Source organism: Candidatus Blastococcus massiliensis AP3 (assembly GCF_000582785.1).
Taxonomy (GTDB): Bacteria; Actinomycetota; Actinomycetes; order Mycobacteriales; family Geodermatophilaceae; genus Blastococcus; species Blastococcus massiliensis.
On the sequence record NZ_HG931173.1, the window covers coordinates 85,460 to 130,043 of the forward strand.

Sequence of the window (44,584 nt, forward strand, 5' to 3'; positions counted from 1 at the left end):
GACGTAGCCGCGCCGGGGCACCTGCACCAGGACCGGCGCGTCCGCGGCCAGCGCCTTCCGCGCTGCCTCGTGCGCCAGTGACGGCAGCCGGGCCGAGCGCGCCGCGGCGTCCCGGGCCAGCTCGAAGTCCTCCCCGAGCGCCTGCACCCGGGGCGCGGCGGCGCGCAGCACGGCGCGGTCGGCGACCAGCTCGTGCGCCCAGCCCGACTCGACCAGCAGCGCACCCTCGGCGGTACGGGTGGTCCCGGCGACCACTGCGGCGCAGTCGTCCAGCCAGGCCCGCTGGATCAGCACGTCGCGCGCGTGCGGGTACGGCGCCCGTTCGTCGGCGTGCAGGTCGTCCCCGTCGTCCCACACGACCACCAGGCCCAGGTCGCGGACGGGCGCGAACATGGCCGCGCGCGTGCCCAGCACCACCTGGGCCGCGCCACGCGAGGCGGCCAGGAACGCCCGGTAGCGCTTCTCCGGCGAGTCGTCGGCCCGCAGCACCGTGAAGGAGTGCGCCGGCAGCAGGCCGGCAGCCGCGGCGGCGAGCCGGTCGAGGTCCCGGCCGTCCGGCACGACGACGAGCGAGCCCCGCCGTCCCGACAGCGCCGCGCGGCACAACTCGATGAGCCGGGCCGGCCAGTCCTCCCCGGGCAGCGCCGTCCAGACCGCGCGGGCCGGACGGCCGTCGGCCAGGGCGTCGAGCAGGGCGGGGCCGGCGCCGTACCGGGCGAACCCGGCCGGGTCCGGCGGCTCCGGCAGCGCGTCGGGTGTCGGGCTCTCCCGCTTCTCGGCGTTGGCCCGGCGCGGGGGCAGCGCCAGGCGCAGCACGTCGCCGGCCGTGCCTGCGTAGCGGTCGGCCACGGTGCGCACCAGCCGGGCCACCTGCGGGGTGAGCACCGGCTCCCCGGAGGGCACGTGCGACAGCGGCTGCAGCGTCCCGGCGAACTCGGAGTCGTCGCCCAGCTCCCAGACCACGCCGTCGACCAGCCGGCCGTGGAAGCGCACCCGCACGCGGCAGCCGGCCGTCACCGTGTCCGCGAACTTCTCCGGTACGGCGTAGTCGAAGGGCCGGTCGAGGTGCGCCAGGGGCACATCGACGACGACCCGGGCCACCAGCTGGCGGCCCGGGTCGTCGGAAGGGACAGGTGCGTCCAGGTGCTCAGCCGCCCACGGCCGCGCGCAGCGCGTCGACGCGGTCGAGGCGCTCCCACGGGAGGTCGACGTCGGTGCGGCCGAAGTGGCCGTAGGCCGCCGTCGGGGCGTAGATCGGGCGCAGCAGGTCCAGGTCGCGCACGATCGCGGCGGGGCGCAGGTCGAACACCGAGGTGATCGCCTTCTCCAGGACGTCGTCGGCCACGGTGCCGGTGCCGAAGGTCTCGACGAAGAGGCCGACGGGGTGCGCGGCGCCGATCGCGTAGGCCACCTGCACCTCGCAGCGCTTGGCCAGGCCGGCCGCGACGACGTTCTTGGCCACCCAGCGCATGGCGTAGGCCGCGGAGCGGTCGACCTTCGACGGGTCCTTGCCGGAGAAGGCGCCGCCACCGTGGCGGGCCATGCCGCCGTAGGTGTCGACGATGATCTTGCGGCCGGTCAGCCCGGCGTCACCCATGGGGCCACCGATGACGAACTTGCCGGTCGGGTTCACCAGGAGGCGGTAGCCGTCGGTGGGCAGGCCGAGGGCGGCCAGCTCGGGCTCGACGACGAGCTCCTTGATGTCGGGCGCGAGCAGCTGCTCGATGGAGATGTCCTCGGCGTGCTGCGAGGAGACCACCACGGTGTCGACGGCGACCGGCCGGTCGTCCTCGTAGACGACCGTGACCTGGGTCTTGCCGTCGGGGCGCAGGTAGGGCACCGAGCCGTCCTTGCGCACCGCCGACAGCCGCCGGGCGAGGCGGTGGGCCAGCGCGATGGGCAGCGGCATCAGCTCGGGCGTCTCGTCGGTGGCGTACCCGAACATCAGGCCCTGGTCGCCGGCGCCCTGGCGCTCCAGCTCGTCCTCGGCCGACCCGGTGCGGGCCTCGTAGGCGGTGTCCACGCCCTGGGCGATGTCGGGCGACTGCGCGCCGATCGACACGCTGACGCCGCACGAGGCGCCGTCGAAGCCCTTGCGCGAGGAGTCGTAGCCGATGCGGAGGACGGTGTCGCGCACGATCGCGGCGATGTCGACGTAGCCGGCGGTGGTGACCTCACCGGCGATGTGCACCTGGCCGGTCGTGATCATGGTCTCGACCGCGACGCGGCTCTTGGGGTCCTGGGCCAGCATCGCGTCCAGGATCGAGTCGCTGATCTGATCGGCGATCTTGTCCGGGTGCCCTTCGGTGACCGACTCGGACGTGAAGAGACGGCGTGACATGTCGGTACTCCTGGGTCGCTGGACACGAGTGGTCGAGCCGCTCGGGGACCACGACTCGCCACGGAGGCTACCTGGCGCACCGACCCGCCCCGGAACGGCGGGTCGTTCCCCCGGGTGACGCGGGTCAGGCCTGCGTCGCGGGCTCGAGCCGCGGGGCGACGACGTCCCAGATGCCGGCGGCGACGGTGTCCTTGGTGCCCAGACCGATCTCCGTCGAGGCGCCGTCGGCGGCCAGGACGGCGACCGCGTTGTCGGCGCGGCCGAAGACCTGCCCGCCGGAGACGTCGTTGACCACGAGCAGGTCGCAGCCCTTGCGGGCCAGCTTGGCGCGGGCGTGGGTCAGGACGTCGGCGTCGTCGTCACCGGTCTCGGCGGCGAAGCCGACGACCAGTTGGCCGGGTCGACGCTTCGTCACCAGCTCGGCGAGGATGTCGGGGTTGCGGACCAGCGGGACGGAGTCCGGCTCCCCCGCCGAGTCCTTCTTCATCTTGGCGCCGGCGACGCTGGCCGGGCGGAAGTCCGCGACGGCGGCGCTCATCACCACGACGTCGGCGTCCGCGGCCTCCGCGTGCATCGCCGACCGCAGCTCCTCGGCGGTCCCGACCGGGACCACCCGGACACCGAACGGCGCCGGCAGCTCGACGTTGGCCGCCACCAGGACGACCTCGGCACCGCGGGCGGCGGCCACCCGGGCCAGCGCCCAGCCCTGCTTGCCGGAGGAGCGGTTGCCCAGGTAGCGGACCGGGTCGAGCGGCTCACGGGTGCCACCGGCGCTGATGACGACCCGCCGGCCGGCGAGGTCGTGCGCGAGGACGGCGGCACCGGACGTGAGGACCACATCGGCCAGCGCCGCGATGTCGGCGGGCTCGGGCAGCCGGCCGGGGCCGGAGTCGGGGCCGGTGAGCCGGCCGACCGCGGGCGGCAGGACGACGGCACCGCGGCGGCGGAGGGTGGCGACGTTGTCCTGCGTGGCCGGGTGCAGCCACATCTCGGTGTGCATCGCCGGCACGAACACCACCGGGCAGTGCGCGGTGAGCAGCGTGGCGGTGAGCAGGTCGTCCGCGCGGCCGGCGGCGGCGCGGGCCAGCAGGTCCGCGGTGGCCGGGGCGACGACGACGAGGTCGGCGGTCTGCCCGATGCGGACGTGCGCGACTTCGGGGACGTCGGACCACACGTCGGTGGTGACGGGGTTGCCGGACAGCGCCTCGAAGGTGGCGGCGCCGACGAAGTGCAGCGCGCCCGGCGTCGGGACCACCCGCACGTCGTGACCGGCCTCGGTGAACGCGCGCAGCAGCAGGGCGGCCTTGTACGCGGCCACGCCACCGCTGACTCCCAGCACGATCCGGCTCATGGGCTCATCCTGCCGCAGACACGACGACGCCCCCGGTACCAGCCGGGGGCGTCCTCATCACAAAGGCGGATGACGTTCTCACGCCACCAGCCGCGGCCCCGGTCCGGAGGCTCGCCCCTGAGCTTGCGAGGGGGTGAGAGGGACCGGGGTCCTTTTTCAGTTCTCGCCGGCCGTGTGGGTCAGCAGGCCCTCGTTGATCTCGCGCAGCGCGATCGACAGGGGCTTCTCCTGCGGGGCGGTGTCGACCAAGGGGCCGACGTACTCCAGCAGGCCCTCGGAGAGCTGGCTGTAGTAGGCGTTGATCTGGCGCGCACGCTTGGCGGCGAAGATGACCAGGCCGTACTTGCTGCTGGTGCGCTCGAGCAGCTCGTCGATCGGCGGGTTGGTGATGCCCTCGGGGGCAGGTGCGACTCCGGACACGGGCGGGCGTGCTCCTCAGATCGGTTCAGCGGGGGCGGCGGGACCGCGTCCGCTATTCGTGAGCGCCGCTGCTCCGGACGTGTCCGGGCGACGGCGCAGTCAGCAAGCCTACCAACTCGTCCGCGGCACGGGCCACGTCGTCGTTGACGACGACCACGTCGAACTCGTCCGCGGCCTCCAGCTCGGCCCGCGCGATGGTCAGCCGGGCCTCCTGCACGGCCGCCGGCTCGGAGCCCCGACCGGCGAGACGGTTGACCAGTTCGCCCCAGGACGGTGGGGCCAGGAACACCAGCTGGGCCTCGGGCGCGCGCTCGCGCACCTGGCGGGCGCCCTGCAACTCGATCTCCAGGAGCGCGGGGGCGCCGGACCCGAGCCGCTCGCGCAGCGGGGCGACCGGGGTGCCGTAGCGGTTGCCCGCGTACTCCGCCCACTCGAGCAGACCGTCGGAGGCGATCAGCCGGTCGAACTCGGCGGCGTCGACGAAGTGGTAGTGGACGCCCGGCACCTCACCGGGGCGAGGGCGCCGGGTCGTCACCGAGACCGAGACCCACACGTCGGGGTGCCGACGCCGGACCTCGGCCACCACGGTGCCCTTGCCGACCCCGGAGGGCCCCGAGAGCACGGTGAGCCGTGCCGGTGTACCAGTTCCCACGCGTCGTCCTCGTCCGGTCGTGCGTGCGCGCCGGTCCGGGCTCAGCCGACCTGCTCGCCGCCGAACTCCGTCTCCAGCGCGCGGCGCTGGTTGGCACCCAGTCCCCGCACGCGGCGCGTCGGGGAGATCTCCAGGCGCTCCATGATCTTCGCAGCACGCGCCTTGCCGACACCCGGGAGGGACTCCAGGACCGCCGACACCCGCATCTTGCCGATCACCTCGTCGGTGTCGCCCTGCTTGAGGACGTCGCCGACGGTGGCGCCCTTGCTCTTCAGCCGTTCGCGCAGTTCGGCCCGCGCCTTGCGGGCGGCGGCGGCCTTCTCGAGTGCGGCGGCGCGCTGCTCCGGGGACAGGTCGGGAAGGGGCATGGTGCAACCCAATCGTGTCGTCGCCGGCAACGTTGCCGGCGTGCTGTTCGCGGATTCGGTCGGAGAGGGACGGCGTACGGGGCTGAGCCTCACCAGGAACGCTATCCCCGGCAAATCCGCAGGTCACCGGTGTCGCGCGCCGAACCCCCGACCGGTCGGCGGCGGGTCTTCACGAGACGTTCACGACGCCGATCACCCACGGTCATCCTCGCAGGTCAGGAGGGTTTCCGGACGTTCGTGTTCCGGGTGGGTTGTGCACCGCTGAACTGCGCGGTTCCGTCGACACGCCCGGTGCACGACACGCCGGAGCCCGTTCAGCCGGCGAGGGCCTCCGCCCACCGGTCGGCTGCCGCACGGAGCGCCGTGACGTCGGGCCCGGCCGCGAGCACGTCGCGGGAGACGGTCGGGACGACGGCGGTGCCGCTGCCGAAGAGCCGGCGCAGGTCGGCGGGCGAGCCCCCCTGCGCGCCCAGGCCGGGGGCCAGCACCGGACCACCCAGGCCGGTCAGGTCGACGTCGAGCTCCCGGAGGGTCGCCCCGACGACGACGCCGAAGGAACCGGTGGTGGCTCCGAACCGGCTCGCCATGTCCTGGACCGCGCCGAGGTCGGGCAGCGGGTCGCCGACCACCCAGCCGGGGGTGTTCCAGCCGCGGACGGTGTCGACGACGACCTGGGCGACGCTCCGCTCCCCCACCAGGGCGTGCTGGAGCGTGCCGGCGTCCGGGTTGGAGGTCCGGGCCAGCACGAACAGCCCGCCGCCGTGCTGCCGGGCGGTGTCGACGGCCGGCTGCAGCGAGCCGGGGCCGAGGTAGGGGCTGACCGTCATCGCGTCGACCGCCAGCGGGTGGTCGGGGCGCAGGTAGTCGGCGTAGGCGTCCATCGTCGAGCCGATGTCGCCCCGCTTGGCGTCGAGCAGCACGAGGGCGCCGGCAGCCCGGGCGCGCGCGACGGCGTCCTCCAGGACGGCGAGCCCGCGGGAGCCGTGCCGCTCGTAGAACGCCAGCTGCGGCTTGAGGACGGCGACCGAGCCGGCCAGCGCGTCGACGACGGCGTCGGTGAACCGGGCCAGACCCTCGGGGCTGTCGGGCAGTCCCCACCGCGCCAACAGCGGCGCGTGCGGGTCGATGCCCACGCACAGCGGGCCGCGCTCGGCGACCGAGTCGGCCAGCCGGGATCCGAACGACGTCGTCATCGGTGTGCGTACCCCACTGCCTCGCGCAGGCTCGGGAACCCGCGCTGCTCGAGTGCGGCGGCCAGCTCCGCGTGGATGCGGCCGAGCGCCGACGGATCGTTGAAGACGGCGGTGCCCACCGAGACGGCCGACGCCCCGGCGAGCACGAACTGCAGCGCGTCCAGACCGGACCGGATGCCGCCCATGCCCAGGATCGGCACCTCCGGCAGCGCCGCGTGCACCTGCCACACGCAGCGCAGCGCCACCGGCCGGATCGCCGGGCCGGAGAGGCCGCCGGTGATCCCGCCCAGCAGCGGCTTCATCGTGTCGGGGTCGATGACCAGACCGAGCAGGGTGTTGATCATCGACAGGCCGTCGGCGCCGGCGTCCACCACGGCCCGGGCGACGGAGACGATGTCGGTGACGTCGGGGCTGAGCTTGGCGTAGACCGGCTGGGCCGGGTCGGCGGCGGCGCGCACCGCGGACACGACGTCGGAGGCGGCGACCGGGTCGCAGGCGAACACCTCGCCCCGGCTCTCCACGTTCGGGCAGCTGATGTTCACCTCCAGCCCGGCCACGCCCGGCACCCCGCGTAGCCGGGTGGCCAGCTCGGCGAAGTCCTCGACGCGGACGCCGGCGATCGAGACGAACGCGCGCGCCCCCCGTTCGGCGAGCCAGGGCAGCTCGCCGGCGAGGAGACCCTCGATGCCCGGTCCCTGCAGGCCGATCGAGTTGAGCATGCCGCTGGGCGTCTCGGCCATCCGCGGGGTGGGCCGGCCGGAGCGCGGCCGCAGCTGCACCGACTTGGTCACCACCGCGCCGATGGCGGTCAGGTCCACGAACGGCTCCAGTTCCCGGCCGAAGGCCGAGCAACCGGAGGCGGTCAGCACCGGGCTGGGGATCGACACCCCGCCCAGCGCGGTCGACATGTCGACGGCGGTCTGCACGGTGGTCACGGTCGGGTCACTCCCATCGCGTCGGCGCCGACGACGTCCCAGGGCAGGGTCCCGACGTCGTCGAAACGCACCCGGTCCCCGCCGAAGACGGGCCCCTCGGTGCAGGACCGGGACAGCCGGGTCTGCCCGTCCTCCCCCACGACCGGCAGCACGCAGGTCATGCAGACCCCGATGCCGCAGGCCATCGACTCCTCGACGGCGACGTAGGACGGGATGCCCCGCGCGGTGGCGGCGTCGGCGACCGCCTGCAGCATGCGCATCGGACCGCAGGCGTAGACGACCCCGCAGTCGGGCAGCAGCTCGTCGACGGCGAGGGTGACCAGGCCCCGGCGGCCGGAGCTGCCGTCGTCCGTGGTGACGGCGAGGGTGTCGACGAGGCCGGTGAGCTCCTGCACGGAGCACAGCCGGTCGGCGGCCGCGGCACCGGCGACGGCGGCGACCTCGTGTCCCGCGGCCTTCAGCTGCGCGGCCAGCCCCACGAGCGCCGCGGCGCCGTAGCCACCGCCCACCAGCAGCGCGCGGGCGCTCGCCGGGGGCGCCGGGAACGGCCGGCCGAGCGGGCCGACGACGTCGACGGTGTCCCCGACCCGGCGCTGGGTGAGCCAGGTGGATCCCGGTCCGGCGGCCGAGACGACGACGGTCACCACGCCGTCCTCGGCGGTGCTGATCGCGATCGAGCGACGCAGCAGCAGGCCGGAGGTCTCCCCGCCGACGGCGAAGGCGACGAACTGACCGGGCTGGGCGCGCTCGGCGATCTCGGGCGCGGCCAGCCGCAGCTCCACGTAGGCGTCCACCGGGCGGGCGCCGACCACCTCGACGGTGCGCTGCACCGGCGCCGCGTCCGCCTGCGGCGCCGGCGTCGTCAGGTGCTCCGCCGTCACGAGGGCGTCCCCGCGGCGGCGCGCAGCCCCTCGGCCAGCGCCGCGTGCACCTCCTGCAGGCTGCGCACCCCGATGCCGCCCTGGCGCAGCGCCTCGATGCCCTGCACCGCGGCGGCCATTCCCTGCACCGTGGTGATGCACGGGATCCCGGCCGACACGGCCGCGGTGCGGATCTCGTAGCCGTCCAGACGAGGGCCGCTGTTGCCCGGCGCCCCGAACGGCGTGTTGACCACCATGTCGACGTCGCCGGCGAGGATGGCCTCGACGACGTTGCCCGGGCCCTCGCTGTACTTGCCGACGACCTCCGCGGCCACGCCGTTGCGCCGCAGCACCTGGGCGGTGCCCACCGTGGCGAGGATGCGGAAGCCGAGGTCGGCCAGCCGCTTGACCGGGAAGATCGCGCCCCGCTTGTCGCGGTTGGCCAGGGACGCGAAGACCGTGCCCTCCGTCGGCAGCGACCCGTAGGCGGCCGCCTGCGACTTGGCGAACGCGGTGCCGAACTCGGTGTCCAGGCCCATGACCTCGCCGGTCGACTTCATCTCCGGGGAGAGCAGCGTGTCCACGCCGAAGCCCTCGACGGTGCGGAAGCGGTTGAACGGCAGGACCGCCTCCTTGACCGAGATCGGCGCACCCTCGGGGAGGTCGGTGCCGTCGCCGGCCGCCGGGAGGACGCCGGCCGCGCGCAGCGAGGCGATCGTCTCCCCCACCGCGATCCGGGCGGCGGCCTTCGCCAGCTGCACCGCCGTCGCCTTGGAGACGAAGGGCACCGTGCGGCTGGCCCGCGGGTTGGCCTCGATCACGTAGAGGATGTCGTCCTTGATCGCGTACTGGACGTTCATCAGCCCGCGGACGCCGATCCGCTCGGCCAGCTTCTCCGTGGCCGCCCGGATCTTGAGCAGGTCCGCCGTGCCCAGGGTGATCGGCGGCAGGGCGCACGCCGAGTCGCCGGAGTGGATGCCGGCCTCCTCGATGTGCTCCATGACCCCGCCCAGGTAGAGGTCGGTGCCGTCGTAGAGGGCGTCCACGTCGATCTCGACGGCGTCCTCGAGGAACCGGTCGACCAGCACCGGGTGGTCGACGCTCACGTCGGTGGCCTTGGCGATGTAGGCCTCGAGCGTGGCGTCGTCGTAGACGATCTCCATGCCCCGGCCGCCGAGCACGTACGAGGGCCGGACAAGCACCGGGTAGCCGATGTCGGCGGCGATGGCGCGGGCCGACTCGTACGTGGTGGCCATCCCGTGCTTGGGGGCGAGCAGGCCGGTGTCGGAGAGCACCCGGCTGAACGCGCCGCGGTCCTCGGCGTCGTCGATCGCCTCGGGCGAGGTGCCCAGCACCGGCACCCCGGCGTCCTTGAGCCGCTGCGCCAGGCCCAGCGGCGTCTGGCCGCCCAGGGTGCAGATGACCCCGGCGACCGGACCGGCGGCGCGCTCGGCCTCGACCACCTCGAGGACGTCCTCGAAGGTGAGCGGCTCGAAGTAGAGCCGGTCGGCGGTGTCGTAGTCGGTGGAGACGGTCTCGGGGTTGCAGTTGACCATCACCGCCTCGTAGCCGGCGTCCTGCAGCGCCATCACGGCGTGCACGCAGGAGTAGTCGAACTCGATGCCCTGCCCGATCCGGTTCGGGCCGGAGCCCAGGATCAGCACCGCGGGCTTCTCGCGCGGCTCGACCTCGGTCTCCTCGTCGTAGGAGGAGTAGTGGTACGGCGTGCGGGCGGCGAACTCGCCGGCGCAGGTGTCGACGGTCTTGTAGACCGGCCGGATGCCCTGGCGCCAGCGCAGCGCGCGGACGCCGTCCTCGCCGGCCAGCTCCGGCCGCAGCACGGCGATCTGCCGGTCGGACAGGCCGTGCCGCTTGGCGCGGCGGAGCAGCTCCGGCGTCAAGGACGGCGCGTCGTGCACAGCGACGCCGACCTCGCGGATCAGCGCGATCTGGTCGACGAACCATGGATCGAATCCACTGGCAGCCGCTACCTCTTCGATCGTCGCACCGGCGCCGAGGGCGGCCTCGGCCAGGTACAGCCGGCCGTCGACCGGCGTACGCAGGGCCTCCAGCAGCAGTTCGGCGGTCGTCCGCTCGGCTGCCTGGTCGCCCGCACTGGCGACCCAGGTGGGCTCCGTCCAGAAGCCGGCCTTCTTCGTCTCGGTCGAGCGCATCGCCTTGCCCAGGGCCTCGGCGAAGTTGCGGCCCATCGACATGACCTCGCCGACGCTCTTCATCGTCGTCGTCAGGCGGGGGTCGGCGCCGGGGAACTTCTCGAAGGCGAACCGCGGGATCTTGACGACGACGTAGTCCAGCGTCGGCTCGAACGCGGCCGGGGTGACGCCGGTGATGTCGTTGGTGATCTCGTCGAGGGTGTAGCCGATGGCCAGCTTCGCGGCGATCTTGGCGATCGGGAAGCCGGTGGCCTTCGACGCCAGCGCGCTGGAGCGGGAGACCCGCGGGTTCATCTCGATGACGACCAGCCGGCCGTCCTCCGGGTTGACCGCGAACTGGATGTTGCAGCCGCCGGTGTCCACCCCGACCTCGCGCAGCACCGCGATGCCGACGTCGCGCATCTTCTGGTACTCGACGTCGGTGAGCGTCATCGCCGGCGCCACGGTCACCGAGTCACCGGTGTGCACGCCCATCGCGTCGATGTTCTCGATCGAGCAGATGACCACCACGTTGTCGCTGCGGTCGCGCATCAGCTCGAGCTCGTACTCCTTCCAGCCCAACACCGACTCCTCGATGAGCACGGTGTGCACCGGGGAGTCGGCCAGCCCGTGCGAGGCCATGCGGCGGAGCATCGCCTCGTCGGTCGCGAAGCCCGAGCCGAGCCCGCCCATGGTGAAGCTGGGCCGGATGACGACCGGGTAACCGACCTCCTCGGCGGTCTCGATCGCCTCCTCGACGGTGCCGCAGACCCGCGAGCGGGGGGCGTCGGCGCCGATGGAGCGGACGATGTCCTTGAACTTCTGCCGGTCCTCGCCGCGGTTGATCGCGTCGACGTCGGCGCCGATGAGCTGGACGCCGTACTTCTCCAGGGTGCCGTTCTCGTAGAGGCCGATCGCGATGTTCAGCGCGGTCTGCCCGCCGAGGGTGGCCAGCAGCGCGTCGGGACGCTCCTTGGCGATGACCTTCTCGACGAACTCCGGGGTCAGCGGCTCGATGTAGGTGGCGTCGGCGACCTCGGGGTCGGTCATGATCGTCGCCGGGTTGCTGTTGACCAGGCTGACCCGCAGCCCCTCGGCGCGCAGCACGCGGCACGCCTGGGTACCGGAGTAGTCGAACTCGGCGGCCTGGCCGATGAGGATCGGCCCGGAGCCGATCACCAGGACGTGCTCGATGTCTGTCCGCTTCGGCATCAGTTCTTCTCCCCGGTGCTGTGCTCGACGACCAGGGACGGCCCGCCCGCGGACGCCGTCCCCGCCCGGGCCTCCTCCATCAGATCGACGAAACGCTGGAACAGTGGCGCGGCGTCGTGCGGCCCGGCCGCGGACTCCGGGTGGAACTGGACGCTGAACGCGGGCACCTCGAGGCAGCGCAGGCCCTCCACGACGTCGTCGTTGAGGCCGACGTGGCTGACCTCCACCTGCCCGTAGGGCGTGTCGGTGGGCCGGTCGAGCGGGGCGTCGACGGCGAAGCCGTGGTTGTGGCTGGTCACCCGGACCGTGCCGCTCACCCGGTCCAGCACCGGCTGGTTGAGGCCGCGGTGGCCGAAGCGCAGCTTGTAGGTGCCCAGACCCAGCGCGCGGCCGAGGATCTGGTTGCCGAAGCAGATGCCGAACAGCGGCCGGCGGGCGTCCAGGACGCCCTGCACCGCCGCGACGGCGTAGTCGGCGGCCGCCGGGTCGCCGGGACCGTTGGAGAGGAAGACCCCGTCGGGGCCGGCCGCCAGCAGCTCCTCGGCGGTCGCCGTCGAGGGCAGCACGTGGGTCTCCACGCCGAGGGCGGCCAGGTGCCGCGGGGTAGCGGTTTTGATGCCCAGGTCCAGGGCGGCGATGGTGAACCGCTTCTCCCCCACCGCCGGGACGACGTAGGCCTCGGTGGTGCTCACCGACGGCGCGAGGTCGGCGCCCTTCATGCTCTCGCTGGCGGTCACCCGCTCCAGCAGCCGGCCGGGGTTCAGCTCGGTGCTGATGCCGGCGCGCATGGCGCCGCGGTCGCGCAGGTGGCGGGTGAGCGCCCGGGTGTCGATGCCGCTGATCCCGATGATCCCGTGCGCGACCAGCTCGTCGTCCAGGCTGCCGGTGGAGCGCCAGTTCGACGTGCGGCGGGCGGGGTCGCGGACGACGAACCCGGCCGGCCACATGCGCCGGCTCTCGTCGTCCTCGCCGTTGACGCCGGTGTTGCCGATGTGCGGGGCCGTCATCGCGACGATCTGGCCGGCGTAGCTCGGGTCGGTCAGCGTCTCCTGATAGCCGGTCATCCCGGTGGCGAACACCGCCTCGCCGACCGTCGTCCCCTCCGCCCCGTAGGACTCACCGTGGAACGTGCGCCCGTCCTCGAGCACGAGGACCGCTTCTGTCACTTGCTGTGCCTTCCTGTCCGATTCCGCGCTCGCTCCGCGCCTCGCTCGTTCCTCGCTGCGATGCTCACTCGCTGTCATCGAACGGCCTTTCCGTCGAGCACGGTCGGCGTCCCCCGGAGGAACGTCGCGACCACCCGGCCGGGGAGCTCCCGGCCGGCATAGGGGCTGTTGCGGCTGCGGCTGGCCAGCGCCGCGGGGTCGACCGTCGAGCGGGTGGCCGGGTCCACGAGCACCAGGTTGGCCGGCTCACCCGGGGCCAGCGGGCGGCCATGGGCGGCGGGACCGAGTGCGGAGAGGCGGCCGATCTGCGCCGGGCGGACCGACATGCGGTCGGCGACGCCGGCCCAGTCGAGCCGGCCCGGCTCGACCATCGTCTCGATGACCACCGAGAGCGCCTGCTCCAACCCGAGCATCCCGGGCCGGGCCTGCGCCCACTCGCTCTCCTTGTCCTCGACCGCGTGCGGGGCGTGGTCGGTGCCGACGGCGTCGATCGTCCCGTCGGCGAGACCGGCGCGCAGCGCCTCCACGTCGGCGTCGGTACGCAGCGGCGGGTTGACCTTGAACACCGGGTCGTAGGACTCGGCGCAGGCATCGGTGAGGAGCAGGTGGTGCGGGGTGACCTCGGCGGTCACCTGGACGCCCCGGGACTTCGCCCAGCGCAGGATCTCCACCGACCCCGCCGTCGAGACGTGGCAGACGTGCAGCCGCGCGCCGACGTGCTCGGCCAGCAGCACGTCGCGGGCGATGATCGCCTCCTCGGCAGCGGCCGGCCAGCCGGTCAGGCCGAGCCGGGCGGAGCGGTCGCCCTCGTGCATCTGTGCGCCGGCGGTGAGCCGTGGCTCCTCGGCGTGCTGGGCGACGACGCCGTCGAAGGCCTTCACGTACTCCAGCGCGCGGCGCATCAGCGCGGGGTCCGCGACGCAGTGCCCGTCGTCGGAGAACACCCGGACGCGGGCCGCGGAGTCGGCCATCGCGCCGAGCTCGGCCAGCCGCTCGCCCTTGAGCCCGATGGTCACCGCGCCCACGGGGACGACGTCGACCAGGCCGGCCTCCTGGCCCAGGCGCCAGACCTGCTCGACGACGCCGGCGGTGTCGGCCACCGGGTCGGTGTTGGCCATGGCGTGCACCGCGGTGAAGCCGCCCAGGGCAGCGGCGCGGCTGCCCGTCTCGACGGTCTCGGCGTCCTCGCGGCCCGGCTCGCGCAGGTGCGTGTGCAGGTCCACCAGGCCGGGGAGCGCGACCAGGCCCGCCGCCTCGACCACCTCGGCGTCCGTCGCGGACAGGGACTCGCCGATCGCGGCGATCCGGCCGTCGGTGAGCAGGATGTCGGCAGGGTCGCCGCCCAGCGGGCGGGCGCCCTTGATCAGGTACGAGGTCATTCGGGAGCCCCTCCGAGCAGCAGGTAGAGCACGGCCATGCGGGTGGAGACCCCGTTGGCGACCTGCTCGACGATCGTGGAACGGGCGGAGTCGGCCACCTCGGCGGCGATCTCCATCCCGCGGTTCATCGGGCCCGGGTGCATGACGACGGCCTCGTCGTCCAGCAGGGCCATCCGGCGGGCGTCCAGCCCGTAGCGGCGGCTGTACTCGCGGGCGCTCGGGAAGAACGAGGCGTTCATCCGCTCGGCCTGCACCCGCAGCATCATCACGACGTCGGACTTGGGCAGCACGGTGTCGAGGTCGTAGCTGACCTCGGCCGGCCAGCTGCCGACACCCACCGGCAGCAGGGTCGGCGGCGCGACGAGCGTGACCTCCGCACCCAGGGTGTGCAGGAGCCCGACGTTCGAGCGGGCCACCCGGCTGTGCAGGACGTCGCCGACGATCGCGACCCGGACGCCCTCGAGCCGGCCGAGCCGCTGCCGGATCGTGTACGCGTCCAGCAGCGCCTGCGTCGGGTGCTCGTGGGTGCCGTCTCCGGCGTTCACCACGCTGCCGCGCACCCAGTTCGCCAGCCGGTGCGGGGCACCCGACGCCGAGTGGCGGACGACGACGGCGTCCGCGCCCATCGCCTCGAGGGTCAGCGCGGTGTCCTTGAGGCTCTCCCCCTTGGAGACGCTGCTGCCCTTCGCCGAGAAGTTGATGACGTCGGCCGAGAGCCGCTTGGCGGCCAGCTCGAAGGAGATGCGGGTGCGGGTGGAGTCCTCGTAGAAGAGGTTCACCACCGTCCGACCGCGCAGCGTGGGCAGCTTCTTGACCTCGCGGCCGGCCAGCGCCTGGTCGATCTGGGCGGCGGTGTCCAGGACGAGGGTCGCATCCTCCCGGTCGAGGTCGGCGGCCTCCAGCAGATGGCGCTTCATGAACCCTGCTCCCCCGTCCGCTGCCCCTCGGTGAGCAGCACCTCGTCCACGCCGTCGGTCTCGGTCAGCCGGACCAGGACCTTCTGAGCCCGCGAGGTGGGCAGGTTCTTGCCGACCAGGTCCGCGCGGATCGGCAGCTCGCGGTGACCCCGGTCGACCAGGACGGCGAGCTGCACCGCACGGGGGCGACCGAGGTCCCGCAGCGCGTCGAGCGCGGCGCGCACCGACCGGCCGGAGTAGAGGACGTCGTCGACGAGGACGACCAGCCGGTCGTCGATCCCGCCGGCGGGGAGCTCGGTGGGCTCCAGCGCCCGGACGCCGTGCCGCCGGAGGTCGTCCCGGTAGAGGGTGATGTCGACGGTGCCGACGTCGACCGCGGCCCCCGAGAAGGCCTCGATGCGCGCGGCGAGGCGGCGGGCCAGCGGGGCGCCCCGGGTCGGGATGCCGACGAGCACCAGCCCGGAGAGCCCGCCGTCCGCTGAACCCGGGGCGTCGGCGGCTGCCCGTTCGATGAGCTGGTGGGCCATCCGGTCGACCATGCGGGCGACGTCGGAGGCGGAGAGAACGGTTCCTGCCGTCGGGTCGCCGCTGGAGGGCGCCGGACTGCGGGCAGGCTCGTGCGAGCTGGCCATCAGGCCTCCTTCCCCGCCTCACTGGACGGGTCGTTAAAGGAGTGGGTGGACCGGCCATGACGGTACTGCACGCCCGCGGAACGACGTCGACCGGTGCGGAACCCGCTGGTCGGGGCTCAGTCGGCCCGCTGAGGGCCCGTCGCCCGTTCGCCGGGAACGCGGGAGTCGGCCTGTCGCGGGTGCCGCTCGACCAGTACGCTCCGTGACGACGTGGCCCTTACCGAGACGACGGACAGTGAGCAGACAGCGATGAGCACCGACTACTCGCGCGCCCTGGGCGCCAGGCTCCGCGCCATCCGCAACCAGCAGGGCCTCTCCCTCCAGGGGGTGGAGGACAAGTCCCACGGCCGCTGGAAGGCCGTCGTCGTCGGCTCCTACGAGCGCGGCGACCGCGCCGTCACCGTGCAGCGGCTCTCCGAGCTCGCCGTCTTCTACGGCGTGCCCGTCTCCGAACTGCTCCCCGACCCGCGGCCCAGCTCCGCGGTGACCTCCAGCACCAAGATCGTGCTGAACCTCGAGTCGCTGGGCTCGCTGCCCGCCGACGAGGCCGGCCCCCTGGCCCGGTACGCCTCGACGATCCAGGCGCAGCGGCACGACTACAACGGCAAGGTCCTCTCCATCCGCGCCGAGGACCTCAAGTCGCTGGCGATCATCTACGACATGAGCCCCGACGAGCTGACCACGCGGCTCATCGAGTGGGGGGTCCTCTCCCCCGGCATGGAGAGCGTCGTCGGCTTCGGCGGCCCCGATGACGACGACGAGGAGCTCGACCCGAACTGGGAGCGCCGCCGCTCCCCGAGGTGACCCGGAGCAGCACTCAGCGCGATCTCGTGGTGAACGGGCGACGACGGCTGCGGGAGCCGGCCGGCCCTACTCCAGGGCCTCGACGATGCGGATCTCCCGATCCGCGGCGTCCCCGAGCGCGCGCAGCGCCTGCTGGTACCCGTCGCTGTGGTACGCCTGGAACGCCGCCTCGACGCTGGGGAACTCGATGAGCGTCGTCCGCAGCAGTGACGCTCCCTCGAGCGCGTGTGCGGGGGTGCCCCGCGCCAGGAAGCGGCCGCCGGCCGCCTGCATCGCCGGACCCGCGAGCCGGATGTACTCCGTGAGGCGCTCGTCGTCCCGGATCTCGGTGAACGTGTTGATCCAGTAGGCCCTGGCCACGACCGCCTCCGAAAGCTCAGGGCACGTCCGCGCGCGCCACGGTGCACAGGATGGCCGATGGGCCCCGGCGACGACACGCGCGCCGGTGCTCTCCCCCGCCGTCGCCGCTGTGCCAGGGTGCTGCCACCGGGGCGCTGGGCCCGCGGAGCAGGGAGATCCCATGCCGGCCGTGCAGCTGACCGCGGTGTCCAAGAGCTACCGCCGCCGGGGCCGCCCGCCCCAGAAGGCGCTCGACAGCCTCGACCTGCTGGTCGAGTACGGCGGCGTGCACGGCTTCCTCGGCCCCAACGGCTCGGGCAAGACCACCTCCATCCGGATCCTGCTCGGGCTGGTGGCCGCCGACTCCGGCAGCGGGGAGATCCGGCTGCTCGACCAGCCGGTCCCCGACGGCCTGCCCGACGTCATCGGTGCGGTCGGCGCCCTCGTCGAGACCCCGCTGTTCTTCCCCGGCTTCTCCGGGCGGCTCAACCTGCAGCTGCTCGCCGAGGCCGCCGGGGTCTCGCGCGCCCGGGTCGAGGAGTGCCTGGAGCTGGTGGACCTCACCGACCGGGCCGCCGACCGGTTCAAGGGCTACTCGCTCGGCATGAAGCAGCGGCTCGGCATCGCCGCGGCGCTGCTCAAGGAGCCGCGGCTGCTGATCCTGGACGAGCCGAGCAACGGCCTCGACCCCGCCGGGATCCGTGACGTGCGCGAGCTCATCCGCAGGCTCGGCCGCGACGGGCGCACCACCGTGCTGCTCTCCTCGCACCTGCTCCCCGAGATCCAGCAGGTGTGCGACTCGGTGTCGATCCTGGCGCGAGGACGCTGCGTCGCCTCCGGGCCGGTCGGCGAGGTGCTGGCCAGCCGCGGCTCCGGGGACGTGATCGTGCACATCGGCGACCCCGCCACCGCTGCCGGCGTGCTGCAGCGGGCCGGGTTCTCCGTCTCCCCCGCCGAGGGCGCGCTGATGGTCCACGCCGTCGACACCCCCAGCGACATCACCCGCGTGCTGGCCGGAGCCGGCCTCTACCTCGAGGAGCTGAGACGGGTGACCCCCGACCTGGAGAGCGCCTTCCTCGCCATCACCGGAGACCCGTCGATCACCGGCCCCGCCGCCGGTGGGACGCAGGCATGAGCACCGCCGTGGAACGACCCCCCGCGCCACCCGCCGGCCCGCCCACGCACCGGTCGAGCTTCGGCAGCCTGCTCCGCTCGGAGGCGCACCGGTTCCGGTCCCGCCGCTTCATCCAGGTCGTCCTGCTGCTCGCGATCGCCGCCTGCATCGTCGGGACCACGATCGCTCTCACCCAGTTCGGCACGCCCGGCGACGCCGACATCGCGCGCGCCGAGCAGCAGATCGCCGCGGACGTCGCGATGAACGAGCAGTTCCGCCAGGAGTGCCTGGCCGACGCCGATCTCCCCGACGGGGTGTCCGCCGACGAGTTCTGCGGCCCGGAACAGACCGCCGACGACTACGAGCTGTCGTGGTACCTGAGCAAGGCCCCCTTCGACTTCGAGTCGGAGGGCACGAACGGCGCGATGGGCTTCGCCGCGATCAGCGCGGTCATCGCCGCGCTGGTCGGAGCCACCTGGATCGGCGCCGAGTGGTCGACGCGTTCGATCGTCGCGCTGCTGTTCTGGGTGCCCCGGCGGATGCAGGTGATGGCCGCGAAGGTCGTCGTCCTCACCGGCGCGGCGGCGCTCATCGGCGTCCTGGCCCAGGCGTCCTGGCTGGGCGTCTCGGCCCTCCTGCGCGCCGCCGTCGGCAGCGATGCCGCGCTGCCGGAGGGCTTCTGGAGCGCCCTCCTGCAGACCCAGGCCCGCGGCGTCCTGCTCACGGTGATCGCCGCGCTGCTCGCCTTCGGGCTGGCCAACCTGGTGCGCAACACCGGTGCGGCGCTGGGCATCGCGTTCGTCTACCTGATCATCGTGGAGAACTTCGTCCGCGTGTTGCGGCCGACCTGGCAGCCGTGGCTGCTGAGCAACAACGCCGCGGCGCTGGTCCAGGACGGCGGAGCGACCCTCTACATCGAGGACCGGGGCCCGAGCACCGACGGCTTCTTCCAGCAGACCGAGTACTACCTGGGCCATCTGCAGTCCGGCGTCTACCTGGGTGCCGTCACGCTGGTCGTCGTCGGCATCGGCGCCGTCCTCTTCGCCAGACGCGACCTGCAATGACTTTGTCGTCCTCCGGACGACACCGCGGCCACGTGCCGTCCCCCAGTGGCGACGAGCGCGTCCGAGTTCCGCGTCGGGAACCCTCCGGGCCCCGCGACGCGGAACTCCCAGCTCACGAGGAGCTGGGGATCTCCGCCTGCAGGATGGCGCCGAGGACGCCGTTGACGTACGCGGGCGAGTCGTCGGTCGACAGCGTCTTGGCCAGCTCCACGGCCTCGTCGATCACGACGGCGTCGGGGACGTCGTCGGCCCAGAGCAGCTCGTAGACGGCCATGCGCAGGATGGCGCGGTCGACGTCGGGCAGCCGGTCGAGCGACCAGTTGGCCGCGTGCGCCTCGATCAGCGCGTCGATGCGGCCGGCATGCTCCTCGACGCCCTCGACCAGCCGGATCGCGTGCTCGGGGATCGGCGGGTTGCCGTCGGCCACCCGCTCCGCGAGCAGCGCCTTCCGGTCGCGGTTGCGGACGTCCGCCTCGTAGAGGACGTCGACGGCGCGCTTGCGCGCCTTGGTGCGGGCAGCCATGGAAGGAGCCGCGAGGTCAGTTGGCGCGGCCGAGGTACCGGCCGTCCCGGGTGTCGACCTTGAGCTTCTCGCCCGTCGAGATGAACAGCGGCACCTGGATCTGCGCGCCGGTCTCCAGCGTCGCCGGCTTGTTGCCGCCGGTGGAGCGGTCGCCCTGCAGGCCGGGGTCGGTGTGCTCGACCACGAGCTCCATGGTCACCGGGAGCTCGACGTAGAGAGCCACGCCCTCGTGCATCGCGACGGTGACCTCGGTGTTCTCCAGGAGGTAGTCCGCGCCGCCGCCGACGGTCTCGGCCGGGACCGGGATCTGGTCGAACGTGTCGCCGTCCATGAAGACGAAGTCGGTGCCGTCCTTGTACAGGTACGTCATGTTCCGCTTGTCGACCGTGGCGGTCTCGACCTTGGTGCCGGCGTTGAATGTCTTGTCGACGACCTTGCCCGAGAGCACGTTCTTCAGCGTCGTGCGCACGAACGCGCCGCCCTTGCCGGGCTTGACGTGCTGGAACTCGTTGACGGACCAGAGCTGGCCGTCCAGCTTGAGGACCATGCCGTTCTTGAGGTCGTTGGTGGTAGCCATCTAGAGAACCAGCAGTTCCTTGCTCGTGAGGGTCAACAGTTCGGGCTCGTCGTCGGTGACGATCAAGGTGTCCTCGATCCGGACACCGCCGTGGCCGGGCAGGTAGACGCCCGGCTCCACGGTGACGGCCATGCCGGCGGCCAGCGTACCCGCGCCGAGCGGGCCGATGCCCGGCGCCTCGTGGATCTCCAGCCCCACGCCGTGCCCGAGCCCGTGCGTGAAGTGGTCGCCGTGGCCCGCGGCCGCGATGACCTCCCGGGAGGCCTCGTCGACGGCGACGACGTCGACGCCGACGGCGAGCGCCGCGCGACCGGCGGCCTGGGACTCGGCGACGAGCGCGTAGATCTCCCGCTGCCAGTCGGCCGCATGGCCCAGGACGAGGGTGCGGGTCATGTCGGAGTGGTAGCCGTCGACGGTCGCCCCGAAGTCCAGCTTGAGGAGGTCGCCGTCGCGCAGGACGGTCGCGTCGGGCCGGTGGTGCGGGATGGCGGAGTTGGCCCCCGCGGCGACGATCGTCTCGAAGGACGGCGCCTCGGCACCCAGGGCGAGCATCCGCGCGTCCAGCTCCCGGCCGACCTCCAGCTCCGTCCGGCCGGGCCGCAGCGCCCCCTCGGCGGCGAGCTCGGCGAGCGCCTGGTCGGCGACCGCGCAGGCGCGGCGCAAGGACTCGATCTCGCCGGCGTCCTTGATCGCCCGCTGCCCCTCCACGGCACGGCGGACCGACTCCAGCTCCGGCACGGTGCCGCCGTCCGCGGCGTCGGCGAGGACCGCGCGCAGCTGGTCCAGGCCGTCGACGGTGAGGTCGTGGGACTCGAAGCCCAGCCGGCCCAGCCCCGCGCGCACCGCGGCGCGGGCCAGCGCCGGCACGGTGCCGCGGTCGACGAGCAGCTCCACGTCGGGGACCTGGGTGGACGCCTGGGTGGTGTAGCGGCCGTCGGTGCCGAACAGGTCCGCGCCGTCGGTGCGGACCAGCAGCGCGCCGTTGGACCCGGTGAAGCCGGTCAGGTAGCGGACGTTGAGCAGGTTGGTGACCAGGACGGCGTCGAGCCCGCGCTGGGCGGCGGTGGCCCGCAGGACGTCGCGCCGGGCCGCTCTGCTCGCCACCCGCCCCGCCGCTCCCGCCACGCTCACCGGTGACCCCGGAGCGACATCCACTGCAGCGCGAGCACGTAGCCCTCGACCCCGAGCCCGGCGATGACGCCGTCGGCGACCGAGGAGACGTAGGAGTGGTGCCGGAAGGCCTCGCGCTTGTGGATGTTGCTGATGTGCACCTCGACCAGCGGGGTGTTCAGGGCCGCGAGGGCGTCGTGCAGCGCGACCGACGTGTGCGACCACGAGGCCGGGTTGAGGACGACGGGGTCGCCGGCGTCGGTGGCCTCGTGGATCCAGCGCAGCAGCTCGGCCTCGTCGTCGGTCTGGCGGACCCGCACGTCGAGCTCCAGCTCCCGCGCGGTGGTCTCGAGGACGTCGACGAGCTGGGCGTAGGTCGTCGAGCCGTAGATCTCCGGCTCGCGCGTGCCCAGCCGGCCGAGGTTGGCGCCGTTCAGGACCTGGATGGTCATGCGGGTGCTCCTGTCGGGGTGGTGGGGCGGGTGGCTATTCGCTGACGGCGGCCCAGGCGGCGTCGAGCCAGGCCTGGTCGGGGTCGGTCAGGATCATCGGGTTGCCGATGCCGTCGAGGACGACGAAGCGCAGGGACGCGCCGCGGGCCTTCTTGTCCACGCGCATCACCTGCTGGATGCGCGCCCAGTCGCCGGCGTAGCGCACGGGCAGGCCCATCGCGGCGACCAGCGTGCGGTGCCGGTCGACCTCGTCCGCCGTCAGCCGCCCCGCCTGCCCGGCCAGCTCGGCGGCGAACACCAGGCCGACGGCGACCGCCTCGCCGTGCCGCCAGCCGAAGTCCTCGATCCGTTCGATGGCGTGCCCGAGGGTGTGGCCGTAGTTGAGGAACTCGCGGACACCGGTGTCCCGGAGGTCCTGCCCCACGGCGTCGGCCTTCACCTGGACGGCGCGGGCGATCAGTTCCTCGGTGTCCAGCCGGCCGGTGGGGTCTTCGGCGAGCAGCCGGAGGATCTCGGCGTCGGCGATGAATCCGCACTTGACCACCTCGGCCAGCCCGGAGCGGAACTCCGCCCCGGGCAGGCCGGCCAGCGCGTCGGTGTCGGCGAGCACGGCGGCCGGCGGGTGGAAGGCGCCGACGAGGTTCTTCCCGGCCGAGGTGTTGATGCCGGTCTTGCCCCCGACGGCGGCATCGACCATGCCCAGCAGGCTCGTGGGCACCTGGATCACGCGCACTCCGCGGGCCCAGGTCGCGGCGAGGAAGCCGGCGAGGTCGGTCACCGCTCCCCCGCCGATGCCGACGACGGCGTCGGTGCGGGTCAGCCCCAGCCGCCCGAACTGCTCCCAGGCGCCCGCCGCGACGTCCGCGGTCTTGGCGGCCTCGCCGTCGGGGACGACGACGGCCTCGGCGGCCACCCCCGCGGTCTGCAGCGTCTCCACCGCGGCGCCGGCGGCTGCCGCGAGCGGGGGCGCGTGCACCACGACGGCGCGGGCGGTGCCCTCGAGCACCCGTGCCAGCTCCATCTGCGCGCCCGCTCCGATGAACACCTCGTAGGGCCGCTCGCCGGCCACGGCCACCCGCCTCACCGGGTGGCTCCGGACACCAGGGCCAGGACGTCGGCGACGACGTCGTCGGTGCTGCGGTCGCTCGTGGCCACCGTGTGGGTGGACACCTCGGCGTACAGGGGTGCGCGCTGCTCCAGCATGCTGCGCAGCATGGCCCGCGGGTTGACCGCGAGCAGCGGACGGTCCCGCGAGAGGCCCACACGCCGGGCGGCCGAGGGCAGGTCGACGTCCAGCCAGACGACGACCCCGCCCCGGCTGCCGTGCGCGACCAGCAGCGCCCGGGTCTCCGGCGCGGTCACCGCGCCGCCGCCGAGGGCGAGCACGCCGTCGTGCTCGGCGAGCCCGCGCGCCACCGCCCGCCGCTCCAGGTCGCGGAAGTGCGCCTCACCGTGCTCGACGAACAGGTCGGGCACGGAGCTGCCGGTCTCGAGCTCGACGTCCCGGTCGGTGTCCCGGAAGTCGACGCCCAGCGCCGCGGCCACGGCCCTGCCCACCGTCGTCTTGCCCGATGCCGGCGGGCCGACCAGCACCAGCAGAGGTCCCTCGGCGCCGCTCACCGGAGCGGCAGCGCGTCGAGGTAGCTCCGCGCGTTCCGGCGGGTCTCGGTGACCGAGTCGCCGCCGAACTTCTCCAGGACGGCGTCCGCGAGCACGAGCGCGACCATCGCCTCCATCACCACGGAGCCGCGGGGCACCGCGCAGGCGTCGCTGCGCTGGTTGATGGCCACAGCCGGCTCCAGCGTCTCGGTGTCGACGGTGGCCAGCGCCCGGGGCACGGTGCTGATGGGCTTCATCGCCGCCCGCACCCGCAGCGCCTCGCCGTTGGTCATGCCGCCCTCGATGCCGCCGGCCCGGTCGGTGCGGCGCCGCACGCTGGGCGTGCCGTCGACCTCGTCGGCCAGGTCGATCTCGTCGTGGGCCACCGAGCCGCGGCGCCGGGCGGTCTCCAGCCCGTCACCGACCTCGACGGCCTTCACCGACTGCACGCCCATCAGGGCGCCGGCCAGCCGGGAGTCGAGCCGGCGGTCCCAGTGCACGTGGCTGCCCAGGCCCGGCGGCAGCCCGTGGACGACCACCTCGATGACGCCGCCGAGGGTGTCGCCACCTCTCCGGACGTCGTCGATCTCGGCGACCATCCGCTCGCTGGTCGCCGGGTCGGCGCAGCGCACCGGGTCCTCGTCGATGCGGGCGTTGTCGTGGGGTCCGGGCAGTACGCCGTCGGGCACGACCACCGGACCGATGGCGACGACGTGGCTGACCACCTCGACGTCCAGCACCTGGCGGAGGAACGCCTGCGCGACCGCCCCCAGGGCCACCCGCGCCGCGGTCTCCCGGGCGCTGGCGCGCTCGAGCACCGGCCGGGCGTCGTCGAAGCCGTACTTCTGCATGCCGGCCAGGTCGGCGTGGCCGGGCCGGGGCCGGGTCAGCGGCGCGTTGCGCGCCTGCCCCTCGAGGATCTCGGCATCGACGGGGTCGGCCGACATCACCGTCGACCACTTCGGCCACTCGGTGTTGCCCACCTGGATCGCGATGGGGCCACCCTGCGTGCGGCCGTGCCGCACGCCGCCGGTGAGCGTGACCTCGTCCTGCTCGAACGACATCCGAGCGCCCCGGCCGTGCCCCAGGCGCCGGCGGGCCAGCTGTACGTCGATGTCGGAGGTCTGCACCTCCACCCCGGCGGGCAGGCCCTCCAGGATGGCGGTGAGTTGCTGACCGTGCGATTCACCTGCGGTCAGCCAGCGCAACATGCCCCGATCCTAGAAGGACCACCCTTCCCCCCTCCCCTCGCAGGCTCGGGCGGGCCCCTGAAGGGTGGCCGTTCGTTCACCCGGGCGGGGTCGCGCCCAGGGCGAGGGCGAGCACGGCGCCGGCGAGCAGCGGCGGGCCGAACGGGATCGCCGTGCGCCAGCCCGCCCGGCGGGTGAGCAGCAGCGCCACCGAGACCAGGGCGCCGGTGAGCAGGCCCAGGAACACCCCGGCCATGAGCACGCCCCAGCCGAACCAGCCCAGCAGCAGTCCGATCAGCCCCAGCAGCTTCACGTCACCCAGCCCCAGCCCCTCCGGCGAGACCAGCCAGCCGAGCCCGGCGACGACGGCGGCCACCGCGGCCGCCGCCCCTGCCCGGAGCAGCGCGGTCCAGGTGCCCAGCACGGCCGCGTCCACGAACAGGGCGGTCGCGCAGACGACGAGCGCGGGATAGGTGACCCGGTCGGGCAGCCGGTGGCTCGCGAGGTCGGCCGCCCCCAGCACCACCGCGGCACCGGCGGCCCAGACCAGCGCCGCCGTCGCCGGTCGCAGCTCGCCCAGCTCCCCGGTTCCGACGAGCAGCGCCGCGAACACCGCCGTCATGACGCCGATGCGCAGCGGGGTGGCCGATGCCGCGTCGTCCCGGGTGGCCGACCGGACCGCGATCCGGGCCAGCCACGGCCCGAGGGCCACGGCCACGATCAGCGCTGCGGTGGCGAGCACCGGCCGGGAGAGGTCCACGGCGGCGGGCTCAGCGCACGTCGAGCGCGGCGTCCAGGGCGCGGCGCATCTCGGCGATCGGCGCCTCGAGGCCGGTCATGAGCTCGACCTGGGCGGTGGCCTGCCAGAAGAGCACCTCGATGCCGCCGATCACCGTGCCGCCGGCCTCGGTGACCCGCTCGGCCAGGAGCGTGGGCCACGGCGAGTAGAGGACGTCGAGCACGGTCTGCCCCGTGTCCCACGGGAGTGCGCTGACCGCCGGCTGGCCGGCGACGGGGACGGTGCTGACCACGACCGGGGCCTCGACCCGGGAGCCGTCGAGCCGGGAGACCGTCACCGGCACCCGCAGCGCGTCGAGGATGCGGACGAGGTCGGCGGCCCGTCCCGGCTCCCGGACGACGACCTCGACGTGCCGGGCACCCAGCGAGGCGAGGGCGACGGCGGCCGCCGCGGCGGTGCCTCCCGCGCCGAGGACGGCGACCCGGTCGACCGAGTCGACCCCGGCCGCTTGGAGCGCCGTGCCGATGCCGGAGACGTCGGTGTTCTCCGCCCGCCAGCCCCGCTCCTCGCGGATCAGCGTGTTCGCCGCGCGCAGCAGCCCCGGCAGGGGCTCCACCACGTCGGCGACGTCGACCGCCGCCTGCTTGCACGGCATGGTGACCGAGAAGCCGCGCCATTCCTCGCCGAGTCCGGCCAGCAGGTCGGGCAGGTCCGCAGGCCCCACGTCCAGCGCGTCGTACCGCCAGTCGTCCAGCCCGAGCGCCGCGTAGGCCGCCCGGTGCAGGAGCGGGGAGAGCGAGTGCGAGACCGGCCGCCCGAGTACCGCTGCCCGCTGGGACTCGTCAGCCACCGCAGCCGAGGCCGGCCGCGGCGCACCGCTGACGCGCGGCCTGGAACTCGGCGTAGTCGGCGGTGAAGAAGTGCGTGCCGTCCGCGCTCTCCAGGACGTAGTAGAGGAGGTTCCCGGAACTGGGCGTGAGCGCCGCCTCCAGGCTCGCCTCGCCGGGCGAGCTGATCGGCGTCGGCGGGAGACCGGTGCGCGTCCGCGTGTTGTACGGGCCGTCGGTCCGCAGGTCGGTGACGGTCAGGTCGTTGCCGCTCTTGCTCAGCGCGAACGCCAGCGTGGCGTCGATGCCGAGCGGGATGCCCTGGCCCAGCCGGTTGTAGATCACCTGGGCCACGTCCGGCCGCTCCGAGTCCAGCCGGGTCTCGGACTGGATCATCGAGGCCACGGTGACGATCTCCGCCGGGGTCCGGCCGACGGCCGCGGCGCGCTGCTCCAGCTGGAGACCGGTGGCGACGGTGGTGAACTGCTGCACCATCGACCGGAGCAGCTGGGCCGGCGTGTCCTCGGGGTCGACGTCGTACGTGGCCGGGAAGAGGTAGCCCTCGAGCTGCCCGTTGGCGTAGGCCGGCAGTCCCAGAGCGGGGATGTCCGCGGCGGCGGCCTCGAACTCCTCGATGGGCCGGCCGGTCTCGGTCGCGAGGCGCTCCAGGGTCCGGGCCACGGTGAGGCCCTCGGGGATCGTCACCCGGGAGAGCAGGCGGGACTCGTTGCTCAGCAGCAGGTCCAGGGCCGCGGCACCGCTCATCTGCTGGCGCAGGCCGTAGCGGCCGGGCTGGATGCCGGTGGCCTCGGGTCGGTCCTCGGCGGCGTCCACGAAGGGGCCGGTCGAGGCGATGACGTCGGCCTCGGCGAGCGTGCGAGCGATGTCGGTGAGGGTGTCGCCCTCCGAGACCCGGATCTCGACGGTGCCGGTGCCCTCACCGGTGTAGTCCTCGGCCGTCATGAGGCCCATGAGCGCCTGGACGCCGAGGACGATGCCGACGACGAGGCCGCCGATGACCAGCAGGCTGAGCAGCACCGCCCAGGGGCGGCGCTTGCGGCGGCTCGGGTCGTCACGACGGTCGTACGGCGCGACGGGGATCCGCTCGTCGGGGTGGTCGTGCGGGGCGCCGTCCTGCGGAGAGCCGTCCTGCGGGGAGCGACGACCCGGGGTGCCGCGGCCGGCCTCGCTCCGGCGACGCAGGCCCCGGCGACGACGGGGGGCGTCCTCCTCGACGTGGGAACCGATGACCTCGAGGCCTCCGGTGCGGTCCTCCCACTCGTCGTCCTCCTCGGCCGACGAGGAAGCGTCGACGTCCCGCGGGTCGTACCCGTCGAGGTCGACGTGCTGGGCGACCGTCGCGTCGTCGTCGTCGGCCGGGCCGGTCGTGCGCGGCTGGAGCCGGTCCCACACGCCGGCCGGGCGTGGCGGCAGGGGCGGGAGCGGGGCCGAGGGGTGCTCGCTGTCGGGCCGGTGGGGGCCTCCGTGCTGCGGGGAGGAGCCTGGCCCGTCGTCACCGTCCGCGTGGCGGGCGCGCGGGTGGTCCGGGTGGTCGCTGGAGGCGTATGACCACCAGGCCGGCTCCGGCAGCGGCCCCGTCCGGTCCTCGTGCCGGTTCAGGACGCCCGAGACGTGGCGGAAGCCCCCGGTGGAGGCACCGGCGTCCGCCCACGGCTCGAAGCGGGGGCGGTTCTCGCCGTGCCGCGGGTCGCCGGGACGGATGCCGCCGGTCGCCGCGTCCGCGAAGCCGGGGGCCGGCGGGAAGCCGGCGCCCCAGGAGGGTGTCGAGAAACCGCCGGCGCCCTCGCCGGAGGAGTGACGCCCCCGCCGGCCCGGACCGCCGGGCTCGCTCACGACCGGGCCCGCCGGCTGTCCAGGTACTGCTGCAGGATGACCACAGCGGCCGCCTGGTCGATCACGGAGCGCTGATTGCGGCTGTCGATGCCGCCCTGACGCAGGTGACTGGCTGCGGTCACAGTCGATAGCCTCTCGTCGATCAGGTACACGGGCACATCCGCTATGCGGTCGGCCAGTGCCTGAGAGTAGGCGCTGGCGTCTTCAGCGGACGCGCCCGACGCACCCGACAGGTGCCTCGGCTCTCCCACGACCACCTCGGTCACCTCGTGTTCCACGACGAGGGCGGCGAGGCGGTCGAGATCGGCTCCGTCCTTGTCCCTGCGGAGCGTCTCGAGGGGGCTGGCCAGCGTGCCGGTCGCATCGGACATCGCCAGCCCGACCCGCACCGTGCCGACGTCCACCCCGAGGACCCGCCCGCCGGGCCGGCCTCCTCCCGACGGCTTCGGCGGCACCTTCAGGTGCGTCGGCCAGCCGCCGGACAGGTCGATCTCGGTCGTCTCGTTCGACACCGGGGGGAAACCGCGGGTGAGGTCGATCTCCGTCGTCGGGTGGTGCGTGGGCGCGCCACCCGGTGCGGGACGTGGCCGCGCGGGCGGGACGGCGGGCAGCTCGCGCCGCCGGCTCCCGACCGGGCCGGTGTCCTCGGGGTTGTACTCGGAACCGTTGTCCTCGCTCGTGGGCACGGTGCTCACCTCCCTGTGGCGGCCGCAACCGCCGACTCGCCGGCCTGCAGCGCGGCGGGGATGCCCGCCGCGTCGGTGCCGCCGCCCTGGGCGACGTCTGCTTTTCCGCCACCTCGACCGCCGACGGGGCCCGCCGCGGCCTTCAACACGTCGTTCGCGGACAGACCCTGCGCCAGCGCGGCCTGGTTCAGCGCCGCCACGAGAGCCACCTTGCCACCGGCGTCCGAAGCCAGCAGCACGACGGCCGGACGGTCGCCCAGCCGGCCGCGGACGTCGAGGGCGAGGGTGCGCAGGTCACCGCCGGTGAGACCCGCCGGTGCGCCGGTGACGACGGCGACCCCGCCGACGTCCCGCGCGGCGCCGGCCAGCTGACCGGCGGCAGCCAGGTTCTGCTGGCTGCGCAGCTCGGCCAGCTCGCGGTCGACGTCGCGCAGCCGGGACAGCATGCCGCTGACCCGCTCGACCAGCCCGTCCTGCGGGGCCTTGAGCAGCTCGGCGAGCTGGCGGACGAGGTCGCGCTCGCGGGCGAGGTAGCGGAAGCCCTCGAGCCCCACGACCGCCTCGACGCGGCGGGACCCCGAGCCGACCGAGGACTCGCCGGTCAGTGCCAGCGTGCCGATCTGCGCGCTGCCGCGGACATGGGTGCCACCGCACAGCTCGCGGGACCACGGCCCGCCGATCTCGACGACGCGGACCTGCTCGCCGTAGGTCTCCCCGAACAGCGCGAGCGCACCGAACGCCTGGGCCTCGGGCAGCGTCATCCACGAGGCGCTCACCGCGTGGTCGGCGCGGACTGCGGCGTTGGCGACGTCCTCGATGTCGCTGCGCTGCTGCTGGGTCAGCGCGCCCTGCCAGGCGAAGTCCAGCCGCAGGTAGCCCGGGCGGTTGTAGGAGCCGGACTGCAGCGCCTGCGGGCCGAGCACCTGGCGCAGCGCCGCATGCACGACGTGGGTGCCCGAGTGCGCCTGGCACGCCGAGAGCCGCCACTCGCGGTCGACCTCCGCGGTGAGCTCGGCCCCTTCGGTCAGCTCGCCCTCGAGGACGCGGACCTGGTGGGCGACCAGGCCCTTGACCGGGCGCTGCACGTCGATGACCTCGGCGCGGCCGCCGTCCCAGATGAGGAAGCCGGCGTCGGCGACCTGACCACCGGACTCGGCGTAGAAGGGCGTGCGGTCGAGGACCACGCGGGTGATCTCGCCGGGGCCGGCCGGTCGCGGCGCGGCGTCGTCGTCGCCCTCGGCGACGAGGCCGAGCACCCGGGAGTCGGTGCGCAGCGTCTCGTAGGCCTGCCAGTCGGTGGGCCCGTGCTCGCCGAGCAGCCGCCGGTAGGCCAGCACGTCGACCGATCCGGTCTTCTTCGCCCGGGCGTCGGCGCGGGCGCGGTCGCGCTGCTCCTTCATGAGCGCGCGGAAGCCGTCCTCGTCGACGACGACGCCCTGCTCGGCGGCCATCTCCAGGGTGACGTCGATCGGGAAGCCGTAGGTGTCGTGCAGGCTGAACGCCTGCTCGCCGGAGAGCGTCGGGGTGCCGGCCCGCTTGGCCTGCTGCACAGCGGTGTCGAACAGCGCCGTCCCCGAGGTGAGGGTGCGGCGGAACGCCTCCTCTTCCGCGTAGGCGATCGCGGAGATGCGGTCGAAGTCGGTGGCCAGCTCCGGGTAGCTGGCGCTCATCGCGTCCCGGGACACCGGCAGCAGCTCCGGCAGGGTCGCCGCCTCGACACCGAGCAGCTTCATCGAGCGGACGGCGCGGCGGAGCAGCCGGCGGAGGATGTAGCCGCGGCCCTCGTTGCCCGGCGTGATGCCGTCGCCGATGAGCATGAGCCCGCTGCGCACGTGGTCGGCGACCACGCGCAGCCGGACGTCGTCGTCGTGGTCCTTGCCGTACCGGATGCCGGCGAGGTCCGCGGCCCGGTGCAGCACCGGGGCGACCTCGTCGATCTCGTAGAGGTTGTCCACGCCCTGCAGCAGGTAGGCCACCCGCTCCAGCCCCATGCCGGTGTCGATGCTCTTCATGGGCAGGTCGCCGACGATGCGGAACTCCTCCTTGCTCCGCACGTCGTCGAGCTCGTACTGCATGAACACGAGGTTCCAGATCTCGAGGAACCGGTCCTCGTCGACCACCGGGCCACCGTCCCGGCCGTGCTCGGGCCCGCGGTCCACGTAGATCTCGCTGCACGGGCCGCCCGGGCCCGGCTGGCCGGTGTGCCAGTAGTTGTCCTTGCGGTCGCGCCGCTGGATCCGCTCGTCGGGCAGCCCGGCGATGCGCTTCCACGCGTCGGCGGCCTCGTCGTCGTCCAGGTAGACCGTGACCCAGATCTTCTCCGGGTCGAAGCCGAGCCCGCCGTCGTCGACCGTGCCGGTGATCAGGTCCCAGGCGTGCTGGATCGCGCCTTCCTTGAAGTAGTCGCCGAAGGAGAAGTTGCCGTTCATCTGGAAGAACGTGCCGTGGCGCGTGGTCTTGCCGACCTCTTCGATGTCGAGGGTGCGCACGCACTTCTGCACGCTGGTGGCCCGCGGGTAGGGAGCGGGCTCGCGGCCGGTCAGGTACGGGATGAACGGCACCATCCCGGCCACCGTGAACAGCAGCGACGGGTCCGGCGACACCAGCGACGCGCTGGGGACGACGGTGTGGCCGCGGGAGGCGAAGTGCTCCAGGAAGCGGCGGCGGATCTCGGCGGTCTGCATCAGGTCTTCTCGGTCTCGGCGGACGGAGCCGGGGAGGTGGTCGGACGTCCCCGGCGGCAGGTCAGGAAGGGGTGGCGCGGCGACCGGGCAGCGAGACCTGGTCGCCGGCGGGCAGCGGCGCGTCCAGTCCGGTGCCGGCGCGCAGCTCCTGCTCGCGCTCGGCCATCGCGTCGCGGACGTCCGCGCCGAAGTCACCGATCGCGTCGGCGAGGTCGCGCAGTCCTTCGGCGATCGAGGCGCCGATGCCCGCGGGGGTCATCTTCTCGGCCGCCTGGGACAGCTTGCGGACGACGAGCGCGCCGATGGTGATGCCCATGGCCAGCCAGAACAGCCGGCGCATCAGGCGGCCCGCCGGGCGGCACGACGCGCGCGGCGCGCGTCCTTGTCCCTGCGCGCGGCCTCGGCGATCGCCTCGCCCTCGCGCTTCTTGCGGGTGGCGCTACGGACCCCGTAGGAGAAGGCGGCGACCTTGATCAGCGGGCTGCCCAGGGTGGCGGCGACCACGCTGGTCAGCGCGGCGACGTTGCTCGACACGTTGGCGGCGTTGCCGGTGATGTCGTCCACGCGCTCGAGGTTGCTGTTCACGTGGGTCACCGTCGTGCTCGCCTGGGTGAGGATCGGCGCGCTCTGCTCACGGACCTGGCGGATGGTCAGCGTCGTCTCGTCGAGGGTGCGGCCCAGCTTGAGCAGCGGGACGGCGACCAGCACCACCAGCAGCACCAACGCACCGGCCGCTACCAGCCCGGCGATCTCTCCTGCGGACACACGTGCTCCTGTTCTCGAGTCTCTCTGCGACCGGCTGCTCGCCCCGGTGCTGCCGGGGAACCGGGCGGTCTGCCCGGAGTGGTCACAGTAGCCGCGGGGCCGGTCGGCCGTTCCCGTTCCTCCATCGGCAGTCCCGTCAGCGGGTGCGCCGGATGATCGCCCGCAGTTTCGCCAGCCGCTCCCCCAGCCGTGCCTCGGCGCCCCTGGTCGTGGGGCGGTAGTAGTCCTTCCCCACCAGCGCGTCGGGCGGGTACTGCTGCGGGACGACGCCGTCGGGGTGGCTGTGCGGGTACACGTAGGTCGTCGCGTTGCCCAGTTTCTTCGCGCCGGCGTAGTGCCCGTCGCGCAGCCCCGGCGGCACCGGGCCCGCGAGGCCGGCCCGCACGTCGGCGACCGACTCCCCCATCGCCCTGGTCACCGCGTTGGACTTCGGCGAGGTGGCGAGGTGGACGACGGCCTGGGCGAGCGGGAAGTGGCCCTCGGGCATGCCGATGAAGGCGACGGCGTCGGCGGCGGCGACGGCGGTGAGCAGCGCGGTCGGATCGGCCATGCCGATGTCCTCGCTCGCGGAGATGACCAGCCGCCGCGCGATGAACCGGGGGTCCTCCCCCGCCTCCACCATGCGGGCCAGGTAGTGCAGCGCGGCGTCCACGTCGCTGCCGCGGATGCTCTTGATCAGCGCGCTGGCGACGTCGTAGTGCTGGTCGCCCTGCCGGTCGTAGCGCACCGCGGCCTGCGCGACCGCCGTCTCCAGGGTGGCGAGGTCGATCTCGGTCGCCCCGACGGCCTGCGCCGCACCGGCGCCGGACTCCAGCGCGGTGAGCGCCTTGCGGCCGTCCCCGCCCGCGACCCGGACCAGGTGTTCCTCTGCTTCGGCGCTCAGCGTCACGGCGCCGTCGAGCCCGCGGTCGCTGGTGAGCGCGCGGTGCAGCAGCGTCCGGACGTCGTCGTCCTCCAGGGGTTGCAGCGCAAGCACCAGGCTGCGGGACAGCAGCGGGCTGACCACGGAGAAGAAGGGGTTCTCGGTGGTGGCGGCGATGAGGCTGACGATCCGGTCCTCGACCGCGGACAGCAGGCTGTCCTGCTGGGTCTTGGAGAAGCGGTGCACCTCGTCGATGAACAGGACGGTGCGGCGGCCGGAGAAGGTCAGCTCGCGCTTGGCGCTCTGGATGACCGCCCGCACCTCCTTCACCCCCGAGTCCAGTGCGGACAGCTGGACGAACTGGCGCTTGGTGGCCAGGGAGATCACGTGCGCCAGGGTGGTCTTGCCGGTGCCGGGCGGGCCGTAGAGGACCAGCGACATCGGCTCGTCGGACTCGACCAGCCGGCGCAGCGGCGCCCGGTCGCCGAGCAGGTGCTGCTGACCGACGACCTCGTCGAGCGAACGCGGCCGCATGCGCACGGCCAGCGGGGCGCCGGGGTCGACGACCGGGGCGCCGTCCTCACCCGGTGCAGGGTCGAACAGCGATGTCACGGGGTCCTCGGTTCGCTACCGCGGCGGGCTCCGCTCCTCGCTCGTTCCTCGCTGCGATGCTCACCCGCCTGTCCACTCACGGTTGCGACGCTACCCGCGGGGCACGACACCCTCCGTGCAGCAGCGACGCATCGGGGACAGGGCGGTTGGCGCCATCGGACTGGGTGCCATGCCCCTGTCGACGAAGGATCCGCGGCCCTCGCGCGAGGAGGCCATCGGCGTGGTGCACGCCGCCCTCGACGCCGGGGTGACGCTGATCGACACCGCCGACGCGTACTCCCGCGACGAGGCGGAGTTCGGGCACAACGAGGAGCTGGTGGCCGAGGCGCTGCGTTCCTACGGGTCCCCCGACGTCCTCGTCGCGACCAAGGGCGGGCACACCCGGTCGGGCACCGGCTGGGGGCTGGACGGGACGGAGGCCTACCTGCGGCGGGCGTGCGAGGACTCGCTCCGCCGGCTCGGGGTCGAGGCGATCGGGCTCTACCAGTTCCATAGGCCAGACCCTGCGACGCCGTGGGAGGAGTCGATGGGCGCGCTCCGGTCGCTGGCCGACGACGGGCTCGTGCGGATGGTGGGGGTGTCGAACGCCGACGTCGCGCAGATCGACGCCGCCCGCTCGATCGTCGGCGCCGCCTTCGTGAGCGTGCAGAACCAGTTCTCGCCCGGCTGGCGGTCCTCGGCCGGCGAGCTGGCGCACTGCGCGGCGCACGGGCTGGCGTTCCTGCCGTGGAGCCCGTTCGGCGGGGTGTCGGCCGCCGGGTCGCTGGACTCGGCAGCCCCCGCCTTCGCCGAGGTGGCGGCGGAACTGGGCGTCTCGGTGTACCGGGTCACGCTGGCGTGGCACCTCGCGCAGGCCGACGTCGTCGTCCCCATCCCCGGCGCCTCCCGGGCGGCGTCGATCCAGGACTCGGCCGCCGCCGCCGACCTGCAGCTCACCGACGCCCAGCTCACCCGCCTCGACGCCAGTTGATCATCGGGTGGTTGCCGCTCGCATCGGCGAGTCCGCGCGTGTCTGCGGCAAGAACTCGATGATCACGGTCCACAGCCGGGCCGGCAGTCCACAGACGCCGCCACGACGGCCGGTATCGCCGTCCGCGGCCGCATCGTGCCGCCATGAGCGACAGCGACGACGTCGCACTGGGCCCCGTCTACACGTGGGCGGACGCCCGACGACGCGGAGCTCGCCGGCGCCAGATCTCCGCTGACGGCTCGAGGATCAGCCGGGGGCTGTACCTGTCGTCGGCGGTCGAGCCTTCGCTGCTGGAGCGCTGCACGGCCTGGTCGGAGCTCCTGCCTGCCGGCGCGGGATTCGGCTTGGAGACCGCCGCGGAGCTCTACGGCCTGCCCACCCGCCGTTCGTCCGACGTCCACGTGGTCTCCAGGCCGCTGACGGTGCTCCCGCAACGGCGCGGGCTGCGCATGCACATCCGTCAGCTGGCCGACGAGGACATCGTCCCCATGGGCAGCCTCCTCATCACCTCGGCCGCACAGACCTTCCTGGACATGGCCGCCCGGTGCCCCGCGGCCGAGCTCGTCGTCATCGGCGACGCACTCATGCGCACCCGCCGGCTGACCCGCGAGACCCTCGCGAGCCGTCTCGCGCGCGCTGACCGCGTCCGCGGCGTCGTCCGGGCACGCGAGTGCGCGCCACTTCTCACGCCCCTCGCGATGTCCCGCCCCGAGAGCCTGATGCGGTACTGGCTGACCACCAGCGAGCTGCCCGAGCCGGAGGTGCAGATTCCCATCCACGACCGATGGGGCCAGGAGGTGGCCCACGCGGATCTCGGCTATTCGCGGTGGAAACTCGCGCTGGAGTACGAGGGGCGCCAGCACGCGGACCGGGACCAGTTCGGTCGGGACGTCGACCGGTACTCGCTGATGGCGGCAGACGGCTGGCTGGTCCTCCGATTCGCTGCGCGGCACGTCAACGGCCCGCTGGTCGTGCTCGATCGGACCCGCCGCGCTCTGCTGAACCGAGGGTGGCGCCCCGACGCGTGATCATCGGGTTGTTGCCGCAGACACGCGCGAACATGCCGATACGAGCGGCCACAACTCGATGATCAACTCCGGTCAGCGGGCGAGGACCGCCTTCAGGGCCGCCAGCACCAGCGCGACCTTGTCGGGCGCGGCGTTCGGGCCCATGAGCCCGATCCGCCACACCGACCCGGCGTACGCCCCCGCACCCGCCCCGATCTCGACACCGAAGCGCTCCAGCAGCTCCCCGCGCACCGCGGCCGAGTCGACGCCGTCCGGCACCTTCACGGTGGTGAGCTCCGGCAGCCGGTGCCCCTCGGCCGCGAACAGCTCCAGCCCGAGCTCGGCCAGCCCCTCGTGCAGCAGCCGGCCGGCCTCGGCGTGCCGGGCGTACACCGCGTCCAGCCCCTCCTCGAGGATCCGGCCGAGCCCCGCGTGCAGCGCGACGACCATCCCCGTCGGCGCGGTGTGGTGGTAGGTGCGCCCGGAACCGGCCGCCTCCCCCGCGTATCCGCCCAGCAGCCCCAGGTCGAGGTACCAGCTCTGCGGCTTCTCGACCCGCCGCTCCCACGCGCGCTCGTTGATCGTGAACGGCGCGAGCCCGGGCGGGACGCCGAGGCACTTCTGCGAACCCGAGTACGCGAGGTCCACGCCCCAGTCGTCCAGCCGCACCGGGATGCCGCCGAGCGAGGTGACGCAGTCGGCCAGCAGCAACGCGTCGCCCTTGCCCTCGGCCAGGGGCCGCAGGTCGGACAGCACGCCGGTCGAGGTCTCCGCGTGCACAGCGGCGATCAGCTTCGGCGCGGGGTGCGCGTCCAGCACCCGGGAGGCGTCGACCGGCTGCCCCCACTCGTGCTCGACGGCGACGACCTCGGCCCCGCAGCGCGCGGCGACCTCCACCATGCGCTGTCCGAACAGCCCGTTCACCGCGACGACGACGACGTCCCCCGGGCCGACGGTGTTGACGAACGCCGCCTCCATGCCCGCCGACCCGGTCGCCGAGAGCGGCAGGGTGCGCCGGTTCGCCGTCCCGAACACCTGCCGCAGCCGCTCGGAGGTCTCGTCGAGGACCTGCAGGAACACCGGGTCGAGGTGCCCCAGCAGCGGGAGGCCGAGCGCGGCCTGGGCCTCCGGGTACGGGTTGGACGGGCCGGGGCCGAGCAGGGTGCGGGCGCGCAGAACCATGTAGGCCTACTTCTCCGCCGGGTCGGGCGCTCCGGGCGACGCCGGCTTCGCGTCGATGCCCGCCTCGGCCCGCTGCGTCTCGGTGATCGGCGTGGGCGCGCCGGTCAGCGGGTCGAAGCCGCCGCCGGTCTTCGGGAAGGCGATGACGTCGCGCAGCGAGTTGGCGCCGGCGAGCAGCATGACGACGCGGTCCCAGCCGAAGGCGATGCCACCGTGCGGCGGGGGGCCGTAGGAGAAGGCGTCGAGCAGGAAGCCGAACTTCTCCTGCGCCTCCTCGGGCCCGATGCCCATGAGGTCGAACACCCGCTGCTGCACGTCCTTGCGGTGGATACGGATCGACCCACCGCCGATCTCGTTGCCGTTGCAGACGATGTCGTAGGCGTAGGCCAGCGCCTCGGCGGGGTCGGTCTCGAAGCGGTCGATCCACTCGGGCTTCGGCGAGGTGAAGGCGTGGTGCACCGCGGTCCACGCGCCCCCGCCGACGGCGACGTCACCGCTCTCCCCCGCCGGCTCGAACAGCGGGGCGTCGACGACCCAGACGAACTCCCAGCGGCTCTCGTCGATCAGCCCGCAGCGCGAGCCGATCTCGAGGCGGGCAGCAGCCAGCAGGCTGCGGGCCGACGAGGCCTCCCCCGCCGCGAAGAAGATGCAGTCGCCGGGTGCGGCGCCGACGTGGGCGGCGATGCCGGCGAGCTCGGTCTCCGACAGGTTCTTGGCGACCGGCCCGGTGAGCGAGCCGTCCTCCTGCACGAGCACGTAGGCCAGTCCGCGGTGGCCGCGCTGCTTGGCGAACTCCTGCCAGGCGTCGAGCTGCTTGCGCGGCTGCGAAGCACCGCCGGGCATGACGACCGCCCCGACGTAGGGCGCCTGGAACACGCGGAACGGCGTGTCGGCGAAGAACTCCGTGCACTCGACCAGCTCGCAGCCGAAGCGCAGGTCGGGCTTGTCGTTGCCGTAGCGGCGCATCGACTCGGCGTAGGTGATGCGCGGGATCGGGAGCGGTACCTCGACACCCACGAGCGCCCAGAGCGCGGCGACGATCCGCTCGCCGACGGCGATGACGTCGTCCTGCTCGACGAAGCTCATCTCGATGTCGAGCTGGGTGAACTCCGGCTGCCGGTCGGCGCGGAAGTCCTCGTCCCGGTAGCAGCGGGCGATCTGGTAGTAGCGCTCCATGCCGCCGACCATCAGCAGCTGCTTGAACAGCTGCGGGGACTGCGGCAGGGCGTACCAGCTGCCGGGCTGCAGGCGCACGGGCACGAGGAAGTCGCGGGCGCCCTCGGGGGTGGAGCGGGTGAGCGTGGGCGTCTCGATCTCGACGAAGCCCTCGTCGTGCAGCACCTCGCGGGCGGCGCGGTTCACCTCGCTGCGCAGCCGCATCGCGGCGGCCGGTCCGGAGCGGCGCAGGTCGAGGTAGCGGTGTCGCAGCCGCGCCTCCTCGCCGACCTCGACGTGGTCGTCGATGGGGAACGGCAGCGGGTCGGAGGAGCTGAGCACTTCGACAGCTGCCGCCACGACCTCGATCCCGCCGGTCGGCAGCTCCGGGTTCTCGTTGCCCTCGGGCCGGGTGCGGACCTCACCGGTCACCTGCACGCAGTACTCGTTGCGCAGGTGGTGGGCCTCCTCCTCGCGGACGACGACCTGCACGTAGCCCGACGCGTCGCGCAGGTCGAGGAACACCACGCCCCCGTGGTCGCGGCGGCGGGCCACCCAGCCGGCGAGGGTGACGGTGGTTCCTGCGTCGGTCGCGCGCAGGGTCCCGGCGTCATGGCTGCGGAGCACTGTGGATCTCTCTCTCGGATCGGGTGGAGCTGGGAGGTCAGGGACCGACCGCGGCGCGCACGGTCGGGAAGAGGTCGCCGATCGGCACGGTGGTCTGCTCGCCGGTGCGCATGTCCTTGAGCTGGGCGACGCCCTCGGCCAGGTCGCGGTCGCCGACGATCACGACGTGCGTGGCGCCGGAGCGGTCAGCGGCCTTCATGGCGCCCTTGAGCCCGCGGTCGCCGTACACCGTGTCGGCCGCGACGCCGTCCTCGCGCAACTGCCCGACCAGCCGGACGGCGAGTCGCTTGGCCTCGGCGCCCAGGGGCACGACGAACGCCTGCACGGCCGACGCCGTCCCGATGTCCAGCCCCTCGGCCTGCACCGCGAGCAGCGTCCGGTCGACCCCGACCGCGTAGCCGATGCCCGAGAGGTCGGGCCCGCCGAGCGCGGCCGAGAGCCCGTCGTAGCGCCCCCCGCCACCGATGGCCGACTGCGCGCCGAGACCGTGGTGGACGAACTCGAACGTCGTCTTCGTGTAGTAGTCCAGCCCGCGCACCAGCCGCGGCGCCTCGGTCCAGGTCACGCCCAGGTCGGTCAGGTGCTGGCGGACGGCGTCGTAGTGAGCCTTGGTGCTGTCCGACAGGTGGTCGACCATCAGCGGGGCGTCGTCGAGCTGCGCCTGCACCTCGGGCCGCTTGTCGTCGAGCACCCGCAGCGGGTTGATCTCCGCGCGGCGCCGGGTCTCCTCGTCCAGGTCCAGCTTCGTCAGGTAGCCGACGAGCAGTTCCCGGTACTGCGGCCGACAGGTGGCGTCGCCCAGCGAGGTGAGCAGCAGCTCGAAGTCGGTCAGTCCGAGGTCGCGGAAGCCCTGCACGCCCAGCGCGACGACCTCGGCGTCGAGCGCCGGGTCGTCGACCCCCAGGGCCTCGCAGTCGACCTGGGTGAAGTGCCGGTAGCGGCCGGCCTGCGGGCGCTCGTAGCGGAACGCCGAGCCGACGCTCCAGATCTTCACCGGCAGCGCACCGTCGTACAGCCGGTGCTCGATGAAGGCACGCATCAGTCCGGCCGTGAGCTCGGGGCGCAGCGTCAGCGAGCGGCCACCGCGGTCGGTGAACGTGTACATCTCCTTGGAGACGACGTCGGTGGACTCCCCCACGCCGCGGGAGAAGACCTCGGTGTTCTCGAACGCCGGCGCCTCGATGTAGCCGTAGCCGGCCCGCCGCAAGCGGGCGGTGAGGGTGTCGCGGACCGCGAGGAACCGAGCGGAGTCCGGCGGCAGGATGTCGAAGGTGCCTTTCGGGGCGGTCATGCCGGCCATCAGAGACCGCGTCCCTTCGGGGCGGCAGCGGCCTCGGCCAGGTACGGGTTCGTCGCCCGCTCCCGGCCGATGGTCGTGGCGGGACCGTGGCCGGGCAGCACGATCGTCTCGTCGTCCAGCGGCAGGACGACGTCGCGCAGCGAGGCGAGCATCGCGTCCCACGAACCGCCGGGCAAGTCCACCCGGCCCACCGACCCGGCGAAGAGCACGTCGCCGGCCAGCAGCCCGGGGGCCTCGCCGAACTCGCTGCCGAGGTCGACGGAGAACATCACCGAGCCCTGCGTGTGGCCGGGCGCGTGCCGCACCGTCAGGTCGACCCCCGCCAGCGACAGGAGGGCGCCGTCCTCGAGCAGCTTGACGTCGGAGGGGTCGGGCAGCCGGAGGCCGGTGATCAGGGGCGCCAGTTGCGGGCCGTGCCAGCGCACCGGGTCGGCGATCATGCCCAGGTCGTCCGGGTGCAGGTACGCGGGGATGTCGTAGCCGTCGCACACGGGGAGCACGGAGAAGGTGTGGTCCAGGTGCCCGTGGGTGAGCACCACGGCGACCGGCTTGAGGCCGTCGTCGGCCAGCATCCGGGCCAGCGGCTCGACGGCGTCCATCCCGGGATCGACGACGACGCACTCCGCTCCCGGTCCGGACGCCACGGCGTAGCAGTTGGTGCCGAAGGCGCCTGCGGGGAACGAGCGGATGAGCACCCGTGCAGGTTACGCGGGCCGCCCGGCACGGGCGGGCGTGCCAGGACAGCGCGCATTTCAGGGACGTGACAGCCCGGGGACCTAGACTCCGTCGTCGACCCGCGTCGGCGACGCCCGACCGACGCCCTGCCGAGCAGCCGCACTCCGAGGAGTTCCGAAGCCGTGCCCACGAACAAGCAGCGCCGTGAGGCCGCCCAGCGTCACCTGCAGCGGCAGCTGGAGCGCCGCAGCGAGCAGGCCCGCAAGCGCCGCCGGAACCTCGGCATCACCCTGGCCGCTCTCGCCGCCGTCGTCGTGGTGGGAGCGGGGCTGCTGATCGCCGGCGTCTTCTCCGACGACGACGAGGCGGCGAGCGCCGACGGCACGGTCTCCTGCGAGTACACCCCGGACGCCGGCCCCAACCTCACCGACGTCGGCACGCCTCCGTCTCCCGAGGAGACGCCGGCCCAGGGCACCACGACGCTGCTGATGAGCACCAACCAGGGCGACCTGACCCTGACCCTGGACCGCAGCACTGCCCCGTGCGCCGCGGCCAGCTTCACCTACCTCGCCGAGCAGGAGTTCTTCGACGGCTCCCCGTGCCACCGCATGGTGAACCAGCCGACGTTCGGCGTCCTGCAGTGCGGCGATCCGAGCGGCACCGGGTCCGGTGGTCCCACGTACAAGTACGCGGAAGAGGTCACCGACGAGACGACCTATCCGGCGGGGACGATCGCGATGGCCAAGAGCGGGCCGCCCAACACGACCGGCAGCCAGTTCTTCCTCGTGTTCGACGACGCGCAGCTCAGCCCCGACTACACCGTGGTCGGCACCATCGACGAGGCGAGCCTCGCGGTGCTGGAGGAGATCGCCGAGGCCGGCAACGACGGCTCCATGGAACCCGCTCCGGGCGGCGGCGCCCCGAACGAGCCGGTCACGATCGAGTCGATGACCGTCGCCTCGTAAGGGTCTGGAACGGCCCCGCTGCAAGGGCCCGCGCCGAGCGTGCGAGGCGTGGGGGGCAGCGGGGTCCTTCCTCAGGCGGTGACGCGCTCGACGTCGAAGACGCCGTCGACGTTGCGCACCGTCTGCAGGACCGCCCCGAGGTGCGCCGGGTCGGCGAGCTCGAAGGTGAACCGGCTGATCGCCACCCGGTCGCGGCTGGTCTGCACCGACGCCGACAGGATGTTCACCCGCTCGTCGGCCAGCGCCTTGGTGACGTCGGAGAGCAGCCGGTGCCGGTCGAGCGCCTCGACCTGGATGGCGACGAGGAACACCGAACCCGGCTGCGAGGCCCACTCGACCTCGACCAGCCGCTCGGGCTTGCGCTGCAGGTCGTCGGCGTTGGTGCAGTCCGTGCGGTGCACGCTCACGCCGCCGCCGCGCGTGACGAAGCCGAGGATCTCGTCGCCCGGCACCGGGGTGCAGCACTTGGCCAGCTTGGCCCAGACGTCGGTCATGCCGTGGACGACGACACCCGGGTCGCCGCCCGCGGAGCGCCGCGGCGTCGGACGGCTGGTGGGGATGGCGGTCTCGGCGATGTCCTCGACCGCGCCCTCGGCGCCGCCCATCGCGGCGATGAGCTTCTCGACCACCGACGCGGCGGAGATGTGGTTCTCCCCCACCGCCGCGTAGAGGGCGGTGACGTCGGGGTGGTGGAGGTCCTTGGCAAGGGTCGAGAGCGCGTCGCCGCCGAGCAGCCGCTGCAACGGCAGGCCCGCCTTGCGCATCGTCCGGGTCAGCGCCTCCTTGCCGGCGTCGACCGCGTCCTCGCGGCGCTCCTTGGTGAACCACTGCCGGATCTTCGTCCGTGCCCGGGAGGACCCGACGAAGGACAGCCAGTCCTGGGAGGGCCCGGCCGTGGGCGACTTGGAGGTGAAGACCTCCACGACGTCGCCGTTGGACAGCTTGCTGTCCAGGGAGACCAGCGCGCCGTTCACACGGGCGCCGATGGTGCGGTAGCCGACCTCGGTGTGCACCGCGAAGGCGAAGTCCACCGGCGTCGATTCCCCGGGGAGGCTGATCACGTCGCCCTTGGGCGTGAAGACGAAGACCTCCTGCGGACCGAGGTCGTAGCGCAGGGTCTCGAGGAACTCGCCGGGCTCCTGGGCCTCGCGCTGCCAGTCGAGCAGCTGGCGCAGCCACAGCATGTCGTCGGGCGTGCCGGGCTTGGCCGGGGCGCCGAACTCGCCGGCGCTGGGCTTGCCGCCGGCCCGCGCCTTCTCCTTGTACTTCCAGTGCGCCGCGATGCCGAAGTCGGCGGTGCGGTGCATGTCGTGCGTGCGGATCTGCAGCTCGACCGGCTTGCCCTGCGGGCCGATCACCGTGGTGTGCAGCGACTGGTACATGTTGAACTTCGGCATCGCGACGAAGTCCTTGAAGCGGCCGGGGACCGGCTGCCAGTGCGCGTGCATGATGCCGAGTGCGGCGTAGCAGTCGCGCACGGAGTCGACCAGCACCCGGATGCCGACGAGGTCCCAGATGTCGGTGAAGTCGCGGCCGCGCACGATCATCTTCTGGTAGATCGAGTAGTAGTGCTTGGGCCGGCCGGTGACGACCGCCTCGATCTTCGCCGCCTTCAGCTGCTCGGTGACCGCCGAGGCGACCTCCGCGAGGTAGGTGTCCCGCGAGGGCGCGCGCTCGGCCACCAGCCGGACGATCTCGTCGTAGCGCTTGGGGTAGAGCGTGGCGAACGCCAGGTCCTCGAGCTCCCACTTGATGGTGTTCATGCCGAGCCGGTGGGCCAGCGGGGCGAGGATCTCCAGCGTCTCGCGCGCCTTCTTCTCCTGCTTCTCGGGCGGGAGGAAGCGCAGCGTGCGCATGTTGTGCAGCCGGTCGGCGAGCTTGATGACGAGGACGCGCGGATCGCGCGACATCGCGACGATCATCTTGCGGATCGTCTCGGCCTGGGCGGCGTCGCCCAGCTTCACCTTGTCGATCTTGGTGACGCCGTCGACGAGGTGGGCGACCTCCGCACCGAAGTCCTCGGCGATCGAGTCCAGCGTGACCCCGGTGTCCTCGACCGTGTCGTGCAGCAGTGCCGCGACGAGCGTCGTGGTGTCCATCCCCAGGCCGGCCAGGATGGTGGCGACGGCGAGCGGGTGGGTGATGTAGGGGTCGCCGCTCTTGCGCTTCTGCGCGGAGTGCGCGGTCTCGGCGACGTCGTAGGCCCGCTGCAGCAGCGTGAGGTCGGCCTTGGGGTGGCTCTGCCGGTGCAGCGCGGCCAGCGGTTCGAGCACGGGCCGGACCACGGTGCTGCGCTGTCCGGCGACGATCCGGCGGGCCAGCCGGTCGCGGACCCTCCGGCGCGGGGCACCGGACTCCCCGTCCCCGGGTTCGGCGCCGACGTCGTCGGGGCGGCGCACGACCGGGCGCTGCGGGAGCGGAGGACGCCGGGCGGGAGCCGGCTCGGGGGCGGAGGACCCGGCCGGGCCCGGCGGGGCCGGATCGCCGGGAGCGCCTGGTGGCCCGGGGCGCGCGGGAGCGGCGTCGGCGGCTACATCGGAGGCCACGGCGACTCCTGCGGGTCCGAGGAGCGGGGGAACCTCCCCATATTAGCCGGGCGGCAGGTGCAACCGCCGCGCTCGGGGAGGCCCTCTCCCCCGGTCAGGTGGTCCAGAGCGCGTGCACGGTGTGCGGCGCGAGCCGCTCGCGTCCGCCCAGCGCTGCGAGTTCGACGACCACCGAGACGGCCGTGACCACCCCGCCGAGCTGCTCCACCAGCGCCACCGCAGCGGTGAGGGTGCCGCCGGTGGCGAGCACGTCGTCGACCACCAGCACCCGCTGGCCCGGGCGGAGGGAGTCCGAGTGCAGTTCCAGGGTCGCGGTGCCGTACTCGAGCGCGTAGTCGGCGGCGATCCGCTCCCGCGGCAGCTTGCCGGCCTTGCGGACCAGGACGACGCCGACGCCCACTGCGTGCGCGACCGCGGCCGCGAGCAGGAACCCGCGCGCCTCCACCCCGACGACGACGTCGAAGGGCGGTGTCCGCTCGTCCGTCCCGGCCACCGCGGCGGCCCGGGGGTCGCCGTCGGCCGGTGCGGCCAGCCCCTCGACCACGCGGCGGAACGCGGGGCCGTCGGCGAAGACCGGCGTCAGGTCCCGGAAGAGCACGCCGGGCTCGGGGTGGTCGGGGATGTCGACGGTGAGCGAGGCGATCAGCTCGTCCAGCGGCTGCACCGGCTCGTCGGCGAGGGCGCTCACCGGCGTCGCTTGGCCGTCGGGCGGCCCTTGCCGCCGGGCCGGTTCGGGCGGGCGCCCGGACGCGGGGTGCTGGTGCCACCGGGGCCCTC

At 73.5% G+C, this 44,584-nt stretch carries 42 protein-coding genes; 6 read left to right on the forward strand and 36 right to left on the reverse strand.

The features are described from left to right. The 14 genes from BN344_RS20455 to pyrR all read right to left on the reverse strand — a co-directional run. The coding region (locus BN344_RS20455; RefSeq protein WP_462475925.1) for a primosomal protein N' family DNA-binding protein at positions 1 to 1,101 on the reverse strand (1,101 nt) is incomplete at its 3' end. A gap of 46 nt (positions 1,102 to 1,147) precedes the next feature. Beyond that, positions 1,148 to 2,341, reverse strand: coding sequence for a methionine adenosyltransferase (gene metK, locus BN344_RS00425; protein ID WP_040336587.1), 1,194 nt, complete (start codon positions 2,339 to 2,341; stop codon positions 1,148 to 1,150). A gap of 124 nt (positions 2,342 to 2,465) precedes the next feature. After that, positions 2,466 to 3,692, reverse strand: a complete 1,227-nt coding sequence (gene coaBC, locus BN344_RS00430) for a bifunctional phosphopantothenoylcysteine decarboxylase/phosphopantothenate--cysteine ligase CoaBC (RefSeq protein ID WP_040336588.1) — start codon at positions 3,690 to 3,692, stop codon at positions 2,466 to 2,468. 156 nt (positions 3,693 to 3,848) lie between these two features. Then, on the reverse strand, positions 3,849 to 4,112 hold the full coding sequence (gene rpoZ, locus BN344_RS00435; protein ID WP_012949163.1) for a DNA-directed RNA polymerase subunit omega: 264 nt from the start codon (positions 4,110 to 4,112) through the stop codon (positions 3,849 to 3,851). A 52-nt stretch (positions 4,113 to 4,164) separates the two neighbouring features. Beyond that, positions 4,165 to 4,764: a guanylate kinase gene (gmk, locus tag BN344_RS00440; RefSeq protein WP_040336589.1), complete on the reverse strand. Its 600-nt coding sequence runs from the start codon at positions 4,762 to 4,764 to the stop codon at positions 4,165 to 4,167. Positions 4,765 to 4,805: 41 nt separating this feature from the next. Next, on the reverse strand, positions 4,806 to 5,132 hold the full coding sequence (gene mihF / locus BN344_RS00445) for an integration host factor, actinobacterial type (protein WP_040336590.1): 327 nt from the start codon (positions 5,130 to 5,132) through the stop codon (positions 4,806 to 4,808). Between the two features lie 314 nt (positions 5,133 to 5,446). Beyond that, entirely contained in the window at positions 5,447 to 6,325 is an 879-nt protein-coding gene (gene pyrF, locus BN344_RS00450) for an orotidine-5'-phosphate decarboxylase (protein ID WP_040336591.1), read from the reverse strand. Beyond that, positions 6,322 to 7,260 carry a dihydroorotate dehydrogenase gene (locus BN344_RS00455; RefSeq protein ID WP_231486381.1) on the reverse strand — a complete coding sequence of 313 codons (939 nt, stop codon included), beginning with the start codon at positions 7,258 to 7,260 and terminating at the stop codon, positions 6,322 to 6,324. Before BN344_RS00455 ends, pyrF begins: the two co-directional genes overlap by 4 nt. Continuing rightward, positions 7,257 to 8,141, reverse strand: coding sequence for an iron-sulfur cluster-binding protein (locus BN344_RS00460; protein ID WP_231486382.1), 885 nt, complete (start codon positions 8,139 to 8,141; stop codon positions 7,257 to 7,259). Before BN344_RS00460 ends, BN344_RS00455 begins: the two co-directional genes overlap by 4 nt. Then, complete coding sequence (gene carB, locus BN344_RS00465; RefSeq protein ID WP_040336592.1) at positions 8,138 to 11,485, reverse strand: carbamoyl-phosphate synthase large subunit; 3,348 nt, start codon at positions 11,483 to 11,485, stop codon at positions 8,138 to 8,140. Before carB ends, BN344_RS00460 begins: the two co-directional genes overlap by 4 nt. Then, positions 11,485 to 12,651, reverse strand: coding sequence for a glutamine-hydrolyzing carbamoyl-phosphate synthase small subunit (gene carA, locus BN344_RS00470; protein ID WP_040336593.1), 1,167 nt, complete (start codon positions 12,649 to 12,651; stop codon positions 11,485 to 11,487). Before carA ends, carB begins: the two co-directional genes overlap by 1 nt. Before the next feature lie 74 nt (positions 12,652 to 12,725). Further along, positions 12,726 to 14,030, reverse strand: a complete 1,305-nt coding sequence (locus tag BN344_RS00475) for a dihydroorotase (protein ID WP_040336594.1) — start codon at positions 14,028 to 14,030, stop codon at positions 12,726 to 12,728. Further along, a complete protein-coding gene (locus tag BN344_RS00480; RefSeq protein ID WP_040336595.1) occupies positions 14,027 to 14,947 on the reverse strand; it encodes an aspartate carbamoyltransferase catalytic subunit in 921 nt (306 codons plus the stop codon). The genes BN344_RS00475 and BN344_RS00480 overlap by 4 nt, the downstream gene beginning before the upstream one ends. Next, on the reverse strand, positions 14,944 to 15,579 hold the full coding sequence (gene pyrR, locus BN344_RS00485) for a bifunctional pyr operon transcriptional regulator/uracil phosphoribosyltransferase PyrR (RefSeq protein ID WP_040336596.1): 636 nt from the start codon (positions 15,577 to 15,579) through the stop codon (positions 14,944 to 14,946). The genes BN344_RS00480 and pyrR overlap by 4 nt, the downstream gene beginning before the upstream one ends. A 249-nt stretch (positions 15,580 to 15,828) precedes the next feature. Here pyrR and bldD point away from each other — a divergent pair, with 249 nt between their 5' ends. Beyond that, the gene (gene bldD / locus BN344_RS00490) at positions 15,829 to 16,383 is read left to right on the forward strand and encodes a transcriptional regulator BldD (RefSeq protein ID WP_081788280.1); all 555 of its coding nucleotides are present in this window, start codon (positions 15,829 to 15,831) and stop codon (positions 16,381 to 16,383) included. 66 nt (positions 16,384 to 16,449) lie between these two features. Here bldD and BN344_RS20025 read toward each other — a convergent pair whose 3' ends face one another. Then, on the reverse strand, positions 16,450 to 16,743 hold the full coding sequence (locus tag BN344_RS20025) for a DUF1330 domain-containing protein (RefSeq protein WP_040336597.1): 294 nt from the start codon (positions 16,741 to 16,743) through the stop codon (positions 16,450 to 16,452). Positions 16,744 to 16,903: 160 nt separating this feature from the next. Here BN344_RS20025 and BN344_RS00500 point away from each other — a divergent pair, with 160 nt between their 5' ends. After that, positions 16,904 to 17,857, forward strand: coding sequence for an ABC transporter ATP-binding protein (locus tag BN344_RS00500; RefSeq protein ID WP_040336598.1), 954 nt, complete (start codon positions 16,904 to 16,906; stop codon positions 17,855 to 17,857). Next, the gene (locus BN344_RS00505; protein ID WP_040336599.1) at positions 17,854 to 18,900 is read left to right on the forward strand and encodes an ABC transporter permease subunit; all 1,047 of its coding nucleotides are present in this window, start codon (positions 17,854 to 17,856) and stop codon (positions 18,898 to 18,900) included. Before BN344_RS00500 ends, BN344_RS00505 begins: the two co-directional genes overlap by 4 nt. Before the next feature lie 112 nt (positions 18,901 to 19,012). Here BN344_RS00505 and nusB read toward each other — a convergent pair whose 3' ends face one another. The 15 genes from nusB to BN344_RS00580 form a co-directional block, all read right to left on the reverse strand. Continuing rightward, complete coding sequence (gene nusB / locus BN344_RS00510) at positions 19,013 to 19,423, reverse strand: transcription antitermination factor NusB (RefSeq protein WP_040336600.1); 411 nt, start codon at positions 19,421 to 19,423, stop codon at positions 19,013 to 19,015. A 16-nt stretch (positions 19,424 to 19,439) separates the two neighbouring features. Then, the gene (gene efp / locus BN344_RS00515) at positions 19,440 to 20,000 is read right to left on the reverse strand and encodes an elongation factor P (RefSeq protein WP_040336601.1); all 561 of its coding nucleotides are present in this window, start codon (positions 19,998 to 20,000) and stop codon (positions 19,440 to 19,442) included. Continuing rightward, positions 20,001 to 21,104 (reverse strand): M24 family metallopeptidase, encoded by a 1,104-nt coding sequence (locus BN344_RS00520; protein WP_040337714.1) that lies wholly within the window; start codon positions 21,102 to 21,104, stop codon positions 20,001 to 20,003. Positions 21,105 to 21,127: 23 nt separating this feature from the next. Further along, the gene (gene aroQ / locus BN344_RS00525; RefSeq protein ID WP_040336602.1) at positions 21,128 to 21,562 is read right to left on the reverse strand and encodes a type II 3-dehydroquinate dehydratase; all 435 of its coding nucleotides are present in this window, start codon (positions 21,560 to 21,562) and stop codon (positions 21,128 to 21,130) included. Positions 21,563 to 21,596: 34 nt separating this feature from the next. Then, a complete protein-coding gene (aroB, locus tag BN344_RS00530; protein ID WP_040336603.1) occupies positions 21,597 to 22,646 on the reverse strand; it encodes a 3-dehydroquinate synthase in 1,050 nt (349 codons plus the stop codon). Continuing rightward, positions 22,643 to 23,182: a shikimate kinase gene (locus tag BN344_RS00535; protein ID WP_040336604.1), complete on the reverse strand. Its 540-nt coding sequence runs from the start codon at positions 23,180 to 23,182 to the stop codon at positions 22,643 to 22,645. Before BN344_RS00535 ends, aroB begins: the two co-directional genes overlap by 4 nt. Continuing rightward, positions 23,179 to 24,372 carry a chorismate synthase gene (gene aroC, locus BN344_RS00540; RefSeq protein ID WP_040336605.1) on the reverse strand — a complete coding sequence of 398 codons (1,194 nt, stop codon included), beginning with the start codon at positions 24,370 to 24,372 and terminating at the stop codon, positions 23,179 to 23,181. The genes BN344_RS00535 and aroC overlap by 4 nt, the downstream gene beginning before the upstream one ends. 76 nt (positions 24,373 to 24,448) lie before the next feature. Further along, on the reverse strand, positions 24,449 to 25,111 hold the full coding sequence (locus BN344_RS00545; RefSeq protein ID WP_040336606.1) for a prepilin peptidase: 663 nt from the start codon (positions 25,109 to 25,111) through the stop codon (positions 24,449 to 24,451). 10 nt (positions 25,112 to 25,121) lie between these two features. Further along, positions 25,122 to 25,940 carry a shikimate dehydrogenase gene (locus BN344_RS00550; RefSeq protein WP_040336607.1) on the reverse strand — a complete coding sequence of 273 codons (819 nt, stop codon included), beginning with the start codon at positions 25,938 to 25,940 and terminating at the stop codon, positions 25,122 to 25,124. Further along, on the reverse strand, positions 25,933 to 27,771 hold the full coding sequence (mltG, locus tag BN344_RS18730; RefSeq protein WP_051515379.1) for an endolytic transglycosylase MltG: 1,839 nt from the start codon (positions 27,769 to 27,771) through the stop codon (positions 25,933 to 25,935). Before mltG ends, BN344_RS00550 begins: the two co-directional genes overlap by 8 nt. Continuing rightward, a complete protein-coding gene (gene ruvX / locus BN344_RS00560; protein ID WP_231486384.1) occupies positions 27,768 to 28,283 on the reverse strand; it encodes a Holliday junction resolvase RuvX in 516 nt (171 codons plus the stop codon). The genes mltG and ruvX overlap by 4 nt, the downstream gene beginning before the upstream one ends. A 179-nt stretch (positions 28,284 to 28,462) precedes the next feature. Further along, a complete protein-coding gene (gene alaS / locus BN344_RS00565; RefSeq protein WP_040336608.1) occupies positions 28,463 to 31,141 on the reverse strand; it encodes an alanine--tRNA ligase in 2,679 nt (892 codons plus the stop codon). A 61-nt stretch (positions 31,142 to 31,202) separates the two neighbouring features. Further along, complete coding sequence (locus tag BN344_RS00570; protein ID WP_040336609.1) at positions 31,203 to 31,481, reverse strand: hypothetical protein; 279 nt, start codon at positions 31,479 to 31,481, stop codon at positions 31,203 to 31,205. Further along, the gene (locus tag BN344_RS00575) at positions 31,481 to 31,906 is read right to left on the reverse strand and encodes a DUF948 domain-containing protein (protein WP_040336610.1); all 426 of its coding nucleotides are present in this window, start codon (positions 31,904 to 31,906) and stop codon (positions 31,481 to 31,483) included. The genes BN344_RS00570 and BN344_RS00575 overlap by 1 nt, the downstream gene beginning before the upstream one ends. A 136-nt stretch (positions 31,907 to 32,042) precedes the next feature. Beyond that, the gene (locus BN344_RS00580) at positions 32,043 to 33,380 is read right to left on the reverse strand and encodes a replication-associated recombination protein A (protein ID WP_040336611.1); all 1,338 of its coding nucleotides are present in this window, start codon (positions 33,378 to 33,380) and stop codon (positions 32,043 to 32,045) included. A gap of 115 nt (positions 33,381 to 33,495) precedes the next feature. Between BN344_RS00580 and BN344_RS00585 the strand changes: the two genes are divergently transcribed. Further along, positions 33,496 to 34,350 (forward strand): aldo/keto reductase, encoded by an 855-nt coding sequence (locus tag BN344_RS00585; protein ID WP_040336612.1) that lies wholly within the window; start codon positions 33,496 to 33,498, stop codon positions 34,348 to 34,350. A gap of 143 nt (positions 34,351 to 34,493) precedes the next feature. Beyond that, the gene (locus tag BN344_RS00590) at positions 34,494 to 35,378 is read left to right on the forward strand and encodes a hypothetical protein (protein WP_040336613.1); all 885 of its coding nucleotides are present in this window, start codon (positions 34,494 to 34,496) and stop codon (positions 35,376 to 35,378) included. 72 nt (positions 35,379 to 35,450) lie between these two features. On the opposite strand, the gene BN344_RS00595 is transcribed toward BN344_RS00590, so the two are convergent. Genes BN344_RS00595 through BN344_RS00610 form a run of 4 tightly spaced genes read right to left on the reverse strand, consistent with a single transcriptional unit; the run spans position 35,451 to position 40,316 of the window. Beyond that, complete coding sequence (locus BN344_RS00595; protein ID WP_040336614.1) at positions 35,451 to 36,539, reverse strand: pyridoxal-phosphate-dependent aminotransferase family protein; 1,089 nt, start codon at positions 36,537 to 36,539, stop codon at positions 35,451 to 35,453. Between the two features lie 6 nt (positions 36,540 to 36,545). Continuing rightward, positions 36,546 to 38,321, reverse strand: coding sequence for an aspartate--tRNA ligase (gene aspS, locus BN344_RS00600; protein ID WP_040336615.1), 1,776 nt, complete (start codon positions 38,319 to 38,321; stop codon positions 36,546 to 36,548). 37 nt (positions 38,322 to 38,358) lie between these two features. After that, on the reverse strand, positions 38,359 to 39,612 hold the full coding sequence (hisS, locus tag BN344_RS00605) for a histidine--tRNA ligase (protein WP_231486387.1): 1,254 nt from the start codon (positions 39,610 to 39,612) through the stop codon (positions 38,359 to 38,361). Between the two features lie 8 nt (positions 39,613 to 39,620). Beyond that, complete coding sequence (locus BN344_RS00610; RefSeq protein ID WP_040336617.1) at positions 39,621 to 40,316, reverse strand: MBL fold metallo-hydrolase; 696 nt, start codon at positions 40,314 to 40,316, stop codon at positions 39,621 to 39,623. A gap of 162 nt (positions 40,317 to 40,478) precedes the next feature. Here BN344_RS00610 and BN344_RS00615 point away from each other — a divergent pair, with 162 nt between their 5' ends. Next, positions 40,479 to 41,261: a peptidylprolyl isomerase gene (locus tag BN344_RS00615; protein ID WP_040336618.1), complete on the forward strand. Its 783-nt coding sequence runs from the start codon at positions 40,479 to 40,481 to the stop codon at positions 41,259 to 41,261. Between the two features lie 71 nt (positions 41,262 to 41,332). On the opposite strand, the gene BN344_RS00620 is transcribed toward BN344_RS00615, so the two are convergent. Both BN344_RS00620 and BN344_RS00625 read right to left on the reverse strand, forming a co-directional pair. Continuing rightward, positions 41,333 to 43,660, reverse strand: coding sequence for a RelA/SpoT family protein (locus BN344_RS00620; RefSeq protein ID WP_051515380.1), 2,328 nt, complete (start codon positions 43,658 to 43,660; stop codon positions 41,333 to 41,335). Between the two features lie 241 nt (positions 43,661 to 43,901). Further along, positions 43,902 to 44,495 (reverse strand): adenine phosphoribosyltransferase, encoded by a 594-nt coding sequence (locus tag BN344_RS00625; protein ID WP_040336620.1) that lies wholly within the window; start codon positions 44,493 to 44,495, stop codon positions 43,902 to 43,904. Positions 44,496 to 44,584 lie beyond the last annotated feature (89 nt).

Coding starts and splice junctions, on each gene's coding strand:
- metK (WP_040336587.1), bottom strand. CDS start 2,341: ATGTCACGCCGTCTCTTCACGTCCGAGTCGGTCACCGAAGGGCACCCG.
- BN344_RS00475 (WP_040336594.1), bottom strand. CDS start 14,030: ATGACCTCGTACCTGATCAAGGGCGCCCGCCCGCTGGGCGGCGACCCT.
- BN344_RS00480 (WP_040336595.1), bottom strand. CDS start 14,947: ATGAAGCGCCATCTGCTGGAGGCCGCCGACCTCGACCGGGAGGATGCG.
- efp (WP_040336601.1), bottom strand. CDS start 20,000: ATGGCTACCACCAACGACCTCAAGAACGGCATGGTCCTCAAGCTGGAC.
- BN344_RS00505 (WP_040336599.1), top strand. CDS start 17,854: ATGAGCACCGCCGTGGAACGACCCCCCGCGCCACCCGCCGGCCCGCCC.
- BN344_RS00570 (WP_040336609.1), bottom strand. CDS start 31,481: ATGCGCCGGCTGTTCTGGCTGGCCATGGGCATCACCATCGGCGCGCTC.
- nusB (WP_040336600.1), bottom strand. CDS start 19,423: ATGGCTGCCCGCACCAAGGCGCGCAAGCGCGCCGTCGACGTCCTCTAC.
- pyrF (WP_040336591.1), bottom strand. CDS start 6,325: ATGACGACGTCGTTCGGATCCCGGCTGGCCGACTCGGTCGCCGAGCGC.
- hisS (WP_231486387.1), bottom strand. CDS start 39,612: ATGACCGCCCCGAAAGGCACCTTCGACATCCTGCCGCCGGACTCCGCT.
- pyrR (WP_040336596.1), bottom strand. CDS start 15,579: ATGGCCAGCTCGCACGAGCCTGCCCGCAGTCCGGCGCCCTCCAGCGGC.
- BN344_RS00595 (WP_040336614.1), bottom strand. CDS start 36,539: ATGGTTCTGCGCGCCCGCACCCTGCTCGGCCCCGGCCCGTCCAACCCG.
- aroQ (WP_040336602.1), bottom strand. CDS start 21,562: ATGACCATCCAGGTCCTGAACGGCGCCAACCTCGGCCGGCTGGGCACG.
- mihF (WP_040336590.1), bottom strand. CDS start 5,132: ATGCCCCTTCCCGACCTGTCCCCGGAGCAGCGCGCCGCCGCACTCGAG.
- carB (WP_040336592.1), bottom strand. CDS start 11,485: ATGCCGAAGCGGACAGACATCGAGCACGTCCTGGTGATCGGCTCCGGG.
- coaBC (WP_040336588.1), bottom strand. CDS start 3,692: ATGAGCCGGATCGTGCTGGGAGTCAGCGGTGGCGTGGCCGCGTACAAG.
- alaS (WP_040336608.1), bottom strand. CDS start 31,141: ATGCAGACCGCCGAGATCCGCCGCCGCTTCCTGGAGCACTTCGCCTCC.
- BN344_RS00590 (WP_040336613.1), top strand. CDS start 34,494: ATGAGCGACAGCGACGACGTCGCACTGGGCCCCGTCTACACGTGGGCG.
- bldD (WP_081788280.1), top strand. CDS start 15,829: ATGAGCACCGACTACTCGCGCGCCCTGGGCGCCAGGCTCCGCGCCATC.
- aroC (WP_040336605.1), bottom strand. CDS start 24,372: ATGTTGCGCTGGCTGACCGCAGGTGAATCGCACGGTCAGCAACTCACC.
- BN344_RS00500 (WP_040336598.1), top strand. CDS start 16,904: ATGCCGGCCGTGCAGCTGACCGCGGTGTCCAAGAGCTACCGCCGCCGG.